The sequence below is a fragment of the Adlercreutzia muris genome (assembly GCF_008831045.1).
Taxonomy (GTDB): Bacteria; Actinomycetota; Coriobacteriia; order Coriobacteriales; family Eggerthellaceae; genus Adlercreutzia; species Adlercreutzia muris.
On sequence record NZ_WAJS01000016.1, the window covers coordinates 1 to 57385 of the forward strand.

Here is a 57385-nt window from a genome sequence, read left to right on the forward strand (position 1 = left end):
CAGCGCCGAGGCCCTCTCGAAGGTGTGGTAGGATGCTCCCGTCGACGAATGCCCCGGCCGGCGCCCTCCAAGGGCAGGCTCCGGGGCCCTCTGGGAGCACCGCTCCGGATTCATGTAACTCACACCCGCGCACGATGAGGATGGACGATGGCAGCGTATAGTACGGGAGGCCCTGGGCCCCAGCAGCCCCACCGCGGTCAGGGGAGGCCCGCGGCCGAACCTCAGCAACCGGGGCCCGACGCCATCTACGAGGTGCCCTGGGACGACCCTGCCCCCGCGGGGCAGCCGGGCGGCCAAGCCGAGTCCCGGTCTGGCGCAGGTTCGGCATTCGCGCCCGGCACCAGCCCGGTGCCCGGCATGTCACCCAAGGATTTCGAGCGCCTGTGCCACTCGGTGGACAAGGCGTTCTCCCAGTTCGCCAAGGCGGTGGAGAAGGGTGCCGGTGAGGTGGCCGAAGCCCTGGGATCGAAACCCGAGGACAATCTGAAAGCCTATGAGGAGATGGCCCGCAAGCGCCAGGCGAAGGCCCGCAAGCGCCAGGCCAAGCGGGAGCGCAAGGCGGCCGAGGCCCAGTACCGCGCCGCCCAGGCCCAGGCAGCCGCCCAGGCCCAAGCTGCCCAAGCCCAGGCTCGGCCTCCGGCCAACGGCGGCTGGGGCTTCCCCGCCGCTTCCGCTCCCGCGCCGGCCTACCCCGGCCCCACGGCCCTTGCCAAGGGGCGGTTCCGCTCGTCCGGCGGCCTGACGGCGTCCGGCGTCATCATGACGGCCATCGGCGGCGCGTGCACCTTCGCCTTCGGTATTTTTACAGCCGTGGGCATCGTTGCGGGGCTCGCCGCGGGTCCTGCCGGCGTGGTGACGGCGGTGTTGTTCGGCACGCTCACGGCGGCCGGGGCGGCGCTGCTGGCCGGAGGCATCGGTCGCTTGCGCACGGCCTCGCAGCTCAAGTCGTTCCGGCGCATCTTCGGCGACCGTGAGGCCTGCACCTTCGACGACATTGCCGCCCGCGCCCTGATCAGCCGGCCCAAGGCCCTGGCCCGGGCTCGCAAGCTGATCAGACGCGGGCTCATTCCCCACGGGCGCATCGACCATGAGGCCACCACCCTCATGGTGACCGAGAACGCATACCGCCAGTACTGCACGTTGCAGCAGCATCAGCACCAGATCGCCGAGAGCCAGCGGGCTGCCGAGGAGGCCCGGGTCGCTGAGGCGGCCGCGCGCCAGAGTCGCGAGCGCGACCTGAGCGACCGTCTCACGCCGGAGCAGCGCGCCTTCGTTGCGACAGGCCGGGACTACCTGGGCCAGCTGCGCCGCCTGGACGAGTCCATCGACGATGCGGCCGTGAGCGAGCGCATCGTGGCCATCGAAGAGGTGGTGGGCCGCATCCTCGCCCGAGCCGAAGGGGAGCCCTCTGTCATCGCCGGCCTCGATCGCTTGACCGCCTACTACCTTCCCACGACGGTGAAGCTGCTGGCCGCCTACGATAACCTGGAAGAGCAGCCGGTGCAGGGTGAGAACATCGCCGCCTCGCGCCGCGAGATCGAGCATACCCTGGGAGTGCTCCACAGCGCCTTCGAGAAGCTCTTGGACGACACCTACCAGGATCTGTCCCTCGATGTGTCCGCCGACATCGCCGTGCTCCAGGCCATGCTGGCCCAGGAGGGGCTGGTAGACGGCCCCTTCGATGTGAAACCGTAAGCCGATGACGGGCTGTGCCCGGAAGCGAAACACCCCCGAAAGGCGGTCTTTCCCCATAAGACCGCCTCACGCTAACGACGTTGCCGAACCTTTGGAAGGAAGTTTTATGAACGACGAGCTGACGAACCTCACGAACATTCCCGCCCCCACCCTCACGCTGGACCCGGTGGTCGAGGACACCGCCGTCAAGGCGTCCATCATCGAGGTGGAGGCCCCGCCCGCCCCCTCTCTCGCCGATTCGCTCTCAGCCGAGGAGCTGGCCCAGGTGGACGCCTTCGCCCAGCAGATCGATATCGCCAACTCCCAGCAGGTGCTCACCTTCGGCTCCGGTGCCCAGAAGAAGATGGCCGACTTCTCCGAGACGGCCCTCGAACGTGTGCGCACCCAGGATCTGGGCGAGGCCGGCGATCTTATCGCCGGGGTGGTGACCGAGCTGAAGAGCTTCGATGCCGATGAGGAGAGCAAGGGGCTGTTCGGCCTGTTCAAGCGCCAGGCAAACAAGATCGTGGCTCTGAAGGCCCGCTACGACAGCGCCGAGGCCAATGTGGACAAGATCGCCCGGGCCCTGGAGGCCCACCAGGTGACCCTCATGAAGGACGCCGCCACCATGGACAAGCTCTACGAGCTGAATCTCACCTACTTCAAGGAGCTGACCATGTACCTCTTGGCCGGCCGCCAGCGCCTGGCCGAGGTGCGCGAGGGCGAGCTGGCCGCGCTGGCCGCCAAGGCCCAGGCCTCGGCCTCCACCGAGGATGCCGAGGCGGTGCAGAAGCTGTCGGCGGCCTGCAACCGCTTCGAGAAGAAGCTCTCCGACCTGGATCTGTCCCGCACCGTGGCCATGCAGATGGCCCCGCAGATCCGTCTCGTGCAGAACAACGAGATGCTCATGATCGAGAAGATCCAGACGACGCTCGTGAACACCATCCCCCTGTGGAAGAGCCAGATGCTTCTGGCCTTAGGGCTGGCCAACAACGAGGCGGCGCTTAAGGCCCAGTCCGCCGTCACCGACATGACCAACGAGCTTCTGCGCAAGAATGCCGAGAAATTGAAGCAGTCTACGGTGGAGGTGGCCCGCGAGTCCGAGCGGGGCATCGTGGATATCGAGACCTTGAAGGCCACCAACGAGAACCTCATCCAGACCTTCGACGAGGTGATGAAGATTCAGGCCGAGGGCCGCGCCAAGCGCGCCGAGGCCGAGGTGGAGATGCGCCGCATGGAAGCGGAGCTGCGCCAGAAGCTGCTGGAGGTGCGCTAACCGTGCGCGTCATGGCGCTCGATATCGGGGAAGTGCGCGTGGGGGTGGCCGTGAGCGATCCCGGCGAGCGGGTGGCGAGCCCCGTGTGCGTGCTGCCGGCCGCCGAGGTGACGGGCGCGGCCAAGCCCTTCCGGCGCCTGCTGGAAGATTGGGAGCCGGAGCTGCTCGTCTGCGGGCTGCCCCGCACCTTGGCCGGCGAGGAAGGCCCCCAGGCGGCCCGCATCCGCAAGGCCGCCGCCGCCATCAGCGATGCCTGCGGCATTCCCCATGTTTTCGCAGATGAGCGTCTGAGCTCGGCCGAGGCCAAGCGGAGTTTGCGTGAAAAGGGCCTAAGCGAGCGCGCGATGCGCGGAAAAGTGGATATGATAGCCGCGAGTTTGTTTCTGCAATCGTGGCTCGACGAGCGTGCTCGCGCCGAGGGGAGGCGCTGAGCCGCCAGGCGCTTCCGGTCGGGCTGAGGAGAGAAAGGCTGTTCTGTGGCCCTTCACAAGAAGACGGTAACCTATTCCTCCCGACCCACCCATGCGGCTCGCGCGGCCCATGCCAAGGGCGATCGGGAGTTCCGCACCTACGACACGAGCGCCATCATGCCCAAGCGCGATCCGAAGCCGGCCATCTTCCTCGGGGTGTTCGCGCTCATCGTGCTCGCCGCAGTATGCTTCTTCGCCTTCAAGGCCTGCTCGGGCACTGAGCTCTTGCAGCCCGGCGAGACCGTGGAGGTGACGATCACGGAAGGGGAGAGCGCCACTTCCATCGGCGATGCCCTGGCTGCGGCGCGCCTCATCGGCAGCGCCCAGGAGTTCACGAACGAGGTGACGCGTCTGGATGCCGCCGCCGCGCTCATTCCCGGCACCTACACCTTTGAGGGCGGCAGCACTCCCGAGGCGCTGGTGCGGGCCATTATGGCCGGGCCGGCCACCGTGGGCGATACGCTCGCCGTGCCCGAGGACATCACCCGCGCCGAGCTGTCCGATCTGGTGGCCAGTGCCACGGGCGGCCGCATTACGGCCGAGGCCTTCCTGGCCGCTTCCGAGAACGCGAGCGCCTATGCCGCCGACTATCCCTTCCTAGAGAGCGCTGGGGAGAACTCCCTCGAGGGCTTCCTGTTCCCCAAGACCTACGCCGTGACCGAGGACGCGGACGCCGAGGCCGTGGTGCGCATGATGCTCGACCAGTTCGGCACCGAGACCGCCGCCATCTTCGGCGACTTCGCCAACAGTTATCCGGCGAGCCAGGGGTTGTCCCTTTACGAAGCGGTGAACCTGGCCTCCATCGTGGCCAAGGAGTCCACGGGCGATCAGGAGGTGCGCGATCACGTGGCCGGCGTGTTCTACAATCGCCTCGCCTCCGACCGCCCCTATCTGGAATCCGATGCCACCACGGCCTACGAGGTGGGCCGCGAGCCCACGGCCGAGGAGGTGCACGCCGAGACACCCTACGGCACCTATGCGAACCCTGGGCTTCCGCCGACCCCCATCTGCTCCCCGGGCATCGAGAGCCTTGTGGCCGTGTGCGAGCCGACGGATACCGAGGATATGTTCTTCTACTTCTATGCCGATGCCGACGGCAACATGCAGGCCGTCTTCAGCCAGACCTACGAGCAGCACCAGCAGGCCATCGCCGACAACTCCGGTACCTCCGCCGGCGACGGCGACGCCGAGGCCGCCTAGGTCCTGGGCCCTGCCGGTGCGGATGTGCCCATGGCACTGCTGACCCCCGACCGCTACTTCTCGCGCATCACCGCCATCGATATCGAGGCCGACTTGCTCGGCCGCGGATATCGGGCGGTGCTGCTCGATATCGACAACACCATTCGGGCTCGCGACACGGGCCAGGTGCCCCGCGACGTAGGTCTGTGGCTCGGCCGCGCCCGCACGGCCGGGGTGGATTTCTGCCTCGTGTCCAACAACTGGCACAGCGACGTGTACCAATTCGCCGGTGAGCTTGAACTGCCCATCGTGGCCAAGGCCATGAAGCCCGTGCCCGCTTCCTTCATGGTGGCCCTGCGGAAGCTGAAGGCGCCGCGGAGCGAGGCGGTGGTGGTGGGCGATCAGCTGGCCACCGACGTGCTCGGTGCTCATTTGGCCGGCCTTCCCGCCTATATGCTGCAGCCCCTGGTGGAGCAGGATCTGCCCCATACGCTGCTGCTGCGCAATGCGGAGCGGGTCATTCTGGGAGACCGCAAGCCGGAGCCGGCCGTGCATATGCGCCAAGCCGGCGACGAGCTGGCCGCCTCCTGCGCTCCAGCTGCCGCGGGTTCTCCCTCATCGTCGGAATAGGAGTGAAAGGAGCGCGGCTGTGACCGAGCATCTCTATATTTTGGGGCATCCTATTGCCCATTCGAAGTCTCCCGTCATGTACAACGCCGTCTATGAGCGGGCAGGGCTGCCCTGGCACTACGGCACGGCTGATCTGGCGACCCGGACCGAGGCCGAGGCCTTCTTGGCGACCCGCGACTTTCTGTCCATCAACATCACGACCCCCTATAAGCCCGAGGCCTTCGCCGCCGCCGATGTGAGGGCCGCCTCGGCGAGCCTCGCCCACGGGGCCAACGTGCTCGTGAACAAGGGCGGCGCGCTCATCGCCTACAACACCGACGGCCAGGGCTGCGTGGCCTATCTGGAGGGGGCCGGCGTCTCCTTCGCGGGGAAGTCCGTGGTCGTCTGCGGTACGGGCCCCACGGCGCTGTCCATCCTGCACGCCGTGGCCCAGGCCGGTCCGGCCGACGTGCTGCTGCTCGGCCGCGACAAGGAGCGGGCCCATCGGGTCATGCGCACCTACGCCGACGAGCTGGGGGCCATGATTGGCCGCACTGTGGACATGCCGGCTTTCAAAGAGGGGCATCTCAGCTTCGCCGAGGTGTACAGGCAGGTGGATTTCCGCTTCGGCAGCTACGACACCTCGCGCCAGGCCATCGCCGGTGCCGACATCATCATCGATGCCACGCCTCTGGGCATGAACGAGGGCGATGGCGCCCCCTTTGATGTGGCCCTGCTCCGCGCGGACCAGACGGTGTTCGACGTGGTGTACGGCCACGGTGAGACGGCCCTGGCCGCGGCGACTCGCGCTACGGGGTGCACCTTCTTCGACGGGGCCGGTATGCTGGTGGGCCAGGCGGTGGTCACGGTGGGCATCCTGCGCGACATCACCGAGACGGCCGCCCTCGATATTCCCGAGGACGAGTTGTTCGCCATCATGGCCGATGCCGCGGGGTTCGATCTGTAGGGGCACCGACGCGCTCATGGGCCGCGGGGTTCGATTGGTAGCATTCCGAGCGCGGGGCCATAGGCGAGCGCGGCCCGTCCTGCTATCATAGCCGCAACGGAAAATACGCTCTGTCGAAAGGTTGCGCCCCTATGAACCGCATTAAGATCGCCCAGCTCTATGCCGATGCCGACGCCTTTGCGGGAAAGACCGTCACCGTGGCCGGATGGGTCAAATCGGTCCGCGATATGAAGAACTTCGGCTTCGTCACCTTGAACGACGGCAGCTGCTTCAAGGACCTGCAGGTGGTCATGGACCGCTCCAGCCTGGAGAGCTACGACGAGATCGCCCATCAGAACGTGGCGGCGGCGCTCGTGGCGGAGGGCACGCTGAAGCTCACGCCCGATGCCCCGCAGCCCTTCGAGCTGGCGGCCGCTTCCATTCGCGTGGAAGGGCCCTCGGCGCCGGACTACCCGCTGCAGAAGAAGCGGGCCACGGTGGAGTTTCTGCGCACTCAGCAGCACCTGCGCCCGCGCACGAATCTGTTCCGCGCGGTGTTCCGCATCCGCTCGGTGGCCGCCGGCTCCATCCACTGCTTCTTCCAGGACCGCGGCTTCATCTATGTGCACACGCCCATCATCACCGCGAGCGACTGCGAGGGCGCTGGCGAGATGTTCCGCGTGACCACCATCGATCCGGCCTGCCCGCCGCTCGTGAGCGTCGAGGCGGCCGCGGCCAGCGAGGGCGCCCTGACGGCCGGCGAAGTGGATTGGAGCGCCGACTTCTTCGGCAAGCCCGCGTCGCTGACCGTGTCCGGCCAGCTGAACGCCGAGAACTTCGCCATGGCCTTCGGCGACGTGTACACCTTCGGCCCCACCTTCCGGGCCGAGAACTCCAACACCGCCCGCCACGCCGCCGAGTTCTGGATGGTGGAGCCCGAGATCGCCTTCGCCGATCTGGAAGACAATATGGAGCTGGCTGAGGCCATGCTGAAGTACGTCATCACCGACGTGATGGAGCGCTGCCCCGATGAGCTGGCCATGCTGAACAAGTTCGTGGACAAGGGGCTCATCGAGCGCCTGACCCACGTGGCCGCCTCCGACTTCGCCCGCGTCACCTACACCGAGGCCGTGGACATCCTGCTGGCCGCCCAGGCCGCCGGCCGCATCTTCGAGTACCCCGTGGAGTGGGGCATCGACCTGCAGACCGAGCACGAGCGCTATCTCACCGAGGAGCACTTCGGCTGCCCTACCTTCGTGACTGACTACCCGGCCGCCATCAAGGCCTTCTACATGCGCCTGAACGACGACGGCCGCACCGTGGCCGCCATGGACTGCCTCGTGCCGGGCATCGGCGAGATCGTGGGCGGGTCCCAGCGCGAGGAGCGCCTGGAAGTGCTCGAGCGCCGCATCGCCGAGCTGGATATGGAGGCGGAGGAGTACCGTGCCTATCTGGACCTGCGCCGCTTCGGCACCTGCTCCCATGCGGGCTTCGGCCTGGGCTTCGAGCGCCTGGTGATGTATCTGACCGGCGTGAGCAACATCCGCGACGTCATTCCGCACCCCCGTACCGTGGGCAACGCCGAGTTCTAGGGTTCGCGCCGCTTCCTTTCCGCACTTTACCGTCCCGAAACGGCTCGGTGCCTGCCAGTGCGCTACAATGGGTGCCGATCTGCCTTGGGCGCCCTATCCGTGTGCCCTGCGAGAAAGCTGCATCTATGGAATACATCACAGCCGGGGAAAGCCACGGGCCGAATCTCACGGCCATCGTGACGGGCGTGCCGGCGGGCCTGCCGGTGTCCGTCGACCATATCAACACCGATCTGGCCCGTCGCCAGGCCGGTTACGGCCGGGGCGGCCGCATGGCCATCGAGAAGGACACGGTGACGGTGACGAGCGGCATCCGCTTCGGGCGCACCATCGGCAGCCCCATTGCGCTGACCGTGGCCAACCGCGATTGGGAGAACTGGACCGGCCGCATGGCCGCCTTCGGGAGCGCTCCGGGCGATTTGGTGCGGGAGGTGACCCCGCGGCCGGGCCATGCCGATCTGGTGGGAGCCCTGCGCACCAACACCGACGACTGCCGCAACATCCTGGAGCGGGCCAGCGCCCGGGAGACGGCGGCCCGAGTGGCCGCGGCCGGCATTGCCCGGGAGTTTCTGGCCGAGCTCGGCGTGGACGTGATGAGCTACGTGGTCTCCGTGGGCGATGTGGCCATGGCCCCCGAGACCATGGCCGATGCCGCCGAGCACAAGCCCCTCGATATCGAGCTGTCGGAGATGCGCTGCCCCGACAAGAAGGCCACTGCCGCCATGAAGCGGGCCATCGACAAGGCGAAGGACGCCGGCGAGAGCCTGGGCGGCACGTTCCGCATCGTGGCCACGGGCCTCGTGCCGGGCCTGGGCACCTATGCCACGGGCGTCGACCGGCTGACCTCCCGCATTGGGGCGGCCCTGTTCTCCATTCCGGCCATCAAGGGCGTGGAATTCGGCCTCGGCTTCGAGGCGGCGCGCCGGCCCGGCAGCCAGGTGCACGATCCCATCCGGCTGGAGGGCTGCGACTTCATCCGCACCTCGAACAACGCCGGCGGCCTGGAGGGCGGCATGACGAGCGGCATGCCCCTCATCGTGACGGCGGCCATGAAGCCCATTCCCACCCTCATGCAGCCCCTGGAGACCGTGAACCTGGACACCCTGGACGTGGAGGAGGCCTCCAAGGAGCGCTCGGACGTGTGCGCGGTGCCCGCCGCGGCCGTCGTGGCCGAGGGGGAGGTGGCCTTCGCTCTGGCCAACGCCTACATCGAGGCCTTCGGCTGCACCTGCATGGCCGACATCAAGGCCTCTATCAAGGCCTACAAGCAGCGCCTGCGCACCATGGGGCGCTAAGGTGGGGAGGAAGGAAGCGCGTCCGGCTCCCTTGACGGCGAAGACCGAGCCTGCGCTCTCGTTGAGCCGGCCGGTGTTCTTCGTCGGCTTCATGGGCGCGGGCAAGACCTCGGTGGCGCGCCGTTTGGCCCGCACCTGCAAGGTGGCCTCGGTGGATATGGACACCTATATCGAGCGGCGCGAGGGCAAGAAGGTGAAGGAGATCTTCGCCGCCGTGGGCGAGGAGGGCTTCCGCGCCGTGGAGACCGAGGTGCTCCGGGAACTGGGCGCGGCAGCCGACCCTATGCTCGTGTCCTGCGGCGGCGGCGTGGTGGTGACCCCCGCCAACCACGAGGTGTTCCGCGAGTGCGGCTTCGTGGTGTACTTGGAGGTGACCGCCGACGAGGCCGCGGGTCGTATCAGCGATACCTCCACCCGGCCCCTGTTCCAGAACTTGGAAGCGGCCCGGGCCCGCTGCGCGGAGCGGCTGCCCCTCTACGCTGCCGTGGCCGATGCCACGGTGAACACGGCGGGCAAGTCGGTGCCGGCTATTGCCCGAGAAGTCCAGCGCATACTCGAGAAGGAGGGTATCCTGTGCCCGCAACGAAGATAGTCGTCAACATTCCCGGCGAGGCTCCCTACGACGTGCGCATCGGCGCCGCCGTGCTGGAAGGGCTGGGGCCCTCGCTCAAGAAGCTGCCCGCCGTGGCCACAGCGCCCCGGCTGCTCGTCATCACCGATACGAACGTGGGGCCGCTGTACCTGGATGCGGCCAAGGCGTCGCTGAAGGCGGCCGGTTTCGCCGTGAGCGACATTACCGTGCCGGCCGGCGAGGAGGCTAAGTCGCTGGCCGTGGCCGGGGAAGTGTGGAACGCCATGGCGGCTTTGGGCCTCACGCGGGATTGCGCCGTGGTGGCCCTCGGCGGCGGCGTCGTGGGCGACCTGGCCGGTTTCGTCGCCTCCACCTACATGCGCGGCATCCCCTTCGTGCAGGTGCCCACCACCCTTCTGGCCATGGTGGATTCCTCGGTGGGGGGCAAGACCGGCGTGAACCTGGAGGCGGGCAAGAACCTCGTGGGCACCTTCAAGCAGCCGGCCTACGTGGGCGCCTGCACCGCGGTGCTGGCCACCTTGGACGAGCGCGAGTGGGCCTGCGGCTGCGCCGAGATCGCCAAGGCGGCCGTCATCGACTCCGACGAGTTCTTCTTCTGGATGACCGATCACGCCCCGGCCCTTGCTGAGCGCGATCCGATCGTGGTGACCGAAGCCATCGCGCGGTCGGTGGTGTTCAAGGCCAACGTGGTGGCCGAGGACAAGACTGAGAGCCGCGGGGTGCGGGAGTGCCTGAACTACGGCCACACCCTGGGTCATGCCGTGGAGGCCCTGGCCGGGTATGGCACCTTCTCCCACGGGGCCGCCGTGGCCGAGGGCATGCGCTTCGCGGCGCGTCTCGGCGCCGCGATCGTGGGCACCTCCGAGGAGCTTATCGCGGCCCAGGACGAGCTGCTGGATGCCCTGGGGCTGCCGGCCCTGGCCTGGTCGGCTCCGGCCGGGGAGATGCTGGCCGCCATGAAGCGCGATAAGAAGACCCGGGCCGGGGAAGTGCGCTTCGTGCTGCCCCGCGACATCGGCGACTGGGAGCTCGTGTCCGTGCCCGACGAGGTGCTGTTGGAGCAGCTGCGGGCATGGGAGGCGTCGAAGGACGGCGCGGCTTCCTAGGCGTTTGGCGGCGGCAAATCTGCGAGAAAGGCTGGTTTCGTGAAGAAAATCCTGCTTGTGAACGGGCCGAACCTGAATATGCTCGGTGTGCGCGACCCGGCCATCTACGGATCGGACACCCTGGCTGCCATCGAGACCATGGTCGTGGCCTACGGTGCCGAGCACGGCGCCCAGGTGGACTGCTTCCAGTCGAATCACGAGGGCGCGCTGGTCGACAAGCTGCACGAGGCCCACGGGCGCTACGACGGCATCGTATACAATCCCGGGGCCCACACCCACTATTCCTACGCGCTCCACGATGCCGTGGAGTGCATCGATGCGCCCGTGGTGGAGATCCACATCTCGGACATCAGCCAGCGCGAGGAGTTCCGCCGCACCTCGGTTATCGCCCCGGCCTGCGTGGCCCAGGTGAAGGGCCTGGGGAAAGAAGGCTATCTGCGCGCGCTCGATATACTGTTGGAAGAGACGCCTGCCGAAGGCTGAGGATTCGAAAGGCCTCTCGTTCGGTCGGCGCCGAGACGGGGGCATTCGTGCTCAAACAGTCCTCGCTTGGTGGAAATGCCCACTGGGCATTTCCAGTCGCTGCGGAACTCCGCGCGAACGCCCCCGTCCCGCCCCCAACCTGCCCGCACTCGGTCGAGAAAGGAAGGCTCATGACCGTCTTCGACGAACTGCACAACCCGGTAGCCTGCGAGTGGCACGTGGGCCAGCTGCTGCGCGCCATGAATCAGCTGCGCGACGGGCGTCCCTCTCCCATGGTGGTACGCGATACCTCGAACATCCGCTGGCTCACCGCCTTCGACGGGGTCTTCGACGACGAGGACGCCCATGCCCTGTATGTGGCCCCCGACCGCGTGGTGCTGCATACCGATTCCCGCTATGCCAAGGCCTGCGAGCAGGCGGCCCGGCGCACGCCCATCCGGGTGGACGACACGCGCGAGAGCCACGCGAGCTTCGTGGCGCGCCAGTGGAACGGCTCGTGGCTCCACGGCATGCCCGGGGCCGAGCTGCAGATCGAGGACACGGTGACCCTGGCCGAGTACCGCGCCCTGCAGAAGGCCTTCCCAGCCGATTTCCCCATCGGCGAGACCGACGGGGTGGTGCGCCGTCTGCGCTCGGTGAAGGAACGCTATGAGGTGGCCCGCATGCGCGGCGCCCAAACCATCACCGATGCCGCCTTCTCCCATATCGTGGAGTTCATGCGGCCGGGTATGACGGAGCGCGAGGTGCAGCTGGAGCTGGACGAGTTCATGCTGCGCCACGGAGCCGAGGGCCTGGCCTTCGCCTCCATCGTGGCCACGGGTGCTAACGGGGCGAATCCCCATGCGGTGGCGGGCGCGACGATGCTTGAGGCCGGTCAGTGCGTGGTGCTCGACTTCGGGGCGAAGTCCTACGGCTATTGCTCGGATATGACGCGCACGGTGTTCCTCGGCGAGCCCGAGAGCCAGATGAGGTCGGCCTGGGAGGCGGTGCGGGCTGCCAACGAGGCCGTGGAGGCCATGCTCGCCCCAGGCGTGACGGGCAAGGAGGCCCACGAGCGGGCCGAGGCGATTCTGGCCGAGGGCGGATTCGCCGGTGCCATGGGCCATGGGCTCGGCCACGGCGTGGGCCTCGACATCCACGAGGAGCCGGTGCTCTCGCCGCGCAACCCCGAGCCGCTCATGGAGGGCAACGTGGTCACGGTGGAGCCGGGCATCTACCTGCCGGGCAAGTTCGGCATGCGCCTGGAGGACTTCGGCGTGGTGACCGACGACGGCTTCGAGGTGTTCACCAAGTCCACTCACGAGATGGTGGTCATCTAGCCGGTGCTTGAGGGCGCGCGCATACTGGTTGTGGAGGACGATGCGGCCATCAACCGCGTCGTCTGCTCCTATTTGGGGAAGATGGGCGCGATGTGCACGGCGGCCTTCTCCGGCACCGAGGGCCTCATGCACCTCGCGGGCGGCGAAGACTTCCATCTGGTGATTACCGACCTCATGCTGCCCGGGGCGAGCGGGGAAGAGGTGCTGGCCGCAGCGCGGGCGGCCGCGGTGCCGGTGGTAGTGCTGTCGGCTCGGGCCGCTGTGGCCGATCGGGTGGACCTGCTGCGCCTCGGTGCCGACGACTACCTGGTGAAGCCCTTCGACCTGGAAGAGCTGCTGGCCCGTTGCGAGGCCGTGTTGCGCCGCAGCGCGGGCTTTGGGAGGGCTGGCGACATTCGGGGCGCCGGTGCCGGGCGGGAGGCGGATGTCGCTCCGCTGCGCTTCGGGGCCTGGGAGCTGGATGAGACCGCCCGCGCCTTCACAGCGGCCGGCATGCCGGTGCGCCTCACGCGCACGGAGTTCGAGATCGTGCGCACGCTGATGGCCGCGCCGCGCCGGGTGCACACCAAACGCGCGCTGTCGATCGCCGCAGGCGGCGATGCGGCGGCCCTGGAGGACAAGACCGTGGCCACCCATATCGGCAACATTCGCGCCAAGCTACGCGCCACCGGCACCGATGACTACGTGGAGACCGTCTGGGGCGTCGGCTTCAAGCTGCGCGACGGGGTCTAGGCCCGATTTTGGCACTTTCTTGGAACTTCGCCGGAGGTTTCTGAAAACGCGGCCTCTAGGATGAATGGCACCATGACACCTAGGAGAAAGGACGCGACTATGGATGCATTGCGCTGCACCGATCTGACGTGGGCCTTCCGCGGCAAGCGCGCCGTGGATGCCGTGTCGCTGGCCCTGCAGCCCGGCGACATCTACGGGCTCGTCGGTCGCAACGGCGCGGGTAAATCCACGCTGCTGAAGATGATCGCCGGGTATCTGGCCCCCACGGCCGGCACGGTGGAGGTATTCGGCGAGGCGCTCGGTCCCTGCCAGACGAGCCCGCGCATCGGGTGCCTCATCGAGCGTCCGGCCATCAACCCGGCGCTCACGGGTGTGCAGAACGTGACGGTGCGGGCGATTGCCCAGGGACTGCCCGACCCCAAGGAGGCGGCAGCTGAGGCCGTGGCGGCCGTGGGACTGGGCGAGGCCAGCCGTGACCGGGCGAAAGGCTACTCTCTTGGTATGAAGCAGCGGCTCGGCCTGGCCCTGGCGCTGGTGGGCCGGCCCGATGTGCTGCTGCTGGACGAGCCCTTCAACGGCCTCGATCCCGAGGGCGTGCGGCTCGTGCGCTCGCTGTTGGTGCGCCTGGCCGAGCAGCGCGGGACGGCTATCGTGGTCAGCTCCCATGTGCTCGACCAGCTGGAGCGCATGGTCACTCGCTACGGCGTTATCCGAGCCGGCCGCCTGGTGGCCGAGATGACCGCGGAAGAGGTGGAAGAGGCCTGCACCGACTACCTATGCGTGGAGACGGCCGACGGGCCGCGGGCTTTGGCGGTGCTGGAACGCGCCTTTGCCGAGGCCTCCTTTACGGTGATGCCCGACGAAGCCATCCGCGTGACCGGGCCCGTGGACGGCGACGCGGTGGGCCAGGCCCTCCTGGCGGCCGCCGTGCCGGTGCGTGGCCTCTACACCCACACGCGCGATATCGAGGACTACTTCGTGGAACTCATGGGCGGCCTCGGTGCCGTGCGCCAGGTGCCGGCACCCACCGAGGCGGCGGAAGGGGGCGAGAACCGTGGCTAACCTGTTCCGAGCCCAGTGGTATCGGCTGTTCTGCCGGCCCTCCACCGCCATCCTGCTTTTGGTGATGGCGGCCCTTGCCGGCCTGGTGGCCGTGCAGTTCACGGCGAGCTGGACCGATTGTCACACGTTTCGCGCCGTGCTCGGCCGCGCCTCGGTGGTGGAGGTGTGCGGCCCCTTCGTTGGGCTGTTCCTGGCGGCATTCTTCGCCGACGACTTCCAACAGGGCACTGTGCGCAGTCTCATGGTGGGGAAGGGATCACGGCGGGCGTGGGGAAGCGCGGCCCTGGTGCTCGCGGTACTGGTCGCGGCCGGTGCCCTGCTGATGGAGGCCGTGGTGACCGGGGTCGTCTATGGCGCCATGGGCGGTGCGCCCGTGGCGTTCGATGGGCGCGAGCTGGCGCTGTGGTGGCTGACGGCGACGTTGCTCATCACCGCCTTCACGATGCTGGCCACGTTGGCTGCGATCCTCGTGCCGGTGAATCCCCCGGCGGCGGCCATCATTGCGGCCACGCTGCTCACCTCGGGCCTGGGCTTCTGGTTCTGCCAATCGGCGGCGCTGTCGCTGCCCTCCCCGGTGGGTGCCTTCGTGGAACAGGAGGTGCTCCCGCTTTCGCTCACCCAGATTCGCCTCAACCTTCTCAACGGCCTTCCCATCGAGGTCTGGTGGCTTGCCGACGGGGCCTTGGTCACCGCCGCGGCTACGGTGGCCATCATGGTCGTCATGGCTCGGAGGGAGCTGAGGTGATATGGCTAACCTGTTCCAATCCCAGTGGTATCGGCTCGTGCGCAACCGGGCGTTCTGGGGGGCTGCTGGTGGTGTTCTTCGTCCTAGTGTTCTCGTTTGTCGCGCAGGTGGGCGAGGAGGCCGTGCGCCAAGGGGCCTATCGGAACCTGCCTTCGTGGAGCGGGGCTTCGGAGGGGGCAAGCATGAGCGTGGGTGCCGAGGTGGTGCTGGGGGAGTTCTGGGTGCCGCAGATGCTGCTGATGCTCACCGCACTGTTGGCCGCGGCGTTCTTCGCCGATGATTTCAAGTACGGTGGCGCCCGCTTGTTGGACGTGGGCCCTTCCTTCCGCAGGGCCTACGTGGGAAGCGCCGCGCTGCTCATGGCCGTCGTCTTGACGCTGTTTCTCATCGCTGCTGCCGTGGCTTGCGACTATGCTGGGGATGTGCTGGCTGGTGATGAGGAGGAAGCGGGTATGAGGGAGCGGAATGTCGAGGGGGATGCGCGATGATCTGGTTGGGTGTGCTGTGCGCGGCGCTGGCGGTGGCGCTCGTGGGTTGGGTTGTCGCGACGGAACGGCAGATGCGGGAGATGGCGCGGAACTTGGCGACACGCGGGCAGAGCGCGCGGCCCCTGGCCCTGCGCTTTCCCACGGCGGCAGCCTGGGAGCTGGCCCAGGAGGCGAACCATCTCATCGATGAGGCCGCCGAGGAGAAGCGGCAGCTTCAGAAGAACCTGGCCTCGTTCTCCCATGACGTGCGCACGCCGCTCGCGGGCGCCCAGGGTTACTTGCAGCTGTACGGGATGGCCGTCACCGACAGGGAGCGCGACGAATGCGTCGCGGCGGCGGCCGAGCGCCTGACGGCGATGCGCGGGCTCGTGGATGCCCTGTTCGAGTATGCCAAGGCCGACGACGGGGCCCGCGCGTTGGTCGTGGTGCCCGTGGATGTGGGCGCGGTGGTGGCCGCTTGTGTGGCCGATCTGCATCCGGCCTTCGTCGAGCGGCAGTGGGAGCCGACCGTGCGACTGGACGAGGACGTGGTGGCTCCGGCCGATCCCGAGGCCCTCGCTCGCATCGTGGAGAACGCGCTCGTGAACTGCCTGCGCCACGGTGCAGCGGCGCCGGCGATCACATTGCGAAGGGCTGCGACGGCCGACGGTTTCACGCTCGCTATCGCCAACGAGGCCGAGGGTTTGGAAGCCCTGGATGCGAGCCGCCTCTTCGAGCGCTTCTACCGCGGCGATCCCTCGCGTCGGTCGGGCGGCAGCGGCCTGGGCCTGGCCATCGCCGACGCCCTCGCGCGGGCCCAGGGCATGACCCTCACGGCCTCCCTTACCGACAACCGCTTCACCATTACCCTGCGCGGCTAGCCGTTTGCCCTGAGCTCAATGGGAGGTTTGCCGCTGATGCCAGCTCCGTGAGTGTCGCGGGCGACAAAAATGACGTTCGAGCGAGAGCCGGAGGATGCGGGCGCGACAATTATGACGTTCGAGCGAGCTTTTCGGCCGTTGCGGGAGCCATAAGGCTCGCCCAAACGTCATTTTGTCATTCGGAAGCGACCCTTGTGCGATGGGGTTGCTACGGGGCGGCGCGAAGCGGTCTCTGCGCTTCGTAACGGGCTATGTCGCGAAAGAAAAGGCGCCTTCCGAGGAAGGCGCCCCCAGGGGAGGGTTCGATAGGGTTCCGGGCTAGTCTTCCAAGCCGGCGAGGCGGCGGCCGACGAGGTAGCCGAAGGTGAGGCAGCGGCCGTGGCTCACGGCGCTCATGTGGTGGGGATAGGTGCCGTTGAACATGCTGCCCGAGGTGTTGCCGAGGGCGTAGAGGCCCTCGATGGCCTTGCCGTTGTGGTCGAGCACGCGGGAATCGGCATCGGTGCGCAGGCCGTTCACGGTCACGAGGCAGCAACCGCTCTCCTCGATGGCGTAGTAGGGGCCGCTTTCCAGGGGAATGAGATCGCTCGGCTTCTTGCCGTAGTCGGCATCCTCCCCAGCGGCGCACAGCTCGTTGTAGCGGGCGACGGTCCGGGCAAGGTTCTCGGCGTTGATGCCGCATTTCTCGGCCAGTTCTTCAAGGGTATCGGCCTCGACGAGCACATCCTTGATGGAATCGTACATATCCTCGGGCGTCCAGGGAGCGCCTCCCTTGGCCTTCTCGAGGGAGGTGAGGATATCGGTGCCGGACAGCAGGACGAAGTCGTGGGCGCCGGGCTGGTACATGATGGCGTTGCTCATGTACTCGAAGGACAGGTTCTCGTTGACGAAGCGCTCGCCGTTCTCGTTGACGCGCAGGAAGGCCAGCATGGCACCGTTGGCGCGGTTGCCCGTCTTGGCACCGGCGGGATCGTTCATGAGAATGTGGGGCCAGTCGTCTTCGGCAGCTCCTGCGGCCAGGCCCATGAGCAGACCGTCGCCCGTGTTAGTTATCGTGGGGTTGATCCATGCGTACACGGCCAGGTCGCGGGGGCGTATACGCTGGGTGAGCAGATCCCAGTTGAACTCGTAGCCGCCGGTGGCCAGCACAACGCCTTGGGCCGCCTCGATTTTGATGATGCCCTCTTCGCCCTGGGCATACACGCCGGTGACCTTGCCGTCTTGTGTGATCAGCTGTACGGCAGGGGTGCTAAAGCGGACATCGGTGCCGTTGGCCTGGGCTGCCGCAAGGACATTTTCGACGAAGGAGGCGATGCCCTTCTCGACCCGCACGCCCGATCCCCAGGTGGTAACGCCGGCGAACAGGCTGTTGCCTGCCTTTGCCGTAAAAGTTCCGCAGGCGTCTCCGACGACGTCCAGGGCCCAGTTGAGCGCCTCACCCGAGCGATCGCACCAGCGCTTCCACACATTGCGGTCGCAGCGGAAGTGCGCGGTGGCCATGCCGTCCTCCATGAAGGCGACGGGGTCGAGCACGTTGCCGGCCTCTTGGTGGATGCGGTCGCCGAAAGCGCCGATCTCGGTGCCACGCGCGGCGAACGTCTGTCCCTTCTCTAGCAGGATGGTGCGAAGGCCGTTCTCGCTCGCCGAGGCAGCTGCCGCCACGCCGGACATGCCCGCGCCGCAGACGACGACATCGCAGGTGAGGGTCTCGACGACCTCGTCTTCGGAGATGGGCTCCTCGATGTAGGCCACCTCGCTCCCCGTGGGCTGGTTGAACTCGAGAGCGCCGGCGTTGGGGATAAGCGTCTCGCTTGCCGTCGCGGTCTCGCTGGTTTCCGCCAGGGCCTCCGAAGATCCGTCCTTCTTCGGTGTCTGGGACGCGCAGCCTGCCAGGCCTGCGGCCGCGGCTGTGGCACCGAGGCACCCGAGGCCGATGAAGCCGCGTCGCGATAGATTCTTCTCCATAGTTGCCCTCCTTTTGAGCGGTTTTCCCTTGGGGCGGTCGGGGAGGCATGCGCTATACTGGCGAATTGCATCTCCGGCAGGAGGCATCTTCCCGCGACCGCCGGCCCGTTGCACCGGGCAAGGAGGACACTACCGAAATGGAGGGGCCATGCCATCTGACCAAACGGCTAAATTTCGACTGCGCCGTGTCTGCCAAAAAGTAGGACACGGTTTATCAGGGGTTTTCCTCGATAAAACCTCGCTGTTCTATGTCCTGGGTCTTGCGACTTTCTACACGTGGAATCTGACCGACATCTTCACCCCCTCTCTCATCGTCGGAGCGGAAGGGGCCGCGGAACTTTCGACGATGGTCTCCTCGTTGTGCAACGTGGCCGGCTATGTCGCCATCGCCCTGGTTCTCTCGCGGCTCCGCTGCTTCGGCCGCCTGGCCGCAGCCGCCGCGGTTGCCGGCGCCCTTGCGATCGTCGGCTCTTGGGCGCTGTGGACGCTCGGTGCCGTGGGATCGGTGGAGGCGCTGCTCGTCTACAAGGGTGCGACGAGGATCTGCGCCGCCTTCGTTATCGTGGCCTGGGGCATCCGCTTCAGCGATCTGGAAAGCGCGCTGCTCACCCGTCGCGCCCTGGCGGCCTTTCTCGTGGCCACCGTGGCGTTTCTCGCCCTGGGGGTCCTCCGAGGCCTGTCCCAATGCCTATTGCTTGCCGCTCTGCTTCCCGCGTCGATGGTGCTGTGGCATCGGATCGGCCCGGGCGGGGCGAGTGGGGCCGCGGTGGGCGGCGCGGCCTCGGTGGGGGCCGTGAGGCAGTTCGCGTCGTCGGTGTGGCGCGTGCTGCTTGTTTTCTCCCTGTTCGGCGTTGTGACGTGGGTGGTGATCCTTGATGCCCAGGCAACCTCTCCCGGGGGCGTGGCGGGTTCGTTTGTCGCCGGTGCCTGCTTTGTGGTCATGGCCTGCCTGCTCGTTGCGTCGTGTCTCTTTGAGAGCGCGATATCCTACCGCTATGTATTCAAGCTGGTGTTGCCCCTGGTTATGGTGGGACTGCTGCTTGTGGTGGCCCTTGAGGGGTTTCGGGGGATGGGGGCGGCCCTGGTTTCGGTCGGATATACCTGCTTCGATTTGTTCTGCTTCGTGATGGTGGCGAGCGCGTGCCGCCAGAGCGGCGTGAGGGCCGGGGCCGCGTTCGGCTGGTATAGGGCGCTCGAGAGCTTTCTGCCCGTTCCGGCCCTGGGGCTGACGCTGCTGGCGAATATCGTGGGAATGCGCGACGGCAACGGGGCGCTCTACGTGCTCGTCGCCGCCTGTGTGCTCGTGCTCGCGGTGGTGCTCGTGTTCGACCGGGGCAACATCATGGAGCGCAGCTACCTGAACCCGGCGGTGAACTATCCGCGGGCCGAAGCGCTCTACTTCGCGCGGCAATGCGAGGCGGCCATCGAGCGCTACGAGCTTTCGCCGCGTGAGGCCGAGGTGCTCAGCCTCGTGGTGCGCGGCCGAAGCGTGCCCCACATCGCCGAGCGGCTTTACCTGTCCCGGGGCACGGTGAAGACCCATATCGCGCGCATTTATCAGAAGTTCGGTGCCCGCGACCGGCAGGCGATGATCGACATCATTGAGTCCATTGCCCTCGATGACGCCTAATCTCGCCGGGGATGGGCTTTCCCGGCGGGTGGCGCGGGCTCTCTTCCAGAGGCCTGCGGCGTTGCCCGTCTCGAGCCGTTTGGGGCTGGGCGGCGGTTCTGGCGACCTCGGCGGTTGCCGCTTTTCGGAGTCGGTGACGGTACCTCCCGCTCCCGGAATTCACGGGTGTCAACGGGGGCGTCGTGCTATAACTGAAAGGGTCAGCGTAGTGAAAGCGATGCCGGAGAGGACGGTGAGGACACGATGACGGAACGGAAGATCAATCGGGGGAGCGAGATTCGGACCAAGGGGAAATCCATGGGACGCGAGCGCTCCGGTTGCGCGACCGATCCGTCTGACAGACCCTCGCCCCGGGCTGCCCTCACGGCGTCCGGGCGCCCCGATGCCCCGTCGGCCCCATCGGGCTCCGGGGAGCCGATCGGCTCGCAAAGCCCTCGGCCGGCCGGTCCGGCCCCGAAGCATTCGACTCCGGGCTGTGCCAGTGCGCACGGCGGCGGTTCTCGGCGCTCCAATCTGCGCCCGGCGCTGTTCATGACCGGCCGCATCGCCCTCATGCTGGCGGGCATCGCGGTCATGGCCCTTGGCATCGATGTGGTCGTGAAGGCCGATCTGGGCAACTCGCCCATCTCCGCCACGCCCAACGTGCTCGCTCTCGGCTTTCCCGCTGTGAGCTTCGGCACGTTCATGCTGGGCTGGCAGTGCTTCCTCGTGCTCGCGCAGGTGGCCCTTCTGCGCCGGGAATTTCGGCTGGTGGACCTGTGGCAGATTCCCATCTCGGTGTTCTTTGGGCTGTGCATCGACTGGTTCATGGCGCTGCTGGGTGCAGCCGCACCGACCACCTACCTCGCCTCGTGGCTGTGGCTGGTCGTCGGCATGGCCGTGCTCGCCGCGGGCATCGTGATGACGGTGGTCTCGGGCACGGTCATGAACTGCGGCGAGGCTGTGGTGCAGGCCGTGGTGCGCAAGACCGGCGCCCGCTTCGGCACGGTGAAGGTGGGCTTCGACCTGGCCTGCGCGGCCTTGGCGGTGCTGTGCGCCCTGGTCTTCGTGGGACACCTCGCCGGCGTGCGGGAGGGCACCGTGGTCTGCGCGGCGCTGACCGGGGTGGTGGTGAACGGCTACATGGCCCTCTACGGCCGTGTGCGCCAGGGAGCGCGCCGGTGGCGAGCCGGAGCTGGTTCGCGCGCCGACGAGGCGGCGACGTCCCTGGTGGAGCAGAGCTAAGACCATATTTTCTTTGCGGAATGCCCGCAAGATGGCTATAATGTAACGGTTTGAATCAGGCGCGACGTGCGAGCGTAAGGGTTTCCGCGGCGCGTGAGCATGAAAGGAAACATCCGTGGCAAGCATTTCTACCGCCGATTTCAAGAACGGCATGTGCATCATCAACAACGGCAAGATGTGCACCATCGTCGAGTTCCAGCACGTGAAGCCGGGCAAGGGCGGCGCGTTTGTGCGCACCAAGCTCAAGGACATCAAGACCGGCCGCGTGGTGGACTACACCTTCAACGCCGGCACCAAGTTCGATTCCGTGCGCCTGGAATCCAAGAAGATGCAGTACCTGTACAACGACGGCGCCGACTACTGGTTCATGGACAACGACACCTTCGAGCAGATGCCCATCGCCGCCGATATGGTGGGCGCCGCCTCCGATTGGCTGAAGGAGAACGACGAGGCCACGCTGCTGTACGCCGGCGACGAGCTCATCAGCCTGGAGCCCCAGATGTTCGTGGAGTTGGAAGTGACCCACACCGAGCCGGGCTTCAAGGGCGATACCGCCACCAACACGCTGAAGCCGGCTACCCTGGAGACGGGCAAAGAGGTGCAGGTGCCCACCTTCATCGAGATCGGCGACGTGTTGCAGATCGACACCCGCGACGGCCGCGTCATCAAGCGCGTCTAATCAAGCGGGAAAACCTCACAGGTCGAGAAGCCTCCTCCGGGAGGCTTCTTCTGTTTCGGCGATGGTAGAGCGCAGAGGAGATAGCGGGTGTTTCCGCCGAGCGCAGTTCACCCTCCGGGTACTTCCTTGCTTCGCTCGGTCGCCGACACGCGACTGGAACAGTCCGGCGGACTGCGCCACAAAGCGAGGACTGTCTGAGCGGATGGGAATACCCGCTAGCTCCGACTGAGGGGAGTCGCTGGGAGAACGCGCCCCGCTAGCCTCGGGCGAAGAAGGCGAAGGCGACGCCGTCGGGGCCCACGTGGGTGCCGATGACGGCGCCGACGAGGGTGAGGGGCAGCTCCAGGGCGTCCGGGCTCTCGATCAGGCCTTGCTCGGCGGCGATGGCGAGCGAGTCGGCGATGTACTTGCGGCCGATCTTGTCGGACAGGCCCGAGTAGGCCACCCACACCGGGCGCGTGAAGTCGATGCCGCCGGCCTTCTCGATTTCCTCGAATACCATGGAACGCGATGCCTTCGAGCCGCGGGCCTTCCCCAGAACGATCACTTTGCCGTCCACGACGCCCACCACGGGCTTGATGGACAAAAGGCCGCCGATGGCCGCCGCCGCGCCGGAGATGCGCCCGCCCCGGCGCAGGTACTCCAGGCCGTCTAAGGCCGCCACGAGGCGGATGTCCTTCTTCTCCTGGTCGAGACAGTAGGCGATGTCGGCGGCGGAAAGCCCCTCGTCGCGCAGGGCCCAGGCGCGCTCGGCTAAGATGCGCTCGCCGACGGTGGCGTTCTCGGAATCCACCACGAAGACGGACTCCTTGAAGGGGGCTGCGGCGATGCAGGCGCTCTGGTAGGTGCCCGAGATGTGGCTCGACAGCGTGATGCACACCACGGTGTCGCCGGCGGCCACGGCCTCTTGGAACAGATCCTGGAACACCATGGGGGGAATCTGGCTCGTGCGGGGCAGCTCGTCGCTCTCGATGAGGCGCTCGAAGAACTCGGTGCGGCTGATGTCGACCCCCTCGGCGAACTCCTCGTCGCCGAAAGTGATGGTCATGGGGATGATGGTGATGCCGTGGGCGCAGGCGTAGTCCTCTTCCATGTCCGCCGACGAGTCCACGATGATGCGAATGGCCATGGTGCCTCCAAAGTTGTGTTTGCTTCCCTGTATTCTATCGGGCGGCGGCGCTCGGAGGGCGCAATGGCCCAAAGGCAAGTAAATTGTTCATAATTCGGGCGGCGGTCCGCTGTGGCGGTTCGGCGCTTTGGCCGAAGAGTCGCCGCCGCGGATGCTTGGACGGGCCAATTGCGGCTACAGTAGGACCCTCTTCGCGCCAATCGGACATTTCTGCGACAAATGATGCGATCGGGCGACATTTCCTGCGGGGAAAGACCCTGGAATGCGACAAATCTGTCGATCGGGCGACATATTGCGGCAATGGATGTCGCCCGATCATGCGATTTGTCGCATTTCAGGGCAAAAGCTTGGGAAGCGGGGAAGCGCGCAAAGCGCGGAGAGTCCGCGGGGCGCGTGGAGGGAGGAAAGCGCTGGATCAACCGAGCCTGCCGAGCCCACTGAACCTGCTGAACCTGCGGCATGCGTCGAGCTCGTGGAGGGGCCTCGTTGTCTGCGCGAACGCGTTTCCTCAGCGAGGCCCGCCCCTCCACAAGGCTCATCCCTCCACGAGGTCGATCAACTCCTGGTGGGAGTGGATGCCGAGCTTGGCGTAGACATGTTTCACGTGGGCCTTCACGGTGTTGCGCGATACGACGAGCGCCTCCTCGATGTAGGATCGGTCGCGGCCGCGGGCGAGCATGGCGAACACCTCGGCTTCGCGCGGCGTGAGGAAGAACTCGCCGGCGATGGTCTCGCAACGGGCGGTGAAGGCCTCCTCGGGCGCGAGGGTGGCCCCCGACGCCGCCGAGGCGCCGGCATCGGGCACATTCACCGGTTCGATGCCGTCGATGGCCCCGGCGAAGGTGAAGCGCTTCAGTCCCACAAGCACATAGGCGGCGAACACCAAGAGCAGCACCGCCGGAATCGCCACGCGCAGCGAGGGGTTGGCCGCCGCAGCGCCGGCAGGGCCCAGGCGAGGCCGGCCGCGAGCAGGGCACCGCCGAGGACGATGCACGCGGCCGCCCCTCCGACAATCGCGTCGCGGCGCAGCGCGGATGGCGCACGGTAGGCCATAAGGCCCAGGGCCGGCAGCGTGATCGCCGAGCAGGTGACGGAGATATCGCGGGCGAACATGAAGACGACATCGAACTGCGGGAAGATGGACCCGTTCATAAGCGCGGTGGCTCCGAGCACCAGCAGCAGCGCTGCGAACCCGCGCGCCGGACTCGCAGATGGGGAGGCGTCGGCTCCCGATGGCGCCGTGCCTGCGCGTGCCCCGCGTTCGAGCGCCGCCCCGCGGGGCGCGTTCTCCACCTCTCGTTTCTCCATCGTTTCTCTCTTTCGCCGATCTCTCCCATTGCACACGCGAAGACCCCCGGCCCGCGCAGGGCTGGGGGTCTGAAAGCAAAACCGCTGGTCGCTGAGAGGGAGGCGCGACGGGCGGTATCCCCAAGGAAGGACAAAGAGGGGAGAGGGCGGATCGCCGCGGACGGCCTTGTGAGGGCTTTCTCGCCTGGTAAGGCCGATGCCGGGCTTCCCAGCCACGCGTCGCCGCTTGCGAGCACGGCCGGGAAGCTGCCAGCTGCGGGCCCGCAAGCCTCCGGGTGCGGGGTCGTAAGCCTCCAGGTGCGGGGCTTCTCGGCCCCGCCGGGCAGGAGTCGTCCTTAGGCCTGGCCTGTGGCGGCCAGCATGCCGGCGCGTCGCCCGAAGGTCATGGTGCGCCCGCAGGCGAGGCCCGTCATCAGGTTCAGATAGCTCACGCTGAAGAAGCCGCCTGAGTCGTTGCCCGTCAGGTAAAGGCCCAAAATGGGATCGCCGTTCTCATCGCAGGGGTGCATGTTCGTGTCGATGGTCACGCCGTCCAAGGTGGTCAGGAACCACGCGCCCGTGCGCACGCCGTAGAAGGGCGGCGTGTCGATGGCTATGAGGTGGCGCTTCTCCTTGTTGTAGTCCTCGTCGCGCCCGGCCGCAGCCGTCTCGTTGTAGCGCTTCCACGAGGCCACGGTGGTCTCCACGGGCAGGTTCAGCTTCTCGGCCAGCTCCTCCATGGTGTCGGCCTGCTGCACGTAGCCGTCCTCGATGAGCTTCTCGATCATGCCGTCCACCACGACCATGGGGATGTTGTTCTTGGCCCCGTTGTCGAAGGTGAACAGCCGGCAGCAGCCCACCTCGTCCATGGCCTCGGCCTGGGGCGGCGTGGTTCGCATCCCAGATGTCCACGTAGGTCTGGTGCGGCTGCATGATGGTGGAGTGCAGCATGTAGTCGTAGGGGCCGCTCTCGTTGCAGAAGCGCTCGCCCTTGAGGTTCAGTTTCAGGAAGGGCTGCTCGCCGAACCAGAACCAGCGGCCGAGCACGCCGTCGCCGGCGTACTGGTCGGGCTTCACGCAGGCGCGGTTGAAGGTGCAGGCCGCGCCGAGCGGGTCCATGGTGGCGCCGAGCCACAGGGCCGCCTTGATGCCGCTGCCGGTGGGATTGCCGCCGCTTCCGGGGGCCGCGATGCGGATCTTCTGGTTCCAGGCCTGGCGGTCCTCCATCATCTCCAGGTTGTTGCCGTAGCCGCCCGTGGACAGGATGACGCCCTTGCTGGCGTTGATGCGCAGGTAGCGGCGCTCGCCTTCCACCTCGCGGGCGATGACGCCGGTCACGCGCCCGCCCTCGTCGGTCTCGCACTTGACGAACTCGGTGTACCAGCGCACCTCGGCGCCCTGCTCGGCGGCGTAGGCCAGGATGGACTCCGCGAAGCCCCACTCCTCGTCCTCGGCCACGGCGTCGGTCTTCTGGGGGCTGTGGCCGGTGGCGAAGGCCTTGTCGCGGCCCGGGTCGTCGATGTTGCCCACACCGCCCTCGAACTCCATGACCATCTTGCCGTCGCGCTCTACGATGTCGGTGAGCCAGTCCACCATGGCGCCCGACTCGTTGGCCCACAGCTTCACCAGATCGTAGTCCACGAATCCGTTGGCGTAGCGGACGATCTCCTCCATGGCCTCCATCTTGTCGATGCGGAACTGGGGGAACTCGTCGAAGGACGCCTGCTGCAGGCGAGAGTCGATGGCACCGATGTCCTCGCGGACGTTATGCGGGCTGCCCTGGCGGTCGATGCCGAGCACCCGCGCTCCGTTCTCGGCAGCCGAGATCATGGCCGGGATGCCGCCGGTGCCGACGCCCACGACGAGCACCTCGGTGTCGATCGTCTCGGCGATGGCCGACTCCTCGATGACGGGCGGCGCGCCGAGCCAGGAGGGGCCGCCGAAATCGCCCGTGCTCAGGTTCGCGGGCTCCTCGGCTGCGTACCCGTGGCCGCATCCGGACAGTGCGGCGGCGGAAAGCCCACTGAGGGCGGCAAGGCCCGCGCCCTTGAAGAAGCTGCGACGTGAGACGTTACTCTGCATGGGGGGCCTCCCATCCTTCGGGCAGGGTCAGATCGTGGCACTCGTTGCACACGAGCACCTGGTTCTCGTGGATCTTGTGGCAGTCGCCGCACTCCAGCGCCATGTCCTGGTGGCTCGCGTGGGGGTTGTACTTCTCGTCGTTGCCGGCAAAGCCCCACAGGTTCGCGGTGATCTCGTCGAAGGAGGCGCCCGCGGCGTGGTGGCACTCGGGCCGCGCGCAGAACTCCTCGCTCGCGAACTGCTTGCCGGTGGCGAGCATGGTGCCGTCCTCGGTCATGGGGTAGGTGTCCGACACCCAGGCGCACACCTCGGCCACCTGGGTGGTCAGCTCGGCGGTGTGGCAGTCCAGGCACGCCTCGCCGGCCTTCGCGTGGGCCGTCACGCCGAGCTGCGGGTTATCGTCGTCGTAGGTCTCCACGTAGTAGTCCATGGGGCTGTGGCAGATGGCGTTGCAGAAGCTCGGCTGCTCGTGCCAGACCCAGAAGCCCGCGCCGGCCACCACGATGACGGCCGCCACCACGCCGGCGACGATCCATCCGCGCCGCCGCGGCTTCTTGGGGGCGGCGCCGAGTGCGCCGTTGGGCGATGCGGCGCCGGATGCAGGGGAGCCGGGCGCGCCGGGCGCCCCCTCCTGCGGTCCGGCCGCGGTTGCGGCCTTTTCCTCGTCGATGCTCATGATCGTTTCCTCCCTTCCTCGTCTTATGCAGAAACGATGGGGCCAGTGTGCGCCCCAAAGGGGTGGAAAGCTATTACCCCAGCGGGGTAAACTTTGCGTTTAGCCTGATGAGTTCAGGGTAAAAGGCAGCTCGGGAGGGGAGGGAAAGGAGGGACGGGCCGGCCGCGGGCGCCCGATACCCGACCTGCCCCATCATCGATGTTGGTTGCGTCGAGGCGCATCTTTCCAGTTGCCGGGGGCCAGTTGGCGGGTAAGGTGTCGCGTTATGAATTTGTACCTCTCCCATAGCACCGCGCTTCGCTTTTGGCGCGCCTGGTCGGCCGCGGCTGCCGTGCCCTTGCATGCCTTCCACGACCTGGGCGCCGCCGAAGCTGCGCTGTTCCCCGATCGCTTCTTCGCCGCATCGGAGGTGCTTTTCCGAGCCGTCCGCACCGATCGAGAGATTCGGGAGGCGTTGCGGCGCGCGGCAGCCCCGGGGGATCCCTCTGCGGCGTCCGCCGCCGAGAAGGCCGCTGATCCGGCGGCCTCCGTCGCGCCGGGCGCCGCTGCCCCGCGGGTGCCACCGGCCTCCGCCGTGCTAGGGGCTGCAACGTCGTGCGCGGACTCGCTGGAGATAGCGGCCGCCACTGCGCCGGGCGTGGTTGCGCCGGGGGCGCCGGCTGCCGATGCGGCGTCAGCGAGCGACGCGGTGCTGGCGACTGGTGCCGTGGCGGTGGCGCTTCGCACGGCATGCTGTTCCGATAACGGCTCGGTGCATGTTGTGACGACCAGCTGCGGAGGTTTGCGCAACTCGACCGCCGCGACCCGCCATCGGATCGGGGGCGCCCTGCCGCGGGGATCATTTCTCAAAGTGGCCCCGGGCGTGTTCGTGTGCTCTCCCGAGCTCGTCTTCGTCCAGATGGCCGCAAGCGTTCCCCGTGGCGCCCTTCTCGCGCTCGGCTACGAGTTGTGTGGCTGCTATCCGGTCGGGGGCGATCGGGCGGGCGCCCTCGTGCGTCGGCTCCTGACCGCCCCGCGTCGCCTGTCGGCATTCGCCGCCCGCGCGACGGGGCTCGCGGGCGTGACGGCGGCCCGCGCGGCCGCAAAGCAGGTGCTTGCCAAATCGGGCTCGATCATGGAGACAGAGGTGTCCATCGTGGCCTTCTCCTCCGTGGCCCAGGGCGGGTTGGGGCTTGTGCCGCCGAAGCTGAACGAGCCGGTGATGCTGTCCGCCCGGGCGAAAGAGGCGACGGGCCTGAGCCGCGTTGTGTGCGATTGGCTGTGGCCCGAGGCGCGGGTGGCTGTCGAATACGACGGACGCGACTCCCACGCCAGCCCGCAGCAGCAGGCCCGCGATGCCCGCAAGCGCGATGCGTTGCGCATCGACGGTTTCGACCTGACCGTCATCACGAGCTCTCAGTTCCACCACGTGACCCAGTGCACGGCGCTGCTGCTGGGCGTGGGCCGTCGCGTCGGGCCGAGGAAGCGCAAGCTGAGCGCCGAGCACGTGCCCCGGCATTTGACGCTGCGCAAGCAGGTGCGCGCGCACCATCGCGAGCATTTCCCCTTTCTCTTCAAGAAGAGCCGCTCGTAGAGCCCGTTCTTCTCACGGGGTCCCATCCAGTAATCTCGCTGTTTTTCGTCGAACTCGGGGAAATGCGACAAATCGGCTAATTGGGCGACATCGCAGAGCGTCATATGTCGCTCGATCGACACATTTGTCGCAGATCGGGTCTCTTTTCGAGAAGAAATGTCGCCCAATCGCGGTATTTGTCGCATTTCCCCGGTTTGGGCTGGAAAGGCCCCGCGCCCTTGCGCGGCGGCCCGCGCCCCTGCCGCCTGTGCCCCCGGCCGCGCCTACGCCTCTCGGCAAGCCCTCCGCCTGTGCCCCTTCGCGGCTTCCCTCGCTTCTCCCTCTCATTCTTTCCCTCTATATTACATCCCTTCTACCGCTGCACTGTGCTCTCTTGTCGCCTTCCCCTCTGTCCTCGTCTCCCTGCCGCTTCCGTACGCTCGTTTCCCCTCGTTCTCCCACAGCTTCCCCCCGGCGCCCCGTCCTCGGCTCCTCCTCGCCGTTTGCGTCCTCCTGCCGCTTCGTTGATGTTTCTTGTCGGCAAATCACGTGCTCGCGCTGTGGGCTATGCGGGTTGTCCCCTATAATGCAACACTTGATCTTTGACTAACTATAAGGAGGTGTGAGTTCATGCCACGGCTTCAGATCATGGATACGACCATTCGCGACGGTCAGCAGAGCCTGTGGGCCACCCGCATGCAGATCGGCGACATGCTGCCGATCCTGCCGAAGATGGACCGCGTCGGCTATTGGGCCATCGAGGCGTGGGGCGGGGCGACATTCGATTCCTGCCTGCGCTTTCTGGACGAGAATCCTTGGGAGCGCCTGCGCGCCATCAAGGACAAGACGCCCAACACCCCCCTCGCTATGCTGTCGCGCGGCCAGAACCTGGTGGGCTACAAGCATTACTCGCGCGAGATCGTCAATCGCTTCATCGGGGCCGCCCATCGCAACGGCATCGAGGTCTTTCGCGTGTTCGATGCGCTGAACGACATTCGCAACGTGGTGGACAACGCCGAGGCCATCAAGAAGCACGGGGGCCTGTTCGAGGGCGCCATCTCCTACACCATCTCGCCGGTGCACACGCTGGACTCGTTCCTCGAGTACGGCCAGCAGCTGAAGGACCTGGGCGCCGATACCATCGCCATCAAGGACATGGCCGGCATGCTCACCCCCTACCGCGCCGAGCGCATGGTGAAAGCCTTCAACGAGGAAATCGGCCTGCCGGTGCACATCCACTGCCACTACGTCGGCGGCATGGCCCCGGCCAATATTTTGAAGGCCGCCGAGGCCGGCGTGGCCGTGGCCGACACCGCCCACGCGCCGCTGGCCTTCGGCAACTCGCACCCGGCCGTGGAGATGATCGTGGCCGCTCTCAAGGAGAGTCGCTACGACACCGATCTGGACCTCGATCTGCTCTTCGAGATCTCCGAGTACTGGGAGGAGATGCGCAAGCGCGGTCACTACAAGCGCGGCGTGTCCTCGCTCATCCACATGCAGGTGTACTCCCACCAGGTGCCCGGCGGCATGATGAGCAACCTCATCAGCCAGTTGGAGGTGCAGAAGGCCGTCGACCGCCTGCCCGAGGTCATGGCAGAGATTCCGAAGGTGCGCGCCGAGGTAGGGTATCCGCCGCTCGTGACCCCCATGTCGCAGATCGTGGGCACGCAAGCGGTGTTCAACGTGCTCACCGGCAAGCGCTGGAGCGTCATCTCCAAGGAGATGAAGGACTACGTGTGCGGCTACTACGGCAAGGCCCCGGGCCACATGGACAAGGAGATCGTGGCGAAGGTGGCCGGCGATACCGAGATCTTGGATCCGGCCGTCGCCCCCGGCACGCTTGTGACCACTACCTACGACGAGGTGGCCAACGAGATCGGGGACTTGGCCCACAGCGAGGAGGACGTGCTCATGTACGCCCTGTTCCCCAACGAGGCCCGCACCTACCTTTCCAAGCACCGAGTATCCGAGAAGGTCGACTTCATGCTGGAGCAGGAGTCCAGCGGCACCAAGGAGGATGATTACGTGGACATCAATCAGATTCGCGAGCTGGTTCGCGTTGCCGAGGAGAGCGGCGTCGGCGAGATTGTCGTCGAGGAGGAGGGCGTTCGCATCGCCGTGCGCATGCCCGGTCAGGGCGCGCCCGTAGCGGCCCCTGCCGCCGCCCCGGTGGCCCAGGCGGCCCCGGCTGCGGCCGCGGCCCCGGCGCCGGCCGAGGAGGTTCCCACGCGACCGGCCGCCTGGAAGCCGGTCATCGCCCCCATGGTGGGTACTTACTACGAGGCCCCGGCTCCCGGTGAGCCGCCCTTCGTGAAGGTGGGCGATGAGGTGGCTGCCGGCGAGACGCTGTGCATTGTCGAGGCCATGAAGCTCATGAACGAGATCGCGGCCGAGGAGATGGGCACTGTGCGCGAGGTCTGCCTGTCCGACGCCACGCCCGTGGAGTACGGCACCGTGCTCTTCTACGTGGAGCCCCACGATCCCACCCCGGGCGTGTAGGAGACCCTGCTATGTTCGAGAAAATTCTCGTCGCGAACCGCGGCGAAGTGGCCCTGCGCATCATGCGCGCCGCCCGCGAGCTGGGCGTGAAGACCGTGGCCGTGTACTCCACCGAGGACGCGAGCACCTACCCGGTGCAGTACGCCGACGAGGCCGTGTGCATCGGTCCCGCCCAGTCGGCCAAGAGCTACCTGGTCATGTCCTCCATCATCGCGGCGGCGAAGAACACCGGTGCCCAGGCCATTCACCCGGGCTACGGCTTCCTGGCCGAGAACGCCGAGTTCGCCCGTGCCTGCGCCGACAACGACCTGGTGTTCATCGGCCCAGCGGCCGAGTGCATCGAGCGTATGGGCGACAAGTCCAGCGCGCGGGAGACCATGAAGGGCTGCGGCGTGCCTACCGTGCCCGGTTCCGACGGTTGCTTGGATACGGTGGAAGAGGCCGCTGCCTTCGCCGAGCAGGTGGGATACCCCGTACTCATCAAGGCCACGGCCGGCGGCGGCGGCAAGGGCATGCGCGAGGTGCACGACCCGGCCGATCTGGCCGCCCAGTACAAAGCGGCCCGCACCGAGGCAGGCGCCGCCTTCGGCAACGACGGCGTGTACCTGGAGAAGCTCGTGCTGCGTCCCCGCCACGTGGAAGTGCAGGTGCTCGCCGACGACCACGGCAACGCCGTGGCCCTGTGCGAGCGCGACTGCTCCATCCAGCGCCGTCATCAGAAGCTTTTGGAAGAGGCTCCCTCTCCGGCGCTCACCGACGAGCTGCGCCGGGCCATGGGCGTGGCGGCCCTGAAGGCCGTCCGCGCCGTGGACTACAAGAATGCCGGCACCATCGAGTTCCTGCTCGACGAGCGCGGCGAGTTCTACTTCATGGAGATGAACACCCGCGTGCAGGTGGAGCACCCCGTGACCGAGGAGATCACCGGCACCGACATCATCAAGGAGCAGCTGCGCATCGCCGCCGGCGAGCCCATGAGCTGCGCCCCCCGGGCGCCGTTCGCCCCGGCCGGCCACGCCATCGAGTTGCGCATCAACGCCGAGGACCCGGCCCACGGCTTCCGCCCCTGCCCGGGTACCGTCACGCGCTTCGAGCCCCCGGCGGGTCCCGGTGTGCGCGTGGAAACCTATTTACGAACTGGTTCTAAAATCTCTCCGCACTACGATTCCCTCGTTGCAAAGGTTATCGTACATGGGCAGGACCGCGAAGAGGCCGTGGCCCGTGCCCGCCGCGCCCTGGACGAGTTCGTCATCGAGGGCATCGCCACCACCATCCCGTTCCATCAGCGTGTGCTGGACAACGAGGTGTTTCTGGCCGGCGACGCTACCACGGACTTCATCGAAACCCAGATGGGAGATGTGCTATGACCAATGAAATGAACGTTGAGGGACTGTCGATCGCCCCGGGCGTCATGGAGACTATTATCTCTGTGGCCGCCAGCGAGGTGGACGGTGTGGCCTCGCTCGGCAACTTCGCCACGAGCGGCATTCGCTCCATGTTGGCGAGCAAGCCCTCCACCTCCGGCATCGAAACGAAGATGACCGAGGACGGCAAGCTCTACGTGGCCGTGCACGTGGAGGTGTACTACGGACACGTGCTGCCCGAGCTGGCAGCCGCCCTGCGCTCCGCTGTCGCTGAATCGCTGGCCACCCAGGCCGGCGTGGAGGTGTCGGCGGTGGACGTGTACATCGACGGCATTCAGTTCCAGTCCTAGGCGGCGCGCTCCTATGGCTTCGAGAAAACACGAGAGAACCCTCGACCGCGCCTGTGCGGTGCAGGTTCTCTATACGAGCGAGCTGAAGGGGGAGTCCCCCTCCAAGCTGCTGGACGAGGGGCTCTGCCTGGTGGCCACCGAGCAGGCCCCGGCCACCGAGGAGGAGGCGGCCACGGAATTCGGCCGTATCTGCGAGGGCTCCCTGAGCGATTACGCCCTGGCCCTCATCCGCGGCGTCGAAGGCTGCCAGGCCGAGATCGACGAGCGGCTCGAGGGGGCGTCCGAGAACTGGACGCTGTCCCGCATGCCCATCGTGGACCGCTCCATCCTGCGCCTGGCCACTTACGAGATGTACCACTGCGATGACGTACCGGTTTCCGTGTCCATCAACGAGGCCGTTGAGCTGGCTAAGGACTTTGGCGGGGAGGAGGACTCCCCGCGCTTCGTCAACGGCGTGCTCGGCCGCATCGCCCGCTCCATGGACGAGGGCCCCGAGGCCGGCGGCGAGGTGGCGGCTGCGCCCGCGCCGCCGATCGCCGACGAGATCGAGACCGTCGCGGCAGTCGACGTCGTGCGGGGCGCTTCGGGTGCTGCGGCCTGCGTGCAGGGGGAGGTGTAGCTCCGTGGATGCTGCGCAGCCGTCGGACTTCGGTCGAGTGCACGAGCGCCTGACCCAGATTGTGGACGAGGTGTCCGCCGACGACATCTCCCTCGATGACGCCCTCAAGCTCTACGAGGAGGCCGTGAAGCTGGGTCTGTCTGCCTGCGATTTGTCTGAGCAGGACATCGAGGCGCACCTGGCCGCCGAGGGCGTCGAAGACGCCTCCGCTCGCGCCGCCGTCGTCGTGGCCTCTTCTGCCGATGCGCCGACCGATGCTGCGGACGCCTCTTTGGGCGAGGCAGCTGAAGGGGTGCCGGACGAGGTTTCCGAGCCTGCTTCCGAAACCGCCGCGGGCGAGCGTGCCGCCGTATAAAGGGGGTTTCATGGACATGCCGCGCATACTCGATGCTATCAGCTCTCCTGCCGACCTGAAGGTGCTCGACAACGACGAGCTGGCCATCCTCGCCCGCGAGATTCGCCAGGAGATCGTCGCCACCACCTCGGTGACCGGGGGGCACGTGGCCTCCTCGCTCGGCGCGGTGGACATCATCGTGGCCCTGGAGAGCCTGCTCGACATGCCGCGCGATCGCGTGGTGTTCGACGTGGGGCACCAGGCCTACGCCCACAAGCTGCTCACCGGGCGCCGGGAGGCGTTCAAGACCCTGCGCACCTACGGGGGCATCTCCGGCTTCACCAAGCCCCACGAGAGCCCCTACGACGTGCACTACTCCGGCCACGCCTCCGACTCGCTGTCCATTGCGACGGGTCTGGCGAAGGCGCGCCAGCTGAAGGGCACCGACGAGAAGGTGGTGGCCCTCATCGGGGATGCGTCGCTGGCAGGCGGCATGGCCTTCGAGGCGCTGAACTACATGGGCAACGAGCAGCTGCCCCTGGTCATCATCCTGAACGACAACGAGATGTCCATCTCGCGCAACGTGGGCGCGCTCATGAAGCACCTGGGCAACCTGCGGGCGAACAGCCACTACCGCGAGGCCCGCGAGGGCCTGCAGGCGGCCATGGAGCAGGGCGGCCCCGCTGCTCGCGGCCTGCTCGGCTTCGGGAAGAACATGAAGGAATCGCTCAAGCAGATGGTGATTCCCCACACCATGATCTACGAGTCGCTCGGCATCGTGTGCACCCATCCCGTGGACGGTCACAACATCGCCGAGCTGCGCGACATTTTGTCCCTCGTGCTGGAAATGGACGGCCCGGCCCTCGTGCACGTGGTCACCCGCAAGGGCGAGGGCTACGAGCCGGCGCGGCAGGATCCGGAGCGCTTCCACGGCACGGGCCCTTACGACATCGCCACGGGCAAGGCGGTGAAGAAGCCCGCGAAGGCCCCCAGCTATACCGAGGTGTTCGGCGCTGCCTTGGCCGATGAGGCCGCTCGCGACAAGGACGTGGTGGCCATTACGGCGGCCATGACCGGGGGCACGGGGCTGAAGGATTTCGCCGCCGAGTTCCCCGAGCGCTTCGTGGACGTGGGCATTGCCGAGGAGCAGGCCATCGGCATGGCGGCCGGGCTTGCTTCGGGAGGCAAGAAGCCCGTGGTGGCCCTGTACTCCACCTTTATGCAGCGGGCGGTGGACCAGCTTATCATCGACTGCGCCCTGCCGGATGCGAACGTGGTGCTCGCCTTCGACCGTGCGGGCTTGGTGGGCGATGACGGCCCCACGCACCACGGTGTGTTCGACATGGTGTACTCCCGCATGGTGCCCAACGTGCGCGTGCTCGCCCCCTCCGACGAGGCGGAGCTCGTGCACGCCCTGCACACGGCGCTCTCGCTGCCCGGCCCGGTGACGCTGCGCTACCCGCGCGGCGAGGCCGAGGGGGCGTGCCTGCCCGATGCGCCCGAGCTTCTGGAAGTGGGGAAGGCCCGCGTGGTGCGCGAGGGGGGCGATGCGGCCCTGCTCGCCTTCGGGCGCATGGTGGGATGTGCCCGCGCTGCCGCCGACCTTTTGGCCGCTGAGGGCATCGAGTGCCGCGTGGTGGACATGCGCTGGGTGAAGCCGCTCGACGAGGAGGCCATCGCTGCCGCGGCTGCCACGGGGCTTGTGGTCACCGTGGAGGAGGGCGTCATCGCCGGTGGCGCCGGCCAGGGCGTGCTCGAGGTGCTCGCCCGCCTGGGCGCGCAGGTGCCGGCTATCACCCTGGGCATTCCCGACCAGTTCGTCGGCCAGGGCCCAGTGGGCCGCCTCTTCGCCGATCTGGGCCTGGACGCCGAGGGTATCGCCGCCGCGGTGCGCGCGAAGCTGAAGTAGCGGCTGCGGATCGGATTCCTGTCACGAAAAAGGCCCGCGTCGTCGCGGGCCTTCGAATGTTCCGGGGGTCGGTGGGTGCTACTTCAGCTTCTTCTCCATGATGTAGTCGTTCATGACGAAGCCCTCGCCGATATCGGTTTCCACGGCGTCGATAATCTCGAAGCCGTGCTTCTTGTAGGCGCGGATGGCCATCTCGTTTCCCTTGTTCACGGTCAGGTACATCGCATCCAGCCCGCGCTCGCGGCACAGGCGCTCGTAGAAGCGCACGACGCTGGCGATAAGCCCGCGGCCGCGATGCTCCTTCAAGAGGTATACCTTCGAGACGAAGAAACGGTTCGTGTCCGCCTCCACGCGTCCGCCCGTGTAGCCGATGATGCGCGGCTTGGCGGCCTCGTGTGCGAAGTCCTCGGCGTCGTGGGCCAGCTCTCCATCGCGGTCAGATTCCACGGCATCATCGGCGCCGGCCGGCGCGGGCCTGCCCTCGTCGTGGATGTCGGCACCGTGGACGGCCTGGTCGAGCTCGCGCGGGGTGGCGTTCTCGCGGTCCATGATGAAGAAGTACTCGTAGCCGTTATCGGCAATGTCGGCGCGGAAGGCGTTCAGGCTCTGGAACTTCTCGACCATGTAGTCGGTCTGCTCTTGGCCGATGAGCGCCGGCCAGTACTCGTTCCAAATGTGATGGGCCATATGTGCGAGGGCCTCTACTTCCTCGTCGCGCTCGACCTGGCGGAATGACACGCTCATGGGGTTTCCTTTCCGATTGGCGCCAATGGTGCGAGCACTTCTCGCTTTTTTGGACAAAAAGGCTTCGAGTGCGCTGTCTCGAAGGTTCCGCTGGCCGCCCGGGGTCGAAATAAGCGGTTTTCGAGCCCTTCCCGGGGTCATTTGAGCCCGAATGGGATCATTTTCTCCTTGCGGGAGCTCACTCGACGCACTTTTGTCCAGGATTGCGCAATGTGCTCGTCGATCGATCCCATTGTAGACATTTCCTGGGCCCTCGATGCCGGTGTCGCGAATTGTTTCCGCTCCGTGGCAAGGAAAGGTCGCTTGCGTTAACGCTTCTTTGAGAGAGGGTTAACAATCATCGATGACCTTGGGGGTGCGCCTTTGCCGTGGAAGAATCGAAGGCGTTCCCGATGCGCGCGGGCGGCCGGCCCGCGCCGATGCAAGGAGGTCGATTGCCATGCTCGATACTGGCTCGACCGGCTTCATGCTCGTGTGCACCATGCTGGTGCTGCTCATGACGCCCGGTCTCGCATTCTTCTACGGAGGGCTCTCGCGGCGCAAGAACGTGGTGAATACCATGGTCATGATCTTCGCGGTGCTCGGCATCGTGGGGGTGGCATGGGTTGCGTGCGGCTGGTCGTTCGCCTACGGCGGCGACGGCGCCATCCCCGTTTTCGGTGGTTTGGACCAGCTGGGGTGCTTGAGCGCGGTGAACGACATGATGGCCGAGGCCGCGGGCACGCCCGATGCCTTCGCGATACTTTCAGGCCAGGGGGCGCTGGCCGCTGACCCGGAGCTGGCGGCAAGCTACCCGGCTATTATCGATATCGTCTTCCAGATGGCCTTCGCGATGATCACCTGCGCCATCATCACCGGCGCGGTGGCCGGGCGCATGAAGTTCGGCGCGGTGTGCGCTTTCGTGGCAGTGTGGGTGCTTGCGGTGTACGCGCCGCTCGCCCATATGGTGTGGGGCGGAGAAGGATCGCTCATCGGCGAGATGATCGGCGCGCTCGACTTCGCCGGGGGTGACGTGGTGCACATCTCCTCGGGACTTACGGGCCTCGTGCTCTGCATCATGCTCGGTCGGCGCAAGGGCTTCGCTGTGCTGTCCTACCGGCCCCACAACGTGCCCTTCGTGGCGCTCGGCGCGGCGCTTCTGTGGTTCGGGTGGTTCGGCTTTAACGCGGGCAGCGAGTTCGCCGCCGACGGGGTGGCGGCCTTAGCGCTGCTGAACACGGTGGCGGCCAGCGCGGCCGGCGTGCTGTCGTGGCTTATTGCCGAGCGGCTGCACGTGGGGAAGTGCACGCTGGTGGGCGCGGCCACAGGGCTCGTGGCGGGGCTGGTGGCCATAACGCCGGCGGCGGGATTCGTGGAGCCGTGGGCGGCGCTTGTCATGGGCGCGGTGACAAGCCCGGTGGTGTACGCGGCCATCGCCTGGGCCAAGCGCCGCATCGGCTACGACGACGCCCTCGATGCGTTCGGCTGCCACTGCGTCGGCGGCATTGTCGGCGGTGTTCTGACGGGGCTGTTCTGCGTGCCGGAGCTGTCCTGGACCGACCAGGGCGGTCTTCTGTACACGGGAGACTGGTCGCTGCTGGGCGCCCAGGTGCTCGGCATCGTGGTGACGGTGGTGTTCGTGGTGGCAGCCGACGTGGTGCTCGGGTTCATCGTGCGGGCCTGCTTCGGCGGCAGCCTGCGCGTCTCGGCCGCCGACGAGGCGGCCGGCCTGGACGTGGCCGTCCACGGCGAGTCGGCCTACCCGGCCTATCTGGGCCTGGACTAGCGGCGCAGAGCACGGCAAGCAACAAGTAAGGAGCTGAGACCTATGAAGCGAGTGACGGCCATCGTGCGGCCCGAGAAGATGGAAGCCCTGAAGGACGCGCTGTTCGCGGCAGACGTGAGCGGCATGACCATATCCCAGGTGCACGGCTGCGGCGCCCAGCACGGCTGGAGCGAGTACGTGCGCGGCACCGAGGTGCTGCTGAACATGGTGCCGAAGGTGAAGTTCGAGATCGTCGTGGACGATGGGGAGGTGGACGGCCTCGTGGACACTATCGTGGCGGCCGCGCGCACCGGGGAGGTGGGCGACGGCAAGATATTCGTGGCGCCCATCGAGGAGGTCGTGCGCATCCGCACCGGCGAGCGGGGCGCAGCCGCTGTGTAGGGGGCGTGCGTGCTACAATCTCTCGCGAGAAAACGAGAGAAAGGAACCCCATGCACAGCTATACCCCCCGCGGCGTGTGCTCCCGCCAGATCGATGTGGAAGTGAACGGCGACACGGTGGAGAGCGTCCAGTTCACCGGTGGCTGCGACGGCAACCTGAAGGCCATCTCCAAGCTGGTGGCCGGCATGAAGGTAGACGACGTGGCCGCGCTTTTGGAGGGCAACACCTGCGGGCGGCGCTCCACCTCCTGCGCCGACCAGATGGTGCGCGCTCTGCGCGAGGCCCAGGCTGAAGGGCAAGCCTAGAAAAAGCAAGCGGTAAGGGCCCAGGCGGCGTTGCCCGGGCCCTTCGTCATGGAAGGGGATTTCGATGATCTGCGTCGGTGATCTGTGCGCCCTGGCGTCCATCTCGGGCATCGAGGTGCTGTCCGGCGCCGGGGCCACCTCCCGCCGGCCGGTGCGCGAAGTGGCCATCATGGATGACGAGCCCCTCACCGGCTCCTACGATGTGTTTCATCCCGGTGATGCCGTTTTCGCGTCGCTGAGCTTCTGCGGCGGCGATAACGCGGTCATGGACGAGGCTGTGGCAGCCCTCGCCTCCCGCGACGTCGCCTGCGTGCTCGTGAAGGGCTCGCTTCCCTACGCACCTTCCGAGGCGGTGCTGGCCGAGTGCCGCCGGCGTGCCGTTCCCCTGATCCGCTACGGCGCGGGCCTGCTCGAGCAGATTATCTCGGAGGCTCGCGCGCTCATCGCCGAGGATGCGCGCGCCGATCGTGTGGAAGAAGCCCTGCGCGCGCTCATGGAGCGCCGCAGGGGAGACGATGTGCGCCAGCGTTTCGGAGAGGTCACGGGCCTTGGGGGCTCGTGGGTGCAGGTGGCGGCGTTCTCAGCGGCTGAGGGCGACCCGCTTGTGCTGGCGGCGTTGAAGAATCAAGTGGCGTGCGAGCTCTCGCGGATTGCCCCCTGCTTCACGGCCCGCTTCGGCGACGGTGTCGTCGCCTGCGTCTCGTGGGAGGGCCCCGAGGAGGGGCTGAGCCGCGCGTCGCTGGAGGCGCTCGTGGCGGGGTTCGGCTCGCACACGGCAACAGGCGCCTCCGAGGTGCTTCCGGCAGATGAGGCCGATGTCGCTCTGCACGAGGCGCTCGGCTGTCTGGAAGCTGCTCGGGAGGGCATCGGCGCTCCCGTGCTCTGGCAGACCGCCGGATTCGATGCGTTTCATGCGGCCCGACGGCGCGATCCATTGCTCGCGCGGGCCTGCGAAGCGGGTTTGGGCCTCCTTCGGGCCTCTGACGAGGAAACGGGCGGAAACCTCGTCGAGAGCATGGGGGTCTATGTAACGTGCGGGGGAGACGTGACCGCAGCGGCGGTGCTCCTTGCCCAGCACCCCAACTCCATGCGCAACCGCATCAACCGCGCTCGCAAGGTCCTTTCCCTGGAAAACGCTACCGACAAGGAGCTGTTCGCCTATCTGGCCATGATCTATCTCTAGGTTGTCGCGCTTCGGGCTTTCCTGGTCGGGCGGGCGCCAATCAAGAGGGCCCGCTGCCCTTGCGTTGCCGTTGTGGGCACTCACAACCATTGCCGCCGGGCTCTGGTGCTGGCTCCATGAGGGGCGCCGGCTCCTCCCCTTATGCTGGAATCACCGTGAAGGGAATCGCGTTCAGCAAAAGGAGAGCCCATGGAGATCAAAGATTTCGAAGTCGAGCAGTGGATGAACCTCTGGGAGACGAAGTGCACCTACAACGTGGCCGAGACCTGCGTCTACTCGCTGTCCCTCGATCAGCTTTTCGAGCTCACCGGGGGCGACAAGGCCGCCTTTCTCGACGCCTTCGCGACGCGCCGTCTCACCTACGGCGACATCGAGGGCCGCCCCGACCTGCTTTCCGGCATTGCCAAGCTCTACCGCACGGTTAAGCCCGAGCACATTATTCCCACCCACGGCGCCGCGGGGGCCAATTCGCTCGTGCTCTCGACGCTGGTGAACCCCGGCGACCACGTGGTGTCGGTCATGCCGACTTACCAGCAGCTCTATTCCATTCCCGAGATGTGCGGCGCCAAGGTGGACGTGCTGCATCTCGAGAAGGAGAACGGCTATCATGTGGATGTAGAGGCGCTCGATGCCCTGTGCACGCCCGATACGAAGCTCATCTGCATCAACAACCCCGACAACCCCACCGGTGCGCTGCTCGACGGCGAGACGCTGCGGGCTATCGTGGAGGTGGCGCGCAAGAACGACGCGTGGCTGCACTGCGACGAGGTGTATCGCCATCTGAACCAGACCGACGCGTATGCCGAGTCCGTCGCCGACCTCTACGAGAAGGGCGTCACCACCAGCTCTATGAGCAAGGTGTGGTCGCTGGCGGGCATCCGCTTGGGTTGGTGCATTACCAAGGACGAGCAGCTGCGACGCGATCTGCTGTCCCACCGCGATTACAACCTCATCTCCTGCGGCATGTTCGATGAGGCGGTGGCCGCCTATGCCCTTGCCCATGCCGATGCGATTCTTCATCGCAGCCGCCGCATTGTGCGCGAGAACCTCGCCACCCTCATGGAATGGGTCGATTCCGAGCCGCATCTGTCCATCGTGAAGCCCGAGGCCGGTACCACGGCGCTTGTCTACTACGACTACGACATCCCCTCCTACGACTTCTGCACCGATATGGTGAAGTTCAACGGCGCTTTCGTCACCCCGGGCGATTGCTTCGAGGAGCCGAAGAGCTTCCGCGTGGGTTACGGCTACTCCGACGATCCCGATGCCCTGCGCAGCGGCCTGCTCGCCATCAGCGAGTACCTGCGTACCCTGGAATAACCGATCCCCCTAGCATTGGCGACGATTGAGAAGGAGAAAACTGATGAGCGAGATTCGCATTTTGTCCGCTAAGGACGTGGCGGCCTGCCTCACTATGGACGAGGTGATCGACGCCGTGCGCGAGACCTATCGGCAAAAGGCCGAGGGTGCCGCCGAGGCGTGGCCCATGGTTTACCATGCCTTCGAGCCGGGCGTGGCCGATATGGACATCAAGTCCGGCGTGCTGGGCGCCCCCGGCGTGTTCGGGCACAAGACCGTCGCTTGGTTCTCGGATAACCCCAAGCGCGGCCTGCCCGACCTCTACGGCATTATCGTCGTGCTCTCCTCCGAGACGGGCGAGCCGGTGGGCGTGGTGGACGGCTCGGCAATCACCGGCTTGCGCACCGGGGCCGCCGGCGGCTTGGGCGCGAAGGTGCTCGCGAATCCCACGTCCGAGAGTCTGCTCATGGTGGGCGCAGGCCATCAGGCGCCCTATCAGATTGCAGCGACGCTCTCGCTGCTCGATGGCATCAAGGTGGTGCGCGTGGCCAATCCGCACAATCCCGACCGCGCTCGCGACCTGGCCAGTCATTTGCCCCGGAAATTGGCCGACCAGTTCCATCGGGAGTTTTCCGGGGTGCGCTTCGAGGCGGCAGACGACCTGGCGAAGGCGGTGGACGCAAGCGACATCGTCATTACAGCCACCATGGCCACCTCTCCGCTCATCGATGCCTCCTGGGTACGCCGCGGCACGCATTTCTCCTGTATGGGCGCAGACATGCCGGGCAAGCAGGAGATCGCCCCGGCCATCATCGCCGGGGCGCGCTTGTTCACCGACGATACGGCGAACTGCGTCGGCAACGGCGAGATCGAGCTCGGGCTGGCTCAGGGCGTCTTCGGTCCCGGTCAGGTAGCCGGCGAGCTCGGCGAGGTGCTCGCGGGCAAGGTTGAGGGCCGCATCGATCCCGACGATATCACCGTGTTCGATTCGGCCGGTACGGCCCTGCTCGACATCGCCTGCGCCAAGATCGCCCTCGACCGCGCCGCCGAACTCGGCTTGGGTACGGTGGCGGCGCTGTAGGTGTTGCGTCGGAGGGGGTAAAGCCAGAGGGCGGCCTCTACAGGAGCATCTCCACGGCGCAGAAGGCCAGCGATGCGGCGAAGAGGAGGTTGGCGGCGCGGAAGTGGTGCAGATAGACGCCTTGCAGGGCGACGCCGAATGCGACCCAGGTGAGGTAATAGCTCTCGGCGATACGTGGCTATCGCCGAGAGCTATGAAGCGGCGTTCCGCTCAGAAGGCGGTTGCCTACAGCATCATGAACAGCTTGGCGAGGCTCCAGCCGATAAAGCCACAGCAGGGGAAGGTGAGCACCCAGGCCCATACCATGCGCCGGGCCACGCCCCAGTTCACACGGCGGAAGCTGCGGGAAGCGCCCACGCCCATGATGGAAGCGGTGGAGCAGTGCGAGGTGGACACGGGCATGCCGGTCATAGAGGCTACGAACAGGGTGATGACCGTGGAGGCGGAGGCCGCCACGCCCTGGTACTTCTCGAGCGAGACCATGTCCATGGCCACCGACTTGATGATGCGCTTGCCGCCGAGCAGGGTGCCGAGCGACATGGCCAGCGAGCAGATGACCATGAGCCACAGGGGGAAGTCGGTGGCGCCGCTCGTCTCCATGCCGAAGGCGAGCGCTATGCCCAACAGGCCGATGGACATGAACTTCTGGCCGTCTTGGGCGCCATGGAGAAACGACAGCGCGCAGGCGCAGATATCCTGCAGCACCACGCACACCCTATTGCCGCGCTTGCGGTCGGCGCAGGAGAAGAAGAACTCGATGATCTTGGTAGTTGCCATGCCGAGGATGAAGCCTCCCACGAGCGAGAACGCCATGCCGTAGATGACGAGCATCCACTCGGAGAGCACGACGCCGGCCAGACCGTTCAAGGCGATGGCACCGCCCGTGACGCCGGCGATGAGCGAATGGGACTTGCTGGCGGGGATGCCCCAGAACCAGCAGAACACGCCCCAGCCGATGGAGCCTATCATGGCGGCGATGAGCGCGAGGAGCGCCTGGTGGGTGTTGCCCGAGAAGTCCACCATGTTGAACATGGTGTGGGCCACGGCCGTGGAGATGTAGGTCATGCCCACGAGTCCCGCGAAGTTGAATACGGCCGCCAAGATGAGCGCGGCGGTGGGGGAAAGGCAGCGGGTGGACACCGCCGAGGCGATGGCGTTGGGGGCATCGGTCGCCCCCGAGATGATCGTCACGCCGATGACGAGCGCCAGAATGCCTAGCAAGACGGGATGATCGCCTACCTGCGCAAGAAACATCGAAAGCGTCAATTCCATGCAGAGCCTTATCTCGATGAAACCGATCTGAAGAAACGCACAGCTCCTTATTCTAACGCACTGGCCGTCGGTGGGGATCAGGTGATGCGCCAAAAAGCGGCTCGGCGCGCCGCCGGCAGAAGGCGGGGAGTCGTCCGCCGATCGCGTTCTGCCGCCCCTGTGCGTCCCCTCCCCGCGTCGAGGCAGCGTCGGTTTTGGGGCGTTTGGCGGCGGTACGGAAAATGTCCGCACTCGGGGAAAATCCACAATGTTTCGCTCGCGCCCAGTGCTATACTGGGCAAGCTTGCCCAAACGGACAAGTGGAAGTAACTGTTGGCCCCCGAGACATGTTTGTTGCACCGCGATCCCTTGCTTGCGCAAGCGAACATGGTAAGTATCAACCATCATGACGAAGGGTCCCCGATTTAGTTTTTGAAAGGGGTCCGTTTTGACCGAAATCAAGAACACCTCCGTGATCGACTTCTCCGACATCTCCGACGAGCAGATGAACGAGATGATCGACGGCACGCTGACCGAGTTCGACGAGGGCGATCTCGTCGACGGCACCGTCGTCAAGCTGGAGCATGACGAGGTGCTCGTGGACATCGGCTTCAAGAGCGAGGGCGTCATCCCCTCCCGCGAGCTGTCCATCCGCAAGGACGCCGATCCGTCCGACATCGTGAGCCTGGGCGACAAGATCGAGGCTCTGGTTCTCCAGAAGGAGGACAAGGACGGCCGTCTCATCCTCTCCAAGAAGCGCGCCGAGTACGAGCGTGCCTGGATTTCCGTCGAAGAGAAGTTCAAGGCCGGCGAAGTGGTCACCGGCGAGGTCATCGAGGTGGTCAAGGGCGGTCTTATCCTGGACATCGGCCTGCGCGGCTTCCTTCCGGCCTCTCTCGTGGACCTGCGCCGCGTGAAGGACCTGGACATGTATCTGGGCACCGAGATCGAGGCCCGCGTCATCGAGATGGACCGCAACCGCAACAACGTCGTGCTGTCCCGCCGCGTTCTCTTGGAGGAGGGTCGCAAGAACGAGCGCGCCGAGATCCTCTCGAAGCTCTCCAAGGGCATGCGCCTCAAGGGCAACGTGTCCTCCATCGTGGACTTCGGTGCCTTCGTGGATCTGGGCGGCATCGACGGCCTGGTGCACATCTCCGAGCTGTCCTGGAACCACGTCAACCATCCCTCCGAGGTCGTCAAGGTGGGCGACGAGGTGGAGGTCGAGGTGCTCGACGTCGATCTGCAGCGTGAGCGCATCTCCCTCGGTCTCAAGCAGACCACGCCCGATCCGTGGATCCAGCTCGTGGAGAACTACCCCGTGGGCACCATCGTCGACGGCAAGGTCACCAAGATCGTTCCCTTCGGCGCCTTCGTCGAGCTGGGCGATTCCATCGAGGGCCTGGTGCACATCTCCGAGATGGCCGGCCGCCACATCGACACCCCGGCGCAGGTCGTGCACGCGGGCGACGATGTGAAGGTGAAGGTCATGGAGATCAACCCGGATCGCCGCCGTATCTCCCTGTCCATGAAGGCCGCCGCCGAGGAGCTCGGCTTCGAGATCGACGTGGACGAGTCCGTGCAGGCCGAGGAGAAGCCGGCCCGCCGCAAGAAGGCCGACGAGGCTCCTGCCGAGGCCGAGGTTGAGGCTGTGGAGACCGTCGAAGAGTAAGCAACCTCGGATGCCCATAGCCGCTGTATTCGATCGGTGACTTTCAGAAGGCCGCTCTTCGGAGCGGCCTTCTCGTGTATCATGGAGCCGTTGAAATGTCTGCGCAGGATCGCGCGAAGGGGCGCGGTTTCGGAGGAGGTACTGCATGAAGAAGCTGTTTCTCATCGGCGGCATGGGCGCCGGCAAGTCCACGGCCCGCAAGGCGCTGACCGATGAGGGTCTGGCCTGGATCGATCTCGATCAGGTGGGCCACGAGGTGCTTACGTGGGGCACGGTAAAGGACGATCTGCGCGGTGCCTTCGGCGACGGCATCTTCGACGAGGGCGGGGAAGTGGTGCGCGCGGAGCTGGCCGCGGTGGCCTTCGCGAGCCCGGCGGCCACGCGCAAGCTGAACTGCATCACCATGCCGCGCATCGAGGAGCGCTACACCGACCTCATCGACGAGTTCGAGCACGAGGGGAAGCCGGCCGTGGTGGTGGAGTACTCGGTGTTCCGCAACCGCCAGCAGTCGCTGGCCTACGGGGCCGATGTGGTCATCGCCGTGCTCGCGCCGCTGGAGGTGCGCATCGAGCGCGCCGTGGCCTCGGGCTTTTCCGAGGAGGACGTGCGGGCCCGCATCGCCCGCCAGATTACCGACGCCGACCGCATCGAGGCGGCCGACGTGGTATTCAACAACGACGGCACCCCCGAAGAGCTCCGCAACGAGGTGCTCGCCTGGTGGAACGAGTATAAGAAGGAAATCTAGCTCGGATAGAGCCGATTGCAGATCGACGTCTCGGAGGCCGTCTCGTGGAGACGGCCTCTTTTGCTACCACAGTCCGAGCGTGTGCTGCATGGCGAGGCTGGCGGCGGCGATGCAGATCCAGCAGATGAGACCCATGAGGATGGGCTTGGCACCGGATTTCACGAGCTTCACGAGGTCGGTGTTCAGCCCGATGGCAGCCATGGCCATGACGATGAAGAACCGACTCAAGGTCTTCAAGGGTGCGAAGACCGCCACGTCGGCGCCAGCGGCCACGGCAACCGTGGTGATGACCGAGGCTGCCAAAAAGAGCAGGATGAAGGTGGGGAGGGCGCGCTTCAGCGAGAAGCCGCTGAGGGGCTTCGTGGTGGCGGGAGCCGCCGTGGCGATCTCGGCGTTGGCAGCAGGGTCGCTCGCTGCCGTGCCGTCGGTGCCGCCGACGCCTGCAGCCGCGCCGACGCCTGCCGCGTTCTCCTTGCGCGCCACTGTGATGGCCAGCACGAGCGTGATGGGGATGATGGCGAGCGTGCGCGTGAGCTTCACGATGGTGGCGTCGTCGAGCGCGTTGGCGCCGGGGTGCATGCCGTCCCAGGCGGCCGCGGCGGCGGTGACCGACGAGGTGTCGTTCACGGCGGTGCCGGCGAACAGGCCGAAGCCCTCGTTGGACATGCCGAGCGCGCTTCCCAAGGTGGGGAAGATGAGCGCCGCGATGACATTGAACAGGAAGATGACCGAGATGGCCTGGGCCACCTGCTCGTCTTTCGCCTTGATGACCGGAGCCGTGGCCGCGATGGCGCTTCCGCCGCAGATGGAGGAGCCCACGGCGATGAGCGTGGCGATGGCGCTATCGAGGTGCAGCACGCGGTACAGGAGGTAGCCCGCGATGAGGGCCGTGGCGATGGTGGAGCAGATGATGGGCAGGCTCTCGGCGCCCACGGCGGCGATCTGGGCCAGGTTCAGCCCGAAACCGAGCAGGATGACGGCGTACTGCAGCACCTTCTTGGCCGTGAACGCGATGCCGTCCTGAACGGTGCCCCGCGCCGGCTGCTTCCAAACAAGGGCGATGGCCATGCCTGCCAGGATGGCGAATACCGGGCCGCCGACGACCGGCAGCGCCTCGCCGAGAAACCAGCAGGGCACAGCGATGGCCGCGCAGACGCCGATGCCGGAAACCACGTTCTTCAGATTCGCCACAGCCTTCTCCTTCACGCTCCGCCGATGACGATTGCGAAGTATAGCACTCATGAATGGAGAGACGCAGGTAATATATGCGAACATCTGTTCAATTATATCGGGCCGTGCTAAACTGGGCTTCTTCTAACGACATTTTGAGAAGGAGACGCGCGTGTCCACTCATCTTTCCAATATCGAGGGCATCGAGATGGCCGGCAAGCTTCCCGAGGTGCGCCTGGCGGGCACGCCGTTCAAGGTGGTTTCGCCCTTCGAACCGTCGGGCGATCAGCCCGAGGCCATTTCAGCGCTCGCAAAGGGCATCGAGGAGGGGCTGCGCTACCAGACGCTTCTGGGCGTGACCGGCTCCGGCAAGACCTTCACCATGGCCAAGACCATCGAGGCGGTGCAGAAGCCCACGCTCGTCATGGCTCCGAACAAGACCCTCGCGGCCCAGCTGGCCGCCGAGCTGAAGGAATTCTTCCCTGACAACGCCGTGGTGTACTTCGTCAGCTACTACGACTACTACCAGCCCGAGGCCTATGTGCCCGCCTCGGACACCTTCATCGAGAAAGACGCCTCCATCAACGAGGAGGTGGAGAAGCTGCGCCATGCGGCCACCTCGGCCCTGCTGTCGCGCCGCGACGTCATCGTGGTGGCGTCGGTGTCGTGCATCTACGGTATCGGCAGCCCCATGGACTACGCCGGCATGGCCGTGTTCGTCGACAAAGAGAAGGAGATGGACCGCGACCAGGTCATCCACGAGCTCATCGATATCCAGTACGATCGCAACGACTACGAGCAGAAGCGCGGCACCTTCCGTGTGCGGGGCGATGCGCTCGACGTGTTCCCGCCCTACGCCGACCACCCCATCCGCATCGAGTTCTGGGGCGATGAGATCGAGTCCATCGACGAGATCGACCAGGTCACCGGCGAGGTGCTGAGCAGCTACGAGGCGCTGCCCATCTGGCCGGCGTCCCATTACGTGACGGCGCGGCCGAAGATGGACAAGGCCCTGGTCACTATCCAAGACGAGCTGCGCGAGCGCCTCATGCAGTTCAAGGAGGAGGGCAAGCTCTTGGAGGCCCAGCGCCTGGAGATGCGCGTGAACTACGATCTGGAGATGCTGGAGACCATGGGCTTCTGCTCGGGCATCGAGAACTACTCGCGCCATCTGGACGGACGGGCGCCGGGCGAGCCCCCCTACACGCTCATCGACTACTTCCCGAAGGACTTCCTCTGCATCATCGACGAGTCCCACGTCACAGTGCCGCAGATCCGCGGCATGCACGAGGGCGACCGCTCCCGCAAGATCACCCTGGCCGAGCACGGCTTCCGCCTGCCCAGCTGCCTGGACAACCGCCCCTTGCGCTTCGATGAGTTCGAAGAGCGCATACCCCAGTTCGTCTACGTGTCGGCCACGCCGGGCGACTACGAGGAGAAGGTGAGCCTGGCCCAGGTGGAGCAGGTCATCCGCCCCACGGGCCTGCTGGATCCCGAGATCGTCGTGCGCACGAGCGCGAGCCAGATCGACGACATTATCGACGAGGCCAAGGACCGGGCCGCCCGGGGCGAGCGCGTGCTCATCACCACGCTCACGAAGAAGATGGCCGAGGACCTCACCGACCACCTGCTCGACCAGGGGGTGAAGTCCCGCTACATGCACTCGGACATCGCCACCCTGGAGCGCACTGAGATTTTGCGCGATCTGCGCCGGGGCGAGTTCGACGTGCTTGTGGGCATCAACCTGCTGCGCGAGGGCCTGGATCTTCCCGAGGTATCGCTCGTGGCCATCCTGGATGCCGATAAAGAGGGCTTCCTGCGCAACCACCGCTCGCTCATTCAGACCATCGGGCGCGCGGCCCGCAACGTGTCGGGCCAGGTCATCATGTACGCCGACCGCATCACCGACTCCATGCGCCGCGCCATCGACGAGACGCGCCGGCGCCGCGAGATCCAGATGGCCTACAACAGCGAGCACGGCATTGAGCCCCAGACTATCCGCAAGGCCATCAACGACATCATGGGATTCATCACCGAGGACGTGGAGGGCAGTACGGCCGAGCAGGTGAACAAAGAGCTGGCCGAGCTGTCCCGCGAAGAGGTGCTGCGCATCATCTCCTCCATGGAGGACGACATGGCGGCGGCCTCCCGCGATATGGACTTCGAGGAGGCGGCCCGCTTGCGCGACCAGGTGGTGAAGCTGAAAAGCTCGGTGGAGGACAAGTCCGAAGACGACGTGCTGAAGGACCTGAAGAAGTCGGCCCGCAAGGGGAGCGCCTACGGCAACCGCAAGCACGCCGCCTACGGCAGCAGCCGTGGGGCCTGAGCGCTGCCGCATGGGGGGCGGGGCGCGAGCCGTGGCGAACGGGTCGGCGGCGTTGCCTGGGCTGCGATGGCTTCGGCGGCCCCTCGCGGGCCCCAGAATGCTCTCGGTTCGGCCCATGCTCACTCGTGGAGATGCTGCGGATTGCGATCTTTACGGAAATGTAAGCCGGAGAGCGCGGGGAAACGAGGTTGCAGGACGTATAATGCCCCTAGACAACCTGTGCCACCCTTGAGCTTGCTTGAAGGAAGTTAGATGCCCAATCAGCCGACGACTCCTGCGGGAGGAAGCCATAATCCGCGGAACAACCCGCGGCCGCATCCCAAGCCCACGCGCCGGCACCCGTCCCAGGAGACGGGGAGCTTTTCCGCGGCCCCGTATCTGACGGGCCCGGCGGCCGTCCTTCCGCCCGACGATGATCCGGCTGTGGCGGGGTGCTCTTACCCGAGCGGCCATGATGCCGCCTCCCAAGAGGCGGCGGCCCGGGCTGCCTACGAGCAGTACGCCGCGGCCGTAAGCCAGCCCCATCCCCAGGCGGCGAATCACCCGCAGTACGGCTCGCGCTATCAGCAGCAGGGCGGCTATGCCGGTTACGCTCCCGCGGGGGCGAACCCGCGGGTCATGCCCGCTCAGAAGACCGAGGGGCAGATGACCCCCTACGACGACATGGGCCGCTATAAGAAAAAGGGAAAGAAGAAGAGCGGCATCGTCTCGGCCATCGTCGCCGTGGTCATCTTGGCGGTCATCGGGGTCGGCGTGTACCTCTATTTGAACCCGCCCACCTACAACGTGACGGTCAACGGCATGACACGCACGGTGCACGATGGCGCTACGGTAGGCGATATCATAAACGAGGGCATCGTGTCCCCTAAGCCCGGCAACCTCCTCGCCGTCGATGGGGAGGTACTCGAGGAGGGCGGTGGTACGCCGTTCACGGGTACCATCAACGGCAGCGAGTTCACCGATGCCGCCACGGCCCTTCACAAGGGCGATACGCTCCAGATCGAGGACGGCGCCGATGCCACCGAGGATTACGAGACCGAGACCGTGGAGAGCGAGCCGGGCCATCAGGAATTGGGCGACGGCGCCATCCATGTGTACGTGCCCGGAGAGACGGGCCAGGTGGAGAAGCGCACCGGTAAGGTGTCGGGCAAGACCGTCGAGGAGACGGTGCGCGAGGGCCGCGATAACATCTATCTGAAGTACAACGCCGATACCAAGGGGGAGAAGGTCGTCGCGCTCACCTTCGACGACGGCCCCATCGGCACCACGCCCGAACTGCTCGATGTGCTGAAGCAGTACGGGGTGAAGGCCACGTTCTTCACCATCGGAGACCAGATCTTCGATAAGACCGATTTCTCAGAAGTGGTGAAGCGGGCTGCCGACGAGGGACACCAGATCTGCACTCACAGTTACGATCACGCCTCCGGGTCGGGCCGCGGTGTCGATATGACCCGCATGTCGGCCGACGAGCAGATCGCCGAGGTGCAGAAGGGCCAGGACGCCATCACCCAGGCTACGGGCAAGGAAGCGTCGAAGATATTCCGTTCTCCGGGTGGCAATTATCACGACGAGATCATCTGGACGCTGCAGCCCTATGTGACCGGAGAGATCGGCTGGAACGTCGACACCGAGGATTGGCGCCGTCCCGGCGCCGAGGCCATCGCCCAGCGCCTGCTGAGCGTGAAGCCCGGCGATGTGGTGCTCATGCACGACGGGGGCGGCGACCGCAGTCAGACCATCGAGGCGCTGAAGATCGCCCTGCCCCAGCTGGTGGAAGAGGGGTACAAGTTCGTGACCATCGACCAGCTCATTGCCTATGACGACGTGGAGGCTCTGGCCAAGGACCTGCAGGACGCCGCAGCCGCCTAAGGCGCCTGCGGTTCCCCGTGGGAATCATCATTGGGAAGCGCGCCGGCGCGCCGATCGCCTTTCCGGTCAGGGGATGGGGGCTTTGCCCTCATCCCCTTCTTCTAGCGGGGCTCAGCTTATGGGGGGGCGCCCTCCTCCGGGTAACGAGGCCGCGTGCCGACGAGCAAGCATCGCGGCCTGCACCGACAGACGGCGCGATCAGTCTCGGGCGCGGTCGAGCATTTCCCGGGCATGGGCCAGGGAGGTCTCGGTGGTACTGCCCGACAGCAAGCGGGCGATTTCCGCGATGCGGGCATCCCCCTCGACCGGGGCGAGCTCGGTGCGGGGCTCGTCGCCGGCTGTCTTGGTGACGGTGTAATGGGCATCGGCCAGCACGGCCACCTGGGCCAGGTGGGTGATGACGATGACCTGATGGCTGGCGGCCAGCTCGGCGAGGACGGCGGCCAGGGCGTTGGCGGCGTTGCCGCCCACGCCGGCATCCACCTCGTCGAAGATGAGGGTCTCGGTGCCGTCGCGCTCGCCGAGCACCACCTTCACGGCCAACATGACGCGACTGATCTCGCCGCCGGAGGCGATGCGGGTGAGGGGGCGCGGCTGCATGGATTTGCTGGCCCGGAACTCGAAAGCGACAACGTCGGGGCCGCTGCGGCTCCACTGCTCGCGCGGCAGCTCGCCCACGGTGCAGAGCAGCTCGGCCCCGCCCATCTCCAGGCGCGCGAGCACGGCGTTCACGGCCTCTGCGAAGCGGGGGGCCGCGCCGCGCCGCGCCCCGTCGTAGGTCGCGGCCCGCTCGGCGAGGACCGCCTCCGCCGCGTCCCGCGCCCGCTGGGCCTCCTCGATGAGCCCATCGGCATCGTCGACGGCGGCCACGAGGGCGGCTGCCTCGTCCCAGCGGGCGAAGACCTCCTCCATGGTAGGACCGAAGCTGCGCATGAGGCCGGTGAGCTGGCCCATGCGCTCCTGGGCCTCGGCGAGGGAAGCGCCGTCGAAGTCGATGCCGTCGCAGTAGGCGGCCATGTCGCGGGCCACATCCTCGATGACGAAGGAGGCCTCGCGCAGGGACTGGGCGTAGGGGGCGAGGCTCTCGTCGGCCCGCGCAGCCTCGTCGATGAGCCCGATGGCGGCGTTCAGGGCATCGAGGGCCCCTTCGTCGCCGGACAGGGCCGCCGCCGCGCCGTGGGAGTTGCGGGCCAGCGTCTCGGCGTGCTCGGCCCGGGCGAGCCAGTCGCGCACCTCCTCGTACTCACCGCCCTGGGGGTTGGCGGATTCAATCTGCTGAAGGGTGAAGCGGGCCTCGTCGAGCTGGTTCGAGGAGGCGCTCGCCTGGGCCCGAACCTCTCGCAGGTGCGCCTCGGCCGCCTCGGCCGCCTCGAGGGCCGCCCGGTAGGCTCCGGCCGCCTCTGCAGTCTCGTCGGCCCAGGCGTCTAGGATGCGGCCGTGCTCGGCGGTCTTGAGGAGGGCCTGGTACTCGTGCTGCCCGCAGAGCTCGATGAGGGGGCCGACGGTGGCCGCCAACTCGGAGACGCTGGCCATGGCCCCGTTGATGGAGGCGCGGGAGCGGCCGTCGGCCCCGACGCGGCGGGAGATGACGAGGTCGTCGGCTTCTCCCGGAGCGAAGAGCCGTCCGTCCACCTGGGCCCGCTCGGCCCCCTCGCGCACCACGGCGCTGTCGGCCCGCGCCCCCATGAGCAGCTTGCAGGCCGAGATGAGAGCGGTCTTGCCGGCGCCGGTCTCGCCGGTGAGCACGGTGAGGCGCGGGGAGGGGGCAAGGGCGGCCCTGCGGATGAGGGCGATGTCGCGCACGTGGATTTCGTCGATCATGGGGCGCCCTTTCTAGAAGTCGATGAGGTCGAAGACGATGCCCTGCTCCCGCTCGAGTACCTCGAAGAACTCCTCGGGCTCCACCCGGCGGATGGGCCGTGAGATGTCGACGGGGCCGGTGCCCGTGATGATGAAGTCGGCCTGGATCTTGCGGGCGCAGGCCTCGGTCAGGGCCGTCTCGTAGGGAACGCCCCCGTGGTCGAGGGCGAAGCGCACGTCGCCGCCGTCTACGGAGCAGACCGACAGAAAGCCCATGGTAGAGCGCAGGGCCGATCGGGCCTCCCCGTCGGCCACGGCCGTGGCCAGGGCGCTGCGCACCCGCTCGAAGCTCGCCGCTCCCACCCACAACTCCGCTGTGCCCGTCAGTTCCAGGGCGTTGAGCTTGTTCCAGGCCTCGCGGGTCTGGGGTCTCTCGGCTACGAAATCGAGCAGCATGTCGCTATCAATGAACAATCGCATGGCTACATCTCCTCGGGACAATCGGGCTCAAAGGCCGCAAGGGCCGGCCCCTCGGGGCCCCAGAATGTGGCGGGAACGCTGCGAGTGGCGTGGCGCAGGCGAAAGCGCAACTCGTTGACTTGCGCGTCGGTGAGCGTGATGCGCAGGGGCTGTTCGCTCGGCTGCGGGTCGGGCAGCTGCCCGGTGCGCAGCACGTAATCATAGGCGGCGTTCACCAGCTCAGTGGGGGATGAACCGATGGAGCGCAGCTGCGCATTGACTTGATCCCGAATCTCCACGGGGACTCGGGCGGTGACCATGGCATGCATGGTGCCTCCTTTCCGTATGGACGCAGTGTAGGGGAAGGGAGTAAAAAAATCAATAGTAATACGAACAAACATTTGCATTACATGGAAGATTCTGGTATCGTGCAGCGAGGGGCGGGACGCTCGGTCGTGTCTTTTTCGGCAAGACGCTTGTCAGCAACCGTATTATTCGGGAAGATAAAGCGATATGTCACGGGCCGCCTCCTCGGAAACGGGGAACCGGTCCGGAGAATGTCAGCGCAACGAAAGGGATGCCTTGGTATACCTGCAACGACAAGGACGGCGCTTGATCGCGGGCTTCATGGCGATCCTGCTCGCCTGCTCCCTGGCGGCGCTCGCGCCCGTATCCGCTTTGGCGAACCCGGCCGACGATGCCCAGGCTGCCGTTGACGATGCCCAAGCCACGCTTGATGCGGCCGAGTCGCGCATGGCCGAGATAAACGAGGAGTATGAGCAGCTCACGGCCGAGGTGGAGCGTCTGCAGCAGCAGATCGACGACACCGCGGCCTCCGCTCTCGAGGCCCAGCAGGCGATGCTGGAGGGACGCTCCGTCTTGGAATCAGTGGCCGTGGGGGAGTACCGGGATGGCAGTTCTCTGGGACTGCTCGGCCTGGTGCTCGACTCGAAGAACTTCGATGATCTGCTGCGCAATATGGAGTACGTCAACCAGATCATGGCCTATCAGGCCGAGGAGATCGCCGAGCAGAAGGAGCGCAAGCGCGCCTTCGATGAGGTCTCCGACGAGCTGAACGCCCAGAAGAACGAGCAGGAGCAGGCCCTGGCCGCCCAGGAAGAGAAGCGGGCCCAGGCCGAGGCCGTCGTCCAGGGCGCCACCGAGCGCCTGGCCGGCGCCAAGGAGGACCAGGCGGCCCGGCTGGCCGAGCTGGCCGCCCAGGCCGAGGCCCTGCGTCAGCAGCAGGCTCAGGCCGAGGCTGCTGCGGCTGATAATGTGGAAGAGAGCCCCGATGCCAACACCGGCGATCGCGAGCCGGTCGTCTCCGACGACGAGCCAGTGACGTCCGACCCCGACGAGGGTTCCGGGGGCTCCGGTTCCGGCTCGGGCTCCGATTCCGAGTCCTCGGGCTCGGGGTCGTCCAACGAGGGGTGGCTTTCGGGCACCGCATCGGCCTACGGCGGCAGCACCGATCCGTCCACGCCCAACCCGGGCACCACGGCCACGGGCGCCATCTGCGACGATAACTCCATGGGCGTGGCCGTTCCCAAGTCGATGCCCAACTACCGCAGCTACTTCGGCCGCACCGTGGAGATCCGCTACGGCGGCATGACCGTGTACGCTACGGTGAACGACTGCGGCTCCATGGGCGGCGGCAGCCGCGTGCTCGATCTGCAGCCCGGCGTATGGAAGGCCTTCGGCTTCTCCAGCTGCCGCGACTGGGGCCTGCGCACGGTGAAGTACCGCTTCCTGTAGCGTCGCGGCCGCCTCCCGCGGTCTCTGCGGGGATTGCGGTGGTCGCACCGCAAGAAGTGCGCTATACTGCACTGCTACATGCGATGACGAAGATAAGGCTCGCAGGCTGAGATCACCAGAGAAGGGCCCCCTGGCTGAAAGGGCCCGATCGGAGGCGCGAGACCAGTTCCCTTCCGAGCAGCGCCCTTGAACCCGGCAATCCGCGTTGCGGCGCCGGCCAGTAGGGGGCGACGGCTCGCTCCCGTGACCGAGCGCAACGAGCGGGCGATGGCGCCCCCGGCCGAGGGCCGGACGGAGCCATGGCCAACCGAGGTGGTACCGCGAGAGCCCTCTCTCGTCCTTGGGTTTCGGAGACGTGTCTCCGGCCAAGGCGGGAGAGGGCTCTTTTCTATAGGTTCGATGTACGAGAAAGGGAAGGCAGATATGGCAATCGCAGAGGAGCTCGCGGCGCTGCGCGAGAGCACCCTGGCCGCCATCGAGGCGGCGGCCGACTCGACGGCCCTCGACGGGGTGCGCGTGGCGGTGCTGGGCAAGTCCGGCAGCCTGACCGGCTATCTCCGCTCCATGGGATCGGTCCCCCCCGAGGAGCGGGCGAGCGTGGGTAAGGCCGTGAACGAGGCCCGCGTGGAAGTGGAGGAGGCCCTGGCAGCCCGCAAGGCCGTGCTCGATGCCGCGGAGCTCTCCGCCGCCATCGACGAGGCGGCCGTGGACGTGACGCTGCCCGGCCGTGCCCAGCAGATGGGCACGCGCCACCTCATCAACGGCATCATCGACGAGATCTCCGATATCTTCTTGGGCCTGGGCTACAAGGTGGTCGAGGGCACCGAGGTCGAGACCGACTACTACAACTTCACGGCCCTGAACGCCCCGGCCGATCATCCGAGCCGCTCCATGCAGGACACCTTCTACGTGCGCGACCTGTCCGGCGACGCGGCTCGGGTGCGCGGCGAGTCCGACGTGCTCCTGCGCACCCAGACCTCCGGCGTGCAGGTGCACACCATGGAGGACTGGGACCTGCCCATCTACATGGTCGCCCCGGGCAAGGTGTACCGCCGCGACGTGGCCGACCCGTCGCATTTGCCCCAGTTCCACCAGATCGAGGGCCTCGTGGTCGATCGGGGCATCACCTTCGGCGACTTGAAGGGCACCCTCGACTACCTGTGCAAGCAGATCTTCGGCCCCGAGCGCAAGACCCGTTTCCGCGCCCATTACTTCCCCTTCACCGAGCCCTCGGCCGAGGCGGACGTGAGCTGCGGCATCTGCCACGGCGAGGGCTGTCGCATGTGCAAGGGCACCGGCTGGATCGAGATCCTCGGCTGCGGCATGGTGGATCCCAACGTGCTGTCCATGAGCGGCATCGATCCGGAGGAGTACTCCGGCTTCGCCTTCGGCATGGGAGTGGAGCGCATCGCCTGCCTGAAGTACGACGTGCCCGACCTGCGCATGCTGCTCGAGGGCGACATGCGTTTCCTGCGTCAGTTCTAGGAGAGGAATGAAGCTATGAAAGTATCTTTGAAGTGGCTTTCGGAATATACGCAGGTGCCGGGCGATTTGAAGGCGTTCTGCGACCGGCTCGATCTGACGGGCACGGGCGTGGAAGGCGTCGAGCAGACCGGCGAGGCCTTTGAGGGCGTTGTCGTGGGGCACGTGCTCACTTGCGAGCCCCATCCCGATTCCGACCACATGCACGTGGTGACCGCGGACGTGGGGGCCGGCGAGCCGGTGCAGATCGTCTGCGGCGCCCCGAACATCGCCGCGGGCATCAAGGTGCCCGTGGCCTGCGTCGGCGCGGTGCTGCCCGGCGATTTCAAGATCAAGAAGTCGAAGCTACGCGGTGTCGTCAGCTGCGGCATGTGCTGCTC

General features: G+C 66.6%; 51 protein-coding genes and 1 pseudogene (1 of these 52 cut by a window edge). 40 read left to right on the forward strand and 12 right to left on the reverse strand.

The features are described 5' to 3' along the window. The first annotated feature begins 357 nt into the window (after positions 1-357). The 17 genes from F8D48_RS06185 (at position 358) to F8D48_RS06265 (ending at position 16425) form a co-directional block, all read left to right on the forward strand. Positions 358-1695: a 5-bromo-4-chloroindolyl phosphate hydrolysis family protein gene (locus F8D48_RS06185; protein WP_170272756.1), complete on the forward strand. Its 1338-nt coding sequence runs from the start codon at positions 358-360 to the stop codon at positions 1693-1695. Between the two features lie 106 nt (positions 1696-1801). Next, positions 1802-2950: a toxic anion resistance protein gene (locus tag F8D48_RS06190; protein WP_136433591.1), complete on the forward strand. Its 1149-nt coding sequence runs from the start codon at positions 1802-1804 to the stop codon at positions 2948-2950. Positions 2951-2952: 2 nt separating this feature from the next. Continuing rightward, a complete protein-coding gene (gene ruvX / locus F8D48_RS06195) occupies positions 2953-3381 on the forward strand; it encodes a Holliday junction resolvase RuvX (protein ID WP_135971227.1) in 429 nt (142 codons plus the stop codon). Positions 3382-3426: 45 nt separating this feature from the next. Continuing rightward, entirely contained in the window at positions 3427-4620 is a 1194-nt protein-coding gene (mltG, locus tag F8D48_RS06200) for an endolytic transglycosylase MltG (protein WP_136433593.1), read from the forward strand. 30 nt (positions 4621-4650) lie between these two features. Beyond that, a complete protein-coding gene (locus tag F8D48_RS06205) occupies positions 4651-5229 on the forward strand; it encodes a YqeG family HAD IIIA-type phosphatase (protein ID WP_136433595.1) in 579 nt (192 codons plus the stop codon). Between the two features lie 19 nt (positions 5230-5248). Beyond that, positions 5249-6175 carry a shikimate dehydrogenase family protein gene (locus tag F8D48_RS06210; protein ID WP_168770170.1) on the forward strand — a complete coding sequence of 309 codons (927 nt, stop codon included), beginning with the start codon at positions 5249-5251 and terminating at the stop codon, positions 6173-6175. 131 nt (positions 6176-6306) lie between these two features. Beyond that, on the forward strand, positions 6307-7746 hold the full coding sequence (gene asnS, locus F8D48_RS06215) for an asparagine--tRNA ligase (RefSeq protein WP_151430494.1): 1440 nt from the start codon (positions 6307-6309) through the stop codon (positions 7744-7746). 125 nt (positions 7747-7871) lie between these two features. Then, a complete protein-coding gene (gene aroC / locus F8D48_RS06220; RefSeq protein WP_151430496.1) occupies positions 7872-9038 on the forward strand; it encodes a chorismate synthase in 1167 nt (388 codons plus the stop codon). A gap of 1 nt (position 9039) precedes the next feature. Beyond that, entirely contained in the window at positions 9040-9630 is a 591-nt protein-coding gene (locus F8D48_RS06225) for a shikimate kinase (RefSeq protein ID WP_240806258.1), read from the forward strand. Next, positions 9612-10736, forward strand: coding sequence for a 3-dehydroquinate synthase (gene aroB / locus F8D48_RS06230; RefSeq protein ID WP_151430498.1), 1125 nt, complete (start codon positions 9612-9614; stop codon positions 10734-10736). Before F8D48_RS06225 ends, aroB begins: the two co-directional genes overlap by 19 nt. Positions 10737-10775: 39 nt before the next feature. Then, complete coding sequence (aroQ, locus tag F8D48_RS06235) at positions 10776-11219, forward strand: type II 3-dehydroquinate dehydratase (RefSeq protein WP_151430500.1); 444 nt, start codon at positions 10776-10778, stop codon at positions 11217-11219. Positions 11220-11389: 170 nt separating this feature from the next. Next, complete coding sequence (locus tag F8D48_RS06240) at positions 11390-12538, forward strand: M24 family metallopeptidase (RefSeq protein WP_420868755.1); 1149 nt, start codon at positions 11390-11392, stop codon at positions 12536-12538. A 3-nt stretch (positions 12539-12541) separates the two neighbouring features. Beyond that, positions 12542-13270 (forward strand): response regulator transcription factor, encoded by a 729-nt coding sequence (locus tag F8D48_RS06245; protein WP_151430502.1) that lies wholly within the window; start codon positions 12542-12544, stop codon positions 13268-13270. 99 nt (positions 13271-13369) lie between these two features. Continuing rightward, positions 13370-14332 carry an ABC transporter ATP-binding protein gene (locus tag F8D48_RS06250; RefSeq protein ID WP_151430504.1) on the forward strand — a complete coding sequence of 321 codons (963 nt, stop codon included), beginning with the start codon at positions 13370-13372 and terminating at the stop codon, positions 14330-14332. Next, entirely contained in the window at positions 14325-15077 is a 753-nt protein-coding gene (locus tag F8D48_RS06255; protein WP_135971549.1) for a hypothetical protein, read from the forward strand. Before F8D48_RS06250 ends, F8D48_RS06255 begins: the two co-directional genes overlap by 8 nt. Beyond that, the gene (locus F8D48_RS06260) at positions 15074-15565 is read left to right on the forward strand and encodes a hypothetical protein (protein WP_151430506.1); all 492 of its coding nucleotides are present in this window, start codon (positions 15074-15076) and stop codon (positions 15563-15565) included. The genes F8D48_RS06255 and F8D48_RS06260 overlap by 4 nt, the downstream gene beginning before the upstream one ends. Next, positions 15562-16425 carry a sensor histidine kinase gene (locus F8D48_RS06265; protein WP_151430508.1) on the forward strand — a complete coding sequence of 288 codons (864 nt, stop codon included), beginning with the start codon at positions 15562-15564 and terminating at the stop codon, positions 16423-16425. Before F8D48_RS06260 ends, F8D48_RS06265 begins: the two co-directional genes overlap by 4 nt. A gap of 318 nt (positions 16426-16743) precedes the next feature. Here F8D48_RS06265 and F8D48_RS06270 read toward each other — a convergent pair whose 3' ends face one another. Then, the gene (locus F8D48_RS06270) at positions 16744-18390 is read right to left on the reverse strand and encodes an FAD-dependent oxidoreductase (RefSeq protein ID WP_170272757.1); all 1647 of its coding nucleotides are present in this window, start codon (positions 18388-18390) and stop codon (positions 16744-16746) included. Between the two features lie 346 nt (positions 18391-18736). On the opposite strand from F8D48_RS06270, the gene F8D48_RS06275 reads away from it, so the two are divergent. The 3 genes from F8D48_RS06275 (at position 18737) to efp (ending at position 21923) form a co-directional block, all read left to right on the forward strand. Continuing rightward, positions 18737-20020, forward strand: a complete 1284-nt coding sequence (locus tag F8D48_RS06275; protein ID WP_151430511.1) for a response regulator transcription factor — start codon at positions 18737-18739, stop codon at positions 20018-20020. A gap of 297 nt (positions 20021-20317) precedes the next feature. Beyond that, positions 20318-21244 (forward strand): YczE/YyaS/YitT family protein, encoded by a 927-nt coding sequence (locus tag F8D48_RS06280; protein ID WP_151430513.1) that lies wholly within the window; start codon positions 20318-20320, stop codon positions 21242-21244. Positions 21245-21359: 115 nt separating this feature from the next. Continuing rightward, positions 21360-21923 (forward strand): elongation factor P, encoded by a 564-nt coding sequence (gene efp, locus F8D48_RS06285; protein WP_016308328.1) that lies wholly within the window; start codon positions 21360-21362, stop codon positions 21921-21923. Between the two features lie 256 nt (positions 21924-22179). Here efp and F8D48_RS06290 read toward each other — a convergent pair whose 3' ends face one another. From F8D48_RS06290 to F8D48_RS06305, 5 genes and pseudogenes are all read right to left on the reverse strand, one after another. Further along, entirely contained in the window at positions 22180-23052 is an 873-nt protein-coding gene (locus tag F8D48_RS06290) for a DegV family protein (RefSeq protein ID WP_151430515.1), read from the reverse strand. 535 nt (positions 23053-23587) lie between these two features. Further along, the gene (locus tag F8D48_RS06295; RefSeq protein WP_151430517.1) at positions 23588-24046 is read right to left on the reverse strand and encodes a helix-turn-helix transcriptional regulator; all 459 of its coding nucleotides are present in this window, start codon (positions 24044-24046) and stop codon (positions 23588-23590) included. 649 nt (positions 24047-24695) lie between these two features. Next, a complete protein-coding gene (locus tag F8D48_RS12135; protein ID WP_338071846.1) occupies positions 24696-25238 on the reverse strand; it encodes an FAD-binding protein in 543 nt (180 codons plus the stop codon). 109 nt (positions 25239-25347) lie between these two features. Continuing rightward, positions 25348-26421 (reverse strand): annotated as a pseudogene (locus tag F8D48_RS12140) (FAD-binding protein); the annotation flags it as partial. Continuing rightward, positions 26411-27097, reverse strand: coding sequence for a cytochrome c3 family protein (locus F8D48_RS06305; RefSeq protein ID WP_151430519.1), 687 nt, complete (start codon positions 27095-27097; stop codon positions 26411-26413). The gene F8D48_RS06305 and the pseudogene F8D48_RS12140, both read right to left, overlap by 11 nt. Positions 27098-27362: 265 nt before the next feature. Between F8D48_RS06305 and F8D48_RS06310 the strand changes: the two genes are divergently transcribed. The 7 genes from F8D48_RS06310 to dxs all read left to right on the forward strand — a co-directional run bounded on the left by F8D48_RS06310 (position 27363) and on the right by dxs (position 35721). Beyond that, a complete protein-coding gene (locus tag F8D48_RS06310; protein ID WP_151430520.1) occupies positions 27363-28670 on the forward strand; it encodes a PDDEXK family nuclease in 1308 nt (435 codons plus the stop codon). A 609-nt stretch (positions 28671-29279) separates the two neighbouring features. After that, positions 29280-31148: an acetyl-CoA carboxylase biotin carboxyl carrier protein gene (gene accB, locus F8D48_RS06315; RefSeq protein WP_151430522.1), complete on the forward strand. Its 1869-nt coding sequence runs from the start codon at positions 29280-29282 to the stop codon at positions 31146-31148. An 11-nt stretch (positions 31149-31159) separates the two neighbouring features. Then, the gene (accC, locus tag F8D48_RS06320; RefSeq protein WP_151430524.1) at positions 31160-32512 is read left to right on the forward strand and encodes an acetyl-CoA carboxylase biotin carboxylase subunit; all 1353 of its coding nucleotides are present in this window, start codon (positions 31160-31162) and stop codon (positions 32510-32512) included. Beyond that, complete coding sequence (locus tag F8D48_RS06325; RefSeq protein ID WP_151430526.1) at positions 32509-32859, forward strand: Asp23/Gls24 family envelope stress response protein; 351 nt, start codon at positions 32509-32511, stop codon at positions 32857-32859. The genes accC and F8D48_RS06325 overlap by 4 nt, the downstream gene beginning before the upstream one ends. A gap of 13 nt (positions 32860-32872) precedes the next feature. Beyond that, positions 32873-33478, forward strand: coding sequence for a transcription antitermination factor NusB (nusB, locus tag F8D48_RS06330; RefSeq protein ID WP_151430528.1), 606 nt, complete (start codon positions 32873-32875; stop codon positions 33476-33478). Between the two features lie 4 nt (positions 33479-33482). Then, on the forward strand, positions 33483-33833 hold the full coding sequence (locus tag F8D48_RS06335) for an exodeoxyribonuclease VII small subunit (RefSeq protein WP_151430530.1): 351 nt from the start codon (positions 33483-33485) through the stop codon (positions 33831-33833). A 10-nt stretch (positions 33834-33843) separates the two neighbouring features. Then, positions 33844-35721: a 1-deoxy-D-xylulose-5-phosphate synthase gene (gene dxs / locus F8D48_RS06340; RefSeq protein WP_151430532.1), complete on the forward strand. Its 1878-nt coding sequence runs from the start codon at positions 33844-33846 to the stop codon at positions 35719-35721. Between the two features lie 78 nt (positions 35722-35799). On the opposite strand, the gene F8D48_RS06345 is transcribed toward dxs, so the two are convergent. Beyond that, positions 35800-36465, reverse strand: a complete 666-nt coding sequence (locus F8D48_RS06345; protein WP_240806259.1) for a GNAT family N-acetyltransferase — start codon at positions 36463-36465, stop codon at positions 35800-35802. 439 nt (positions 36466-36904) lie between these two features. On the opposite strand from F8D48_RS06345, the gene F8D48_RS06350 reads away from it, so the two are divergent. The 6 genes from F8D48_RS06350 (at position 36905) to F8D48_RS06375 (ending at position 42479) form a co-directional block, all read left to right on the forward strand. Next, entirely contained in the window at positions 36905-38230 is a 1326-nt protein-coding gene (locus F8D48_RS06350; protein ID WP_151430534.1) for an ammonium transporter, read from the forward strand. Positions 38231-38272: 42 nt separating this feature from the next. After that, positions 38273-38611, forward strand: coding sequence for a P-II family nitrogen regulator (locus tag F8D48_RS06355; RefSeq protein WP_136433641.1), 339 nt, complete (start codon positions 38273-38275; stop codon positions 38609-38611). A 5-nt stretch (positions 38612-38616) separates the two neighbouring features. Then, positions 38617-38916, forward strand: coding sequence for a TIGR03905 family TSCPD domain-containing protein (locus tag F8D48_RS06360; protein WP_476931270.1), 300 nt, complete (start codon positions 38617-38619; stop codon positions 38914-38916). Positions 38917-38980: 64 nt separating this feature from the next. Then, complete coding sequence (locus F8D48_RS06365; RefSeq protein WP_151430536.1) at positions 38981-40099, forward strand: helix-turn-helix domain-containing protein; 1119 nt, start codon at positions 38981-38983, stop codon at positions 40097-40099. Positions 40100-40288: 189 nt separating this feature from the next. After that, positions 40289-41419, forward strand: coding sequence for an aminotransferase (locus F8D48_RS06370; protein ID WP_151430538.1), 1131 nt, complete (start codon positions 40289-40291; stop codon positions 41417-41419). Between the two features lie 43 nt (positions 41420-41462). After that, positions 41463-42479, forward strand: a complete 1017-nt coding sequence (locus tag F8D48_RS06375; RefSeq protein ID WP_151430540.1) for an ornithine cyclodeaminase family protein — start codon at positions 41463-41465, stop codon at positions 42477-42479. Positions 42480-42704: 225 nt separating this feature from the next. Here the strand turns inward: F8D48_RS06375 and F8D48_RS06380 are convergent, their stop codons facing one another. After that, positions 42705-43751, reverse strand: a complete 1047-nt coding sequence (locus tag F8D48_RS06380; RefSeq protein ID WP_135971139.1) for an inorganic phosphate transporter — start codon at positions 43749-43751, stop codon at positions 42705-42707. Between the two features lie 427 nt (positions 43752-44178). Here F8D48_RS06380 and rpsA point away from each other — a divergent pair, with 427 nt between their 5' ends. Both rpsA and coaE read left to right on the forward strand, forming a co-directional pair. Then, complete coding sequence (rpsA, locus tag F8D48_RS06385; protein ID WP_135971138.1) at positions 44179-45399, forward strand: 30S ribosomal protein S1; 1221 nt, start codon at positions 44179-44181, stop codon at positions 45397-45399. A 145-nt stretch (positions 45400-45544) separates the two neighbouring features. After that, entirely contained in the window at positions 45545-46144 is a 600-nt protein-coding gene (gene coaE / locus F8D48_RS06390; protein ID WP_135971137.1) for a dephospho-CoA kinase, read from the forward strand. Between the two features lie 63 nt (positions 46145-46207). Here coaE and F8D48_RS06395 read toward each other — a convergent pair whose 3' ends face one another. After that, entirely contained in the window at positions 46208-47335 is a 1128-nt protein-coding gene (locus F8D48_RS06395) for a YeiH family protein (protein ID WP_240806260.1), read from the reverse strand. Between the two features lie 187 nt (positions 47336-47522). Between F8D48_RS06395 and uvrB the strand changes: the two genes are divergently transcribed. Together uvrB and F8D48_RS06405 are read left to right on the forward strand one after the other, a co-directional pair. Continuing rightward, entirely contained in the window at positions 47523-49640 is a 2118-nt protein-coding gene (gene uvrB, locus F8D48_RS06400) for an excinuclease ABC subunit UvrB (protein ID WP_151430567.1), read from the forward strand. A 252-nt stretch (positions 49641-49892) separates the two neighbouring features. Continuing rightward, on the forward strand, positions 49893-51509 hold the full coding sequence (locus F8D48_RS06405; RefSeq protein ID WP_151430544.1) for a polysaccharide deacetylase family protein: 1617 nt from the start codon (positions 49893-49895) through the stop codon (positions 51507-51509). Positions 51510-51707: 198 nt separating this feature from the next. Here the strand turns inward: F8D48_RS06405 and F8D48_RS06410 are convergent, their stop codons facing one another. From F8D48_RS06410 to F8D48_RS06420, 3 genes are read right to left on the reverse strand one after another with little or no spacing between them, the layout of a single operon-like run. Next, positions 51708-53330 (reverse strand): DNA repair protein RecN, encoded by a 1623-nt coding sequence (locus F8D48_RS06410; RefSeq protein ID WP_151430546.1) that lies wholly within the window; start codon positions 53328-53330, stop codon positions 51708-51710. Between the two features lie 12 nt (positions 53331-53342). Next, positions 53343-53789, reverse strand: a complete 447-nt coding sequence (locus tag F8D48_RS06415) for a hypothetical protein (protein ID WP_135971134.1) — start codon at positions 53787-53789, stop codon at positions 53343-53345. Between the two features lie 2 nt (positions 53790-53791). Next, positions 53792-54097: a hypothetical protein gene (locus tag F8D48_RS06420; protein WP_135971133.1), complete on the reverse strand. Its 306-nt coding sequence runs from the start codon at positions 54095-54097 to the stop codon at positions 53792-53794. A 283-nt stretch (positions 54098-54380) separates the two neighbouring features. Between F8D48_RS06420 and F8D48_RS06425 the strand changes: the two genes are divergently transcribed. From F8D48_RS06425 to pheT, 3 genes are all read left to right on the forward strand, one after another. Continuing rightward, positions 54381-55523 (forward strand): coiled-coil domain-containing protein, encoded by a 1143-nt coding sequence (locus F8D48_RS06425; RefSeq protein ID WP_151430548.1) that lies wholly within the window; start codon positions 54381-54383, stop codon positions 55521-55523. Positions 55524-55946: 423 nt separating this feature from the next. Next, a complete protein-coding gene (gene pheS / locus F8D48_RS06430) occupies positions 55947-57008 on the forward strand; it encodes a phenylalanine--tRNA ligase subunit alpha (protein WP_151430550.1) in 1062 nt (353 codons plus the stop codon). Positions 57009-57023: 15 nt separating this feature from the next. Further along, positions 57024-57385: the 5' end (the start) of a phenylalanine--tRNA ligase subunit beta gene (gene pheT / locus F8D48_RS06435; protein WP_151430552.1), read on the forward strand. The gene runs 2089 nt beyond the window's last position; only the first 362 of its 2451 coding nucleotides appear in the window; its start codon is at positions 57024-57026; the stop codon falls past the right edge of the window.

What these genes read in the sequence shown, in the direction of transcription:
- F8D48_RS06185 (WP_170272756.1), top strand. Translation starts at nt 358, where the DNA reads ATGTCACCCAAGGATTTCGAGCGCCTGTGCCACTCGGTGGACAAGGCG.
- F8D48_RS06190 (WP_136433591.1), top strand. Translation starts at nt 1,802, where the DNA reads ATGAACGACGAGCTGACGAACCTCACGAACATTCCCGCCCCCACCCTC.
- F8D48_RS06205 (WP_136433595.1), top strand. Translation starts at nt 4,651, where the DNA reads ATGGCACTGCTGACCCCCGACCGCTACTTCTCGCGCATCACCGCCATC.
- asnS (WP_151430494.1), top strand. Translation starts at nt 6,307, where the DNA reads ATGAACCGCATTAAGATCGCCCAGCTCTATGCCGATGCCGACGCCTTT.
- aroC (WP_151430496.1), top strand. Translation starts at nt 7,872, where the DNA reads ATGGAATACATCACAGCCGGGGAAAGCCACGGGCCGAATCTCACGGCC.
- F8D48_RS06240 (WP_420868755.1), top strand. Translation starts at nt 11,390, where the DNA reads ATGACCGTCTTCGACGAACTGCACAACCCGGTAGCCTGCGAGTGGCAC.
- F8D48_RS06250 (WP_151430504.1), top strand. Translation starts at nt 13,370, where the DNA reads ATGGATGCATTGCGCTGCACCGATCTGACGTGGGCCTTCCGCGGCAAG.
- F8D48_RS06265 (WP_151430508.1), top strand. Translation starts at nt 15,562, where the DNA reads ATGATCTGGTTGGGTGTGCTGTGCGCGGCGCTGGCGGTGGCGCTCGTG.
- F8D48_RS06270 (WP_170272757.1), bottom strand. Translation starts at nt 18,390, where the DNA reads ATGGAGAAGAATCTATCGCGACGCGGCTTCATCGGCCTCGGGTGCCTC.
- F8D48_RS06275 (WP_151430511.1), top strand. Translation starts at nt 18,737, where the DNA reads ATGGTCTCCTCGTTGTGCAACGTGGCCGGCTATGTCGCCATCGCCCTG.
- F8D48_RS06280 (WP_151430513.1), top strand. Translation starts at nt 20,318, where the DNA reads ATGGGACGCGAGCGCTCCGGTTGCGCGACCGATCCGTCTGACAGACCC.
- F8D48_RS06290 (WP_151430515.1), bottom strand. Translation starts at nt 23,052, where the DNA reads ATGGCCATTCGCATCATCGTGGACTCGTCGGCGGACATGGAAGAGGAC.
- F8D48_RS12135 (WP_338071846.1), bottom strand. Translation starts at nt 25,238, where the DNA reads ATGCGAACCACGCCGCCCCAGGCCGAGGCCATGGACGAGGTGGGCTGC.
- F8D48_RS06305 (WP_151430519.1), bottom strand. Translation starts at nt 27,097, where the DNA reads ATGAGCATCGACGAGGAAAAGGCCGCAACCGCGGCCGGACCGCAGGAG.
- F8D48_RS06310 (WP_151430520.1), top strand. Translation starts at nt 27,363, where the DNA reads ATGAATTTGTACCTCTCCCATAGCACCGCGCTTCGCTTTTGGCGCGCC.
- accB (WP_151430522.1), top strand. Translation starts at nt 29,280, where the DNA reads ATGCCACGGCTTCAGATCATGGATACGACCATTCGCGACGGTCAGCAG.
- accC (WP_151430524.1), top strand. Translation starts at nt 31,160, where the DNA reads ATGTTCGAGAAAATTCTCGTCGCGAACCGCGGCGAAGTGGCCCTGCGC.
- F8D48_RS06325 (WP_151430526.1), top strand. Translation starts at nt 32,509, where the DNA reads ATGACCAATGAAATGAACGTTGAGGGACTGTCGATCGCCCCGGGCGTC.
- nusB (WP_151430528.1), top strand. Translation starts at nt 32,873, where the DNA reads ATGGCTTCGAGAAAACACGAGAGAACCCTCGACCGCGCCTGTGCGGTG.
- dxs (WP_151430532.1), top strand. Translation starts at nt 33,844, where the DNA reads ATGGACATGCCGCGCATACTCGATGCTATCAGCTCTCCTGCCGACCTG.
- F8D48_RS06345 (WP_240806259.1), bottom strand. Translation starts at nt 36,465, where the DNA reads ATGAGCGTGTCATTCCGCCAGGTCGAGCGCGACGAGGAAGTAGAGGCC.
- F8D48_RS06350 (WP_151430534.1), top strand. Translation starts at nt 36,905, where the DNA reads ATGCTCGATACTGGCTCGACCGGCTTCATGCTCGTGTGCACCATGCTG.
- F8D48_RS06355 (WP_136433641.1), top strand. Translation starts at nt 38,273, where the DNA reads ATGAAGCGAGTGACGGCCATCGTGCGGCCCGAGAAGATGGAAGCCCTG.
- F8D48_RS06365 (WP_151430536.1), top strand. Translation starts at nt 38,981, where the DNA reads ATGATCTGCGTCGGTGATCTGTGCGCCCTGGCGTCCATCTCGGGCATC.
- F8D48_RS06370 (WP_151430538.1), top strand. Translation starts at nt 40,289, where the DNA reads ATGGAGATCAAAGATTTCGAAGTCGAGCAGTGGATGAACCTCTGGGAG.
- F8D48_RS06375 (WP_151430540.1), top strand. Translation starts at nt 41,463, where the DNA reads ATGAGCGAGATTCGCATTTTGTCCGCTAAGGACGTGGCGGCCTGCCTC.
- F8D48_RS06380 (WP_135971139.1), bottom strand. Translation starts at nt 43,751, where the DNA reads ATGGAATTGACGCTTTCGATGTTTCTTGCGCAGGTAGGCGATCATCCC.
- coaE (WP_135971137.1), top strand. Translation starts at nt 45,545, where the DNA reads ATGAAGAAGCTGTTTCTCATCGGCGGCATGGGCGCCGGCAAGTCCACG.
- uvrB (WP_151430567.1), top strand. Translation starts at nt 47,523, where the DNA reads ATGGCCGGCAAGCTTCCCGAGGTGCGCCTGGCGGGCACGCCGTTCAAG.
- F8D48_RS06405 (WP_151430544.1), top strand. Translation starts at nt 49,893, where the DNA reads ATGCCCAATCAGCCGACGACTCCTGCGGGAGGAAGCCATAATCCGCGG.
- F8D48_RS06410 (WP_151430546.1), bottom strand. Translation starts at nt 53,330, where the DNA reads ATGATCGACGAAATCCACGTGCGCGACATCGCCCTCATCCGCAGGGCC.
- F8D48_RS06415 (WP_135971134.1), bottom strand. Translation starts at nt 53,789, where the DNA reads ATGCGATTGTTCATTGATAGCGACATGCTGCTCGATTTCGTAGCCGAG.
- F8D48_RS06420 (WP_135971133.1), bottom strand. Translation starts at nt 54,097, where the DNA reads ATGCATGCCATGGTCACCGCCCGAGTCCCCGTGGAGATTCGGGATCAA.
- pheS (WP_151430550.1), top strand. Translation starts at nt 55,947, where the DNA reads ATGGCAATCGCAGAGGAGCTCGCGGCGCTGCGCGAGAGCACCCTGGCC.